Origin of the sequence: Streptomyces sp. NPDC014889 (assembly GCF_043081205.1) — a bacterium.
In the GTDB taxonomy this organism is placed as follows: domain Bacteria; phylum Actinomycetota; class Actinomycetes; order Streptomycetales; family Streptomycetaceae; genus Streptomyces.
This window is the reverse complement of sequence record NZ_JBIBWH010000008.1, coordinates 235044-292714: the sequence shown is the minus strand read 5'-3', so window position 1 is coordinate 292714 and position 57671 is coordinate 235044. Positions and strand designations below refer to the sequence as shown.

Genomic DNA, 57671 nt, shown 5'->3' with positions numbered 1-57671 from the left:
GACCTCGGCAAGAGGATTCAGGCGGGCCGCCACCGCCTCATCGTCGACCTCACGAACACCACCTTCATGGACTCGACCGGCCTCGGCCTCCTCGTCGGCATCCACAAACGCATCCGCGCCCGCGCCGGCGCCCTTCGCCTGGTCATCGTCGACCCCGACATCCGCCAGATCTTCACCATCACCAGCCTGGACCAGATCTTCCCGATCTACGGCTCCACACAGGCCGCGATGGGGTGACAGGGCCTGGCGTGGCGAGGCGGACCGAGCTCAGGACAGCGCAGGCGTCGTGGACGGCCCGGGCGTGAGTGATGGGGCGGCTTCCCAGGCGAATCCGTCCGGGTCGGTGAAGGGGCCGGCGGTGCTGCCGAGGACGATGCGGTGCGAGCCGGTGCCGTCGGCGGGGACGCCGAGGTCCTTGGCCAGGCCGCGGCGCTTGTACAGCGCCAGCTTGACGGGGCTGGACTCGTCGGAGGCGAACTCGGCGTACTTGCCGCCGAAGCTCCTGGCCACGGTCAGGCCCCGGACGAGGTAGAACTGCTTGCTGGCCTTCACGTCCTCGACGCCGAGCAGAAGGACGATCTCGTCGATCTCGCGCGTGGCCGGGCCGGTGTCCTTCTTCGCCGAGGTCGCGACCTTCCAGATCGTCCCGTCCGGCGCCTGGACGACGCCGCCATATCCCCACAGGGACTTCGCGGCGGGCTTGAGCACTGTCGCACCGGCGTCCACGGCGGCGCCGAGGAAGCTGTCGACGGTGGCCGGCCGGGAGACCGTGAGTGCCAGGGTGAAGCCGCGGAATCCGGCGGAGTGCGCCTCGGACGCCCGCAGGCGCAGGTGCGTGTCCACTCCGAAGGCGGTGTAGAAGCGGTGGGCGGCATCGGGGTCGGCCACCTCGAGGGTGACGGATGCGATGGACGTGGTGGATGCGGTGGTTGCCATGGCCATCACGCTAGGGTTTGCGCGGCGGCCGGGGCTTCTCGATTCCTGACCGGTCTTGCCACCTGCTTCGCCACACACGCCGGCATTCCCTCCACCGTGACCGCGGGCCCGCCATCACCGGCCGTACTCGCGGCATCGGCACCCTCGGCCGCCGCATTCGCCGCATCCGCCGCGCGGCGCCGGAAAGCCCCGGGCGGCATGCCGACCAGTTCGGTGAAGCGGGTGGTGAAGGTGCCCAGCGACGCGCAGCCGACCGCGAAGCAGACCTCGGTGACGCTGAGGTCGCCCCGCCGCAGCAGCGCCGTCGCGCGCTCGATGCGACGCGTCATCAGGTACGCGTACGGCGACTCGCCGTAGGCGGCTCGGAACTGCCGGCTGAGGTGTCCGGCGGACATGTTCACACCGCGGGCGAGCGCCTCCACGTTCAGCGGCTGCGCGTACTCCCTGTCGATCCGGTCGCGGACGCGGCGCAGCCGCGCGAGATCGGTCAGGCGCTGCGCCTCGACGCGTGCACGCCGCCACTCGGGATGACACATGGGCGAACTCCCCCTTCTTTCCTCTTCCGTTGACGCCTGCGAGCAACTGCCGGACAGCGGCGGGACGCGGATCAGCGAAGCTCCTGGATGCGGACCAGGTTGCCGGCGGGGTCGCGGAAGGCGCAGTCACGGATGCCGTACGGCTGCTCGGTCGGCTCCTGGACGACCTCGGTGTCACCGGCCTGCACCTTCTCGAACGTCGCGTCGAGGTCGGGGGTGGCCAGCAGGATCCAGCCGTAGGTGCCCTTGGCCATCATCTCGGTGATGGTGCGGCGCTCGGCCTCGGTGACTCCGGGGTCGGCGGCCGGCGGCGCCAGGAGGAGGGACGTGTCGGGCTGACCGGCCGGGCCGACCGTGATCCAGCGCATCCTGCCCTGCCCGACGTCGCTGCGGACCTCGAAGCCGAGGACGTCGCGGTAGAAGGCGAGCGACGCGTCCGGGTCGTCGTGCGGCAGGTAGCTCGTGTGAATGGTGATGTCCATGACGATCAGGTTAGAAGCGGCTCCCTGTCCGCGCTTCTCGATTCCTGATGAATTCGGCCACGCTCGGACGTTCACGTGCAAGGGCCGCCCGCGGCCGGGCCCGGCAGATGCCGGGCGCCGAGCCCGGGTACATCGTCCTCAGCCTTTGCGCAGCGCGTCCTTCGTCCGGTCGACCATGGAGGCGAACGGACCTGTCAGCCACTGTGCCGCCGTGGAACCCGCGGCCGTCGGGTGCGGGTGGGTCGGCGCCATACGCTCCACCGACTGCCCTCCGCCGTGCCGGCCGTGTCGGCGGCGACCGGCCGCAGGATCATCTCCTCGGCCGTCTCGTGGACGGCGAGCAGTGCGCGCAGCTCGTCGAAGGTCTGCTGCTTCTCGTCGCCGCTGGACTGCTTCACCTTGATCAATTACTCCTCATCGACTTTCCCGTCGGCTTACGAGCCGAACGCCGACCGTGGTCACCGCCGCCCCGAACGCCGTGGCGGCGGCCATCCTGAGTACCCGCCTTCGCAGCGGTGGCTTCGGCAGGGGGTCGGCGCCGCGTTCCGGTAGCCGGGTCACGAAGCCCCCGCCCTTCTCACGGGCCAGTTTCATCACCTCGGCGACATGCAGGGCGTGCCGGCCGGAACCGGCGTCCTTGATCTGGGTCTTGCAGGAGAAGCCGTCGGCCACCACCAGGCAGTCGTCGGCGGCTTCGCGGACGGCGGGCAGGAGGGCCTGTTCGCCGCAGTCCATGGAGATCCCGTATTTGCCGGACTCGAAACCCCAGGAGCCGGCGAGTCCGCAGCAGCCTCCCTGGAGGTTGTGGACCTGAAGGCCCATCTTCTCCAGCAGTTCCTGCTCGCTGTCCATCCCACCGGTGGCGCGGTGGTGGCAGTGGCCCCACAGCAGGGCCGTGCCGGCGAGCTTCGGCGGGTCGATGCCGAAGGTGTGGAAGAACTCGGCGAAGTGGTAGGCGTTCTGGGTGAGCCGCGCGGCGTCGTCGTCGTGGGGCAGCAGTTTGGGTAGCTCGTCCTTGAAGACGGCCAGGCAGCTGGGTTCCATGCCGACGATCGGGGTGCCGGCTCGCAAGTGGGGGCGGAGGCACTCCAGAACGCGGTGGAGGTAGCGCTCGGCCGCGTCGAGGAAGCCGTAGTCGTACAGGGGCCGGCCGCAGCAGATGTGCTGATCCGGCATGATGACCTGCCAGCCCGCCGCTTCGATCGCCTCCACGCAGGCCACACCGACGTTCGTGTGGAAGTAGTTGTTGAACGTGTCCGGGAACAGCACGACCGGGCGGCCGTTCGGGTTGGCGGTGCCGCCCCGGCGGGCGAACCACTCCTGGAGGGTCATGGGTGCGAAACGCGGCAGCGGGCGGCGCCGGTCGATCCCGGTGACCAGCTTGGCGATGTGGGCGAGTCCGGGTGTATGCGTCGCGAGGTTGGCGAGCTCCGGGATTCGGGAGGCGATTCTTGCGGCCTGGTCGATGAAGCCGAAGGCGTAGGCGTACCGGGGGCGCCGGCGGCGCGGCGACTTGAAGTGGTGGTACAGGAACTCCGCCTTGTAGGTCGGCATGTCCACGCTGACAGGGCAGTCGTTGGTGCAGCCCTTGCAGGCCAGGCAGAGGTCGAGGGCGTCGTACACCTCCTTGGACTGCCAGCCGTCGGTGATGACGTCGCCCTTGAGCATCTCGTAGAGCAGGCGGGCCCGGCCGCGGGTGGTGTGCTTCTCCTCGCGGGTGACCTGGTAGCTGGGGCACATGGTCGTCTCGGCCTGTGGCACGCGGCACTTGCCGATGCCGACGCAGCGGAGAGTCGCGTGGGCGAAGTCCCCGCCGTCCTCCTTGTAGGCGAACTTCACCGGCTGCCGCGGCGGGTTGTAGTCGGTGCCGAGCTTGAGGTTCTCGTCCATCCGGTAGGCGTCGACGACCTTGCCTGGGTTCATCTTCCACTGTGGGTCCCAGATGGCCTTGAACTCCCGCATGGCCTGGAGGAGTTCGGGTCCGAACTGCTTCTCCAGCAGTTCGGCGCGCTGCTGTCCGTCACCGTGCTCCCCGGAGACCGAGCCGCCCATGGAGACGCACAGGTCGGCGGCCTCCTCCATGAAGGTCCGGTAGGTGGCGATGCCTTCGGCGGTGCGCAGGTCGAAGCTGAGCCGGCAGTGGATGCAGCCCTGACCGAAGTGGCCGTACATGGCGCCGGTGATGCCGTGCCTGTCCATGACCTCGCGCAATCTGCGAACGTACTCCCCGATTCGGTCCGGCGGGACCGCGGAGTCCTCCCAGCCGGGCCAGTGGTCCTTGCCGTCGGGCGGGAATGCCGTCGACCCGAGGCCGCTCTCACGGATGGCCCACAGGTGCTCACTGGTACCGCCCTCCTGCTTGCTCTTGGCGATACGGATGCGGTCCCGCTCGTAGCCCTTGTCGCCGGTGAGCCACCGCGTGAACCGCTCGGCCTGCGCGACGGACTCCTCGGCGGTGTCCGCGCCGAACTGCACCAGCAGCCAGGCGGCGCCGCCGAGGCGTGGCAGCTCTTTGAGGTCCTCGACGTTCATGTTCTGCATCTGCTGGTCTCGGATCAGCTTGTCGTCGAGTCCCTCGAGGCCGATCGGCTTGAACCGCTCGATGATCTCCATGCAGTGTTCGGCCGCCTTGCCGAGGTCGTCGTATTCCACGACCACAGTGGTGCGTTGCAGCATGGCGGGAGTCAGCATCAGGACCGCCTGCAAGGCGGTGGCACAGGTGCTCTCAGTGCCGACCAGTGCGCGGGCGACGTTGAAGCCACGCTCGGGCAGTAGCTCGTCCAGGTTGTAGCCGGAGACCCGCCGCGGCACCTCCTCGGCCGGGCGGAAGCCTGCCCGGATGACGTCGGCGTACTTGTCCCGCAGGTCCCGCAGCGCGGCGTAGACCTCACCCTTGCGGCCGCCCGCGGCGATGATCGCGTCGAGATGCTTCTCCTCGTTCACGCCCACCCAGAAGCGCTCGCCGTCGTACGTGACCACCTCCAGGGCGTGGACGTTGTCGCTGGTGCGGGGGCCGGGTCCGTACAGCTGTGACTGCACCGAGTGGATGCCGCAGGAATTGTTGCCGATGTTGCCGCCGATGACGCACCGGGAGTGGGAGGAGGGGTCGGGGCCGAACACCAGGTTGTACTGGCCGGTGTGCCGGTTCAGCTCCTCGTTGATGACACCCGGCTCGCATGTGACCAGGCGCAGGTCGGTGTCGATCTCCCCGATGCGGGTGAGGTACTTGGAGTGGTCGATCACCACGGCCTCGTTGACCGTCTCACCGGACAGGCTCGTGCCGCCGCCCCTGTTGAGGATGGGCGCACCGAAGCGGTGGCAGATCTTGTGCACCGCGACGACGTCTTCGAGGGTGCGCGGGACAACGACACCGATCGGGACCTGGCGAAAGTTGGACGCGTCCTGGGCGTAGAGGCCCAGTGAACCAGCATCGAAACGGACTTCGCCGTGGACGGCCTTGCGCAGAGAGCGCTCCAGCTCGCCGACGTCGAGCGTCTGGCGGGCCCGTGGCGGTCCGGAGATCTCAGGGTGCGTCTTGGCCGGGATGTCACGTGTTGTTCGCCGGGTCGGCTTGTCCATCGATCTGTACTCTCCTATCGCGCGCTGGTCAGGTGGTCCGGGGCCCGTACACGCGGAAGCGCTCGGCGTCGGGCCACTTGATCTCCAGGCCGAGGCCGGGTCGGCGGGTGTCGGGTCGCAGGGCACCGCCGTCGGGTGACAGGGTGCCGTCGAACAGGAGGCGCTCGAGACGCACGTGGTCGTGGAAGTACTCCAGGTGCCGCAGCCCGCGGACGGCGCAGAACGCGTGGGCCGAGACCGCCGGCGCGCAGTGGGCGGACAGGTCCACATGACGGGCGGAGGCCAGGCCGGCCGCCTCCAGTACGCCGGTGATGCCGCCGCAGCGGGTGACGTCGGCCTGGAGACAGTCCACGGCCGGTCCTTCGAGCAGGGCAGTGAAGTCCCGCATGGTGTAGGCATATTCGCCTGCCGCGATCTCCAGCGGGCCGGGGCCGCGCTCGCGCAGCATGCGTAGGCCCTCCAGGTCGGCCGAGCTGACGGGCTCCTCCATCCACCGCACGTCCCACTCGTCGTGGAACCGGTAGGCCCAGTACAGCGCCTGCTTGCGGCCCAGTGCCCCGTTGGCGTCCGTGAAGAGTTCGGGTTCGCCGCCGATGGCCGTTCGTACGGCCGTCAGGCGTTGCGGGTCGCGTTCGGGGTCCCGGGAGGTCTTGAGTTTGACGCGGGGGATGCCTTGCTCCACCCAGCCGGTGAGCTGGTCGGTGAGCCGGTCGAGTGAGTAGTTCGTGAATCCGCCGCTGCCGTACACCGGTACCCGGTCGTGCCAGACGGGGAGCAGATGGATCAGCGGCAGCCCCAGCAGCCGCGCCTTCAGGTCCCACAGCGCAACGTCCACTGCGGAGATTGCCATGGCGCCGAGGCCGGGGCGTCCCGCGTTCCGGATCTGACGTCCCATCAGGTGCGAAAGTGCCGGTGGCGAGGTGACGTCTCGGCCCTTGACGACGTCAGCGAGTTTCGACTCGATGAATGAGGCGACGGACACGTCCCCGTAGGTGTAACCGAGCCCGGTGCGTCCGGCGGCATGCACCTGGACCAGAACCATCGTCGTGGAGTCCCATTGCAGGGTCCCGTCCTCCTCCGTGCCGTCCGGCCCGTCGGTCGGCACCTCGAAGGCGTGCACGTCCACCGAGTCGATCCGGCACTGGTCGAGCTCTGCTCCCGGATCGGTGTTCTCCCCGGTGCTCTTCTCGTTCATGGATGCCGTCCCGGCAAGTGCTCGGCCACCTCGGTGAGCTTCTGCCGTACGCCCTTGGCCGCGATGCCGGCGCGCTCGGGGTCGTGGACGGCCGCCTTGGCGGCTTTCTTTCCCTGCGCGAGCATGATGTGCGGCGGGATGGGGGCGATCTCCTGGTCGACCTTGAACTCCAGCACCACGGGCACGTCGGAGGCCAGTGCGTCGTCCCATGCCTTCCCGACCTTTTTGGGCTTGTCGCAGTAGATGCCCTTCAGACCCAGCATCTCGGCGTACTTGGCGTAGGGAACGTCGGGGATGTATTGGGATCCGGGGTACTTCGGGTCGCCGGCCATGGCGCGCTGCTCCCAGGTGACCTGGTTGAGATCCTGGTTGTTGAACACACAGAAGATGAACGGGGCCGACCCTGACAAGCGGTCCAGGTACCGCTTGACGGTGATCATCTCGGCCATGCCGTTCATCTGGAACGCGCCGTCACCGACGAACGCGATCACCGGCCGGTCCGGATAGGCGAACCGTGCCGCGATCGCGTACGGCGTCCCCGGCCCCATCGTCGCCAGGGTTCCGGAGAGAGACGCCCGCATGCCCTTGCGCAGCTTCAGATGCCGCGCCCACCAGTTCGTTCCCGAGCCGGAGTCGGCGGTCAGGATGCAGGCGTCCGGCAGCCGTGGTGACAGCTCGGAGGCGACGGCCTGAGGATTGATGGTGCCGCCGAAGTGCTGCCCGGCCCGCTTCTGGCAGATCGCGTCCCACTCGCGGACGTCCTCCTCGATCCGCTTGCGCCAGCTGCGGTCCTCCTTGCGTTCCAGCAAGGGCAGGAGGGCCCTGAGGGTCTCCTTCGAGTCGCCGACGAGATGAGCGTCCATGGGGTAGCGGATGCCGATCATCCGCCCGTCGATGTCGATCTCGACCCCGCGGGCCTGTCCTTCGTCGGGCAGCCATTCGGAGTACGGGAAGCTCGTTCCCACCATGAGCAGGGTGTCGCAGTTCTGGATCATGTTGTCGCTCGCCTTGCTGCCGAGCAGACCGATCGGACCAGTCACGAACGGCAGATCGTCCGGCAGGACCTCGCGGCCGAGGAGGGCCTTGGCGACCCCCGCGCCCAGCAGTTCCGCCGTCTCCACGACCTCGCTCTCTGCGTGCGCGGCGCCCTGCCCGATGACCATGGCCACCCTGGAGCCGGCGTTGAGGACGTCCGCCGCCTTGCGCAGCTCCTGCGGGTCGGGCAGTAGACGCGGGCGGCTCCAGCCGACGCTGGAGAACACCGAGCCATGCGTCTTCGGCGGCGACGGCTGTGCCTCCTCCTCCTGTACGTCCTCCGGGATGACGATCGTCGCGACCGACCGCATGGTCAGGGCCGTCTTGAAGGCCCGGTCGATCACGTGCCTCGCCTGACCGGGGTGCACGATCATCTGGTTGAACTCGGAGACATCGGCGAACAGCCGGGTCAGCGGGATCTCCTGCTGGTAGTGCGCGCCGAGGGAGAGCCGCTTCTGCTGGCCGATCACGGCGACCACCGGCTGGTGGTCCAGCTTGGCGTCGTAGAGGCCGTTGAGCAGATGGACGGCGCCCGGCCCCGAGGTCGCCGTGCAGCAGCCCACCTCCCCGGTGAACTTCGCGTGCGCGCAAGCCATGAACGCCGCCATCTCCTCGTGCCGCGTCTGGATGAGCTCCGGCTCTCCCTTCGCCCGGTCGAAGGCGCCGAGCAGTCCGTTGATCCCGTCGCCGGGATAGCCGTAGACCCGCTGGATCCCCCACTCCCGCAGGCGTTGCAGTACGTAGTCGGCCACTAGTGTCATGACGTGCTCCCTCGGATCCGCACCTTCGCCGTCGGCACTGGATCGCCCGCCCCGGCATTGTGTAAACGGCAGGGGGGTCCGCTGCCCCATGCGGTTGCGCAGGTGTTGGTCCAGATGGCCCTGAGAAGGGCGACGAGCCGCATCCGGGATCAAAGGAGACCGGACCGAGGAGCTTCGAGGGTGCACACCACCACACCCCGCCCCCGCCGGGCGGGCAGACATGCTCCAGTCGACGGCCCTTCCGCCGACAGACCCGAGGGCGTCGCCGCCCCGGAGCAGCCGGTCGGGTGAGGGGAGGACCCGATCGTACGCGCCGGCCTCCCGGTGCCCCGCGCATGGGCTGGGTCGCCTCCGGCTTGGTACCGGTGGGCTCGTCGGCAGTTGAAAGCCGCCGTGGAGATACGGGTGTGACCTCAGAGCTCGGTCGTCGCTCCGTGCGAGCTGCTGGATCAAGGTGCCCGAGCACCTCTCGCAAGCGAGCCACGCAGCGGCTGAGCAGCCGGGACACATGCATCTGGGAGATTCCCACGGTCGCCGCGATCTGCTGCTGCGTCTGGTCGTGGAAGAAGCGCAGGAGGAGAATGTGGCGTTCCCGTTCCGGGAACTGCTTAAGGGCCTGCATGAGTTCCACTCGTTCGGTCACGGACTCTAGATCCGCGTCCCGACGTCCCATCAGCTCGGCGAGGGCGGGCAGAGTTCCCTCCTCGCCTTTCAGCGGCGCGTCGAGGGATCGGGGCTGCAGCGCATCCTGCGAGCGAATCACCTGGGCGACCATGTCTTCGGACAGCCCGCAGGCTCGGGCGACCTCCATGGGGGTCGGCCGGTGACCACCGCGCGCCTGTTCAAGACCCTGTTGCACTCTCCGGACGTGCTGCCTGGCCGCCTGCACGGTTCGCGGCAGCCTCACCAGGCCCACTCGGTCCCTCAGGTGTCGCTTCAGTTCCCCGTTGATCGTCGGCACCGCATACGACATGAAAGCGTGGCCCTGATCGGGGTCGTAGCCGTCGATGGCCTTGACCAGGCCCACACAGGCCACCTGGAAGAGGTCGTCCTGCTCCTCGCCCCCGATATTGCGGTACTTGGCGGAGATCCGGCGTGCCAACGGCAGGAGGGTGCGGATGGCCTCCTCACGGACGGCCTCCCGCTTTCGACCGGCGGTCTGCCGGCTGACGTGACCCACGAGCTCGTCGATCTGCACAGACGTGAGCGCGGCGTCGGCTTCGGGCTCGACCGCGGGAAGAGGGGTGACGAGGGAAGTCATCTGAGCCTCTACGTGGAGTGGCTTCCTAGATCATCACCATGGGTCCCCTCCTTCGTTTGGCCTGGACAGAGACCACCCGGTCGGCCGCGATTTCAAGGCGTTCGGCGTGCCGGACGGGTGAAGGAGGTTTCGTGGCTTGCTCTGCTGACACCGCACGCTGCGACGGGCCGTCCGCGTGCGGCAGACCCGCAGGTCATCAACGGGAGGTCTGCAACATCCGTACGGGGATCTCCTGGTTCCGCATGACGGCCTGGAGGAGCGGACAAAGCTCCGGTTTCCGAGTACGGCCGTGGGGAGATCCCCGTGCCATGGATGAGAGAGCAGACAAGCAGGAGGTGGCGAACGGCGCCTGCCCGCCGTGGGTGCTGCGGGGCTATTCGGTCCTCGCCGATGGTGAACGCGGCGCCGTGGTGGACCCGGAGGGGCGGATCGTCTGGCTGTGCGCACCCCGGTGGCACAGCGACGCGGTGTTCTCAGCACTCATCGGAGGCGGTGGGTACTTCGCTGTCGAACCGGAGGACAGCTGGCACGTGTGGGGCGGCTACTACGAGGACGGCAGCCTGATCCGGGTCAGCCGCTGGCTGACCGCCGACTCCGTGATCGAGTGCCGCGATGCCCTGGCCATGCCGGCGAGCATCGACCGTCTGGTGTTGCTGCGCCGCATGCGCGTGGAAAAGGGCGAGGCACGCCTGCGGCTCAGCCTCGATCCACGGCCCGGCTTCGGGGCGGGACGGGTGCGCGACCCCCGTCTCGAGGGCGGTTTGTGGACCGCGGACGCCGGTGAGCTACGCCTTCGGCTGGCCGGTGCACAACAGGCCACGTGGAATCCCGAGTCCGGTCTCCGAGGCCGGTTTCGGCTGCGCAAGGGAGAGGAGCACGACATCGCCCTGGAGTTGTCGACGGATGCCGATGCACCCCGGCTGGACCCGCAGCAGTTGTGGAGGCAGACGGAGAAGGCGTGGCAGCGGGCCGTGCCGGACTGTTCGAACCTCGCCGCGCCGCGTGACGCCCGGCATGCCTACGCGGTGCTGCGCGGGCTGACCAGTTCGTCCGGGGGCATGGCCGCCGCCGCCACCACGTCGTTGCCGGAACGCGCTGACACCGGGCGCAGTTACGACTATCGCTTCGCCTGGCTGCGTGACCAGTGCTACGCGGGCATCGCCGTCGCCACACACGGCCCTCACGACCTGCTCGACACGGCGGTGCGTTTCACCGCGGAACGCATTCTCGCCGATGGCGAGGATCTTCACCCTGCGTACACCGTCGACGGCGGAGGGGTGCCGCAGGAACGTCAGCTTCCGCTCCCCGGCTATCCCGGCGCCAGTGACCGCATCGGGAACAAGGCGGCCAAACAGTTCCAGCTCGACGCCTTCGGGGAAGCGCTCCAGTTGTTCGCCGCCGCCGCTCACCACGACCGGCTCACGCCAGAGGCGGAGTGTGCGATCACCGTCGCGGTCGACGCGGTGGAGCGTAATTGGACGCGTCCGGACGCGGGGCTCTGGGAGCTGGACGACCGGTGGTGGACCCAGTCCCGGTTGAGTGTGGTCTGCGGTCTGCGGCGCCTGTCCGCGACGCTGCCGGACCCCATCATGCAGCGCTGTGCCGAGATGGCTGATGTGATCTTCGTGGAGACCCGGCGCCGCTGCCTGAGGCCCGACGGCCGGTGGCGCAGAGCCGCCGCCGACGACGGCCCGGAAGCGGCTCTTCTCACCCCCCTGTCCCGCGGCTGTCCCCCCGCCGACGACCCGAGCAACGCGATCACCCGCCGCTTCATCGAGGAACAGTTGGCCGAGGACGGCTACCTCTACCGCTTCGTCCACCCAGGCATTCCCCTGGGGGAAGCAGAGGGGGCCTTCCTGCTCTGCGGCTTCACCATGGCCCTGGCCGCCGACCACCTCGGTGACCGGGCCCGCGCGCTGCGCTGGTTCGAACGAGCCCGGGCGGCATGCGGGCCGTCCGGGCTGTTCGCGGAGGAGTACGACGTACGTCAACGCCAACTGCGGGGCAACCTCCCCCAGGCATTCGTCCACGCCCTCCTGCTGGAGTGCGCGGCCCGCCTCAACGACGTCTCGGCGCTTCCCCGGTGAGAAGACGGGGCGCGCACCGCAGCGGCGAGCGCCGCGCCCACGGCCCCCAGCGCCCCACCGGCCGCCGCTCCGAGCACCAGCGGCCGGCGGTGGCGCGAGGCCCACAGCTGCAGGCTGCGGGAATGAGCCTCCTCGTCGAAGATCCCGTGCGCGCCGTGGTCGGCGCCGTGCGTGTCGTCGACGGCCTTCCAGAGATTGACCGGCCGCGAAGCGTCAACCGGCTCCTCTGTCTGCTGGGAGTCGTAGCCGGTCCGGGCGAGATACCGGTCCAGGAGGCCTGCCACGACCTTCTGCCCGACCAAGGTGGCGACTGTGGAGCCGCCGATCCAGTACTCCCGTCGTTCGGGGTGGTCCGCGGCGTACAGGATGCCCTCGGCCGCGACCTCCGGCTGGTACACCGGAGCCACCGGTCGAGGATGCCTGGGCAGACGGGTCAGAACCCAACTGAACTGCGGCGTGTTCACTCCGGGCAGATGTGCCGTAGTCACCCGCACACCGCTGCCGTCATGCATCAGCTCGCACCGCAGGGATTCGGTGAACCCTCGGATGGCGGCCTTGGCACCGCAGTACACCGCCTGCAGTGGCACGCTGCGGTAAGCCAGGGCGGAGCCGACCTGCACAATGGTGCCGCGATCCCGCGGCAGCATGCGCCGCAGGGCTGCCTGGGTGCCGTGGACGAAGCCGAAGTAGGTCACTTCCGTGGCCCTCTTCAGCTCGTCCGGCCGGATTTCGGTCACTGGTGAGAAAACCGTGGTGAACGCGGCGTTCACCCAGACGTCGATCGGTCCGAGCTGGTCCTCCACTTGCTGTGCGGCCGCCTCCACCGCCTCGGGATCCGAGACGTCCACGACCAGGGGCAACGCCTGCCCTCCGGCCATCCGCACGTCGTGGGCGGCCTGTTCCAGCCCCTGCTGGCCACGGGCGAGCAGAGCCACCGCGGCGCCTCGCGCGGCGAACGCCCGCGCCGTGGCCCGGCCCACGCCGCCACTCGCGCCGGTGACGACCACGACCTGGGCGTCCTCTGCACGACTGGCAGCGTGGCCGTTCCCTCCGGCGCTCACTTCTCCCCCCGGCCCGGGAGATGCTCGGCGTACTCGGTGATCTTCTGCCGTACCCCCTTGGCGGTGATGCCGGCCCTCTCCGGGTCGTGCAACGCCGCCTTGGCGGCCTTCTTGGCCTGGGTCTTCATGGTGCGCGGCGGGATGGGCGCGATCTCGTTGTCGACCTTGAACTCCAGCACCACCGGCTTGTCGGACGCGAGCGCCGCGTCCCAGGCCGTGCCGACCTTGGCGGGATCGGCGCACACGATGCCCTCCAGGCCGAGCAGCTGGGCGTACGCCGCGTAGGGCACGTCGGGGATGTATTGGGATCCGGGGTACTTCGGGTCGCCGGCCATGGCGCGCTGCTCCCAGGTGACCTGGTTGAGGTCCTGGTTGTTGAACACGCAGAAAATGAAAGGCGCTGCGGGGTTGGACAGGCGATCCAGGTACCGCTTGATGGTGATCATCTCGTTCATGCCGTTCATCTGGAACGCGCCGTCACCGACGAACGCGATCACCGGCCGGTCCGGATAGGCGAACCGTGCCGCGATCGCGTACGGCGTCCCCGGCCCCATCGTCGCCAGGGTTCCGGAGAGAGACGCCCGCATGCCCTTGCGCAGCTTCAGATGCCGCGCCCACCAGTTGGTACCCGAGCCCGAATCCGCGGTGAGGATGCAGTGGTCGGGAAGGCGCGGAGAGAGCTCGGCGGCGACGGCCTGCGGGTTGATCGTGTCGTCGAAGTGCTGGCCGGCCCAACGGTCGCACAGGTCGTTCCATTCGCGGACGCCCTTCTCGATCTGCTCACGCCATGAGCGGTCCTCCTTGCGTTGCAGCAGGGGAATGAGCGCGCGGAGAGTCTCCTTGGCGTCGCCGACGAGGTGGGCGTCCATCGGGTAGCGGATGCCGATCATCCGTCCGTCGATGTCGATCTCGACACCCCTGGCCTGGCCTTCGTCCGGCAGCCACTCCGAGTAAGGAAAGCTGCTGCCGATCATGAAGAAGGTGTCGCAGTTCTGGATCATGTCGTCGCTCGGCTTGCTGCCGAGCAGCCCGATGGGACCAGTCACGAACGGCAGGTCGTCCGGCAGGACCTCGCGGCCGAGCAGGGCCTTCGCAACGCCCGCGCCCAGCAGCTCCGCGACCTCGACGACTTCTGCCTGGGCCTTTGCCGCTCCCTGCCCCACGAGCATCGCGACCTTCGACCCCTTGTTGAGGATGTCCGCCGCCTTGCGCAGCTCACCGGGGTCGGGCAGCACCCGGGGCCGGCTCCAGCCGACGCTGGAGAACACCGAACCGTGCATTTTCGGCGGCGACGGCTGTGCCTCCTCCTCCTGCACGTCGTTCGGGATGATCACGGTCGCGACCCCGCGCGTGGTCAGCGCAGTCTTGAAGGCGCGGTCGATGACGTGCCGTGCCTGGGCCGGGTGCACGACCATCTGGCAGAACTCGGAGACGTCCGCGAAGAGCCGTTCCAGATCCACCTCCTGTTGGTAGTGGGCACCCAGGGAGAGCCGCTTCTGCTGGCCGATCACGGCGACCACCGGCTGGTGGTCCAACTTCGCGTCGTACAGGCCGTTGAGCAGATGAATGGCGCCTGGCCCCGAGGTCGCCGTGCAGCAGCCCACCTCCCCGGTGAACTTCGCGTGCGCGCAAGCCATGAACGCCGCCATCTCCTCGTGTCGCGTCTGGATGAACTCCGGGTTGCCGCGTGCCCGGTCGAAGGCGCCGAGCAGCCCGTTGATGCCGTCTCCGGGATAGCCGTACACGCGCTGGACGCCCCACTCGGTGAGACGCTGCAGCACATAGTCGGCGACTTGTGTCATGGGATTCTCCTGAGCCGCGGTGCGAAGAGACGGGCCTGGGAGTTGCCTCGGGGTGCCGCGCATAAACACCGGGTGCACCCCGTTCGGGTGATCCGGGGCGGCGTTTTGCACGGAGCACGGCGCGTGGGCCTTCGTGCATGATGGAGCCGTTTGGGTGGCGGTCCAGTCGGCCGGGCAGTTTGCCGCTCGACATCGCTCGGACCCGCGCTAGGGATGTGATCATGGCGGAGCGCAGGCAGGACGGCCACCCTCGACCCGACGTTCACGCGTTGCACGGGCGGGAAGACCTCGTACCCGCGCACTGGTCCGGGCCCGCCACCGCCGAATCGTCCTCTGGAACGTGCCGGCCCGGTGGTCAGTACGTCGGCCGCTGTCAAGCGCAACGCGTGCGGGCCGTGGGACCTCGGCCTTCGGGCGTCTCGACGAAGGCCTCCACGTACACGCAGCCGGCAGCCGTGGACAGTTGCTGGCCATAGCTGTCCACGCTCTCCCCGGCGAAGGAACTGGTCACGACGACGTGATCCACAGGGCGGCGCACGCTGATATGCACCCGTCGCTGGGCGTTGTGAGGCCCTTTGACCAGCCCCCAACTGGTGCGGCAGGCCGGTTGGTGGCGCAGCAGGAGCCGGCCGAAGTCCATGCCGTTGGGTAGTCGCAATGGGACTTCGTCGAACGCGATGACCTGTGCCACGACGTCGGGCGACCCGCAGCCGGTCTCGATGGGGTCGGTGGCGTCCGCCGGAGAGCCGGGGGTGGACCGAGCCTCCGGCAGTGTGCGCCACTCGTTACGGACCGCGTTCTCGTGCCGGGCTGACGAAGGCCGCTCTGCCGCCGCGTCCGGATGGCTCACCGCGAGATTGGTAGCTACGGCGGCGAGAAGCGCGGCGATCACCTCGATCGACGTGAGAGTGATCCGGCGTCGCCGGGCGGATACGGAACCGGGGGAAGGCTGCCTGACCGAATCGGAGGAGGCGGATATCGCGGGGGAGGCGTCCAACCAGTCACCGGACGCCGGAAAGGCAGTGTCTGTTGACCGTGTCGTTGGCGGGCGCGGCGAACCGGAAGGCAGGTCGTCACTCTGGGCTGCTTCCCACAGGGAGCGCCACAGGAGCGGGTCTTGCTCCAGGGCTCGGACGAAGGACGCCGTCACCTCCCAGGTCGGTGCCCTGCGCCCGCTCTCCGCTGCGGACAGGGTGGCAGGGGAGTAGCCCGCGCGCTGAGCCAGCTGCCGCAGGGTGACTCCCGTGCCGTCCCGCAACTCCCGCAGTCGGCATGCGAGGTCTGCCCGAGGGCCGTCCGAAATGACGGCTGCTCTCCTCTTTCCGGCCACGGCTCTCCTCGCATCCTGCCCAGTGGTGTTCAGCATTGTTCACCGGCCCACCGCCAGGCTGGAGAGTTGATCGCGCCACTGTCGCTACCGCGTTTGAGAGCGAGCGGCTTGTGTGAAAGACGGCGGTGCCCTCTGCACGAGAGAAGACAGGGAAGAGCGGTGAGCACATGACGCCCTGGTGTTCGATGCTGTTCACCGGCCGCTTTTGTCCGTCGAGAGGCGAGGCGCCTGACGCTATACACATGGCGGCGGCCCGACTTCGCGGACCACTGCCGCCCATCGGTTTCCTGGAGGCAGAGTGAAACGTCTTTCACCACGCATCGTTCTCTCAACCCACGGCAGAGGACGCGCCGCAGAAGGAGCGGCAGCGCTTGGGGCCTTAGCGCGCCTCGTCCTGGCCGTGGTGCTGACCGTGGCGGTCATCGGGATGGCGTCGCCCGCCCAGGCCGCCACCTATCAGGTCACCGGAGCGGACAGCCAGGGCCTGGCCGTCCAGAGCGAACCGCATGTCAACCATGTGCTGCGCTACGTCCCCAACGGCACGTCGCTGAACGTGGTGTGCCAGGTCAACAACGGGGATCAGGTGGACGGCAAGGTGTACAACGGCAAGCCGTTCACCACCTGGGATCAGCTGGCCGACGGCACATGGGTCTACGACTGGTACATGAACACCCCGACGGTCGGTGCCGACGGCTACAGCCCGGGCATCCCGCACTGCGGCGCCGGCAGCCTGCCCCCGCTTGCGCCCGGCTGCGTGGACTGGCCGTCAACGAAGTACCTGCAGACCCCTCTCACCTCGGCGGCCAACAACCGCGCCGGTTATGCCTGGCAGAACGGCAGCTACTACGGCGAGGGCTACCACGTAAACTGCAACACTGCCACCAACATGAACCAGTACTACGCGATCGACCTCGGCATGAACCAGGGCGACCCTGCGTTGTCGCCGGGAGGTGCCGGGACGGTCCTGTACGCCGGCTGGGCACCGAGCGGCTGGGAGACCTGCGGCCAGTACGTGATCGTCGACCACGGCAGCGGCTGGTGGAGCGTGGTGTGCCACCTCAGCGCCATCTACGTGAGTAAGGGACAGAGCATCACCAATGCCACGGTGATCGGCGCAGTGGGCGGCACCGGCGGCTTCGCGCCGCACCTGCACTTCTCCCTGGTGCACAACGCGTCCTTGACCGCGGCCGGCGGCGTCTACGGCGGGCAGAGCGCCCGTCCCCGTCACCTGCTGCACCTCGGCGGCGGGCAGGGCTACTACGACACGATCACCAAGGGCCAGCAGGTGTGGTACTGACCCGCGGGCTGCTGCGGAGAGCGTGACGGCGTGCGGTGGCCGGATCAAGCCCGGTCACCGCACGGGCCGTGTTCCACCACGTGGCCCGCGCGTACGAGCCGCAGCGTACCCGTCGGCCAGGCCGCCTGACCCGGCTCGGCTGGATGCTGGTGCCGCATGGATGGCACCGGTTCCCGGCAGATCGTTGGGGGGTGTGTGACGGCGTCGTGGGAAGGAGAGGCTGACGCGCGGTCGATGGCTCGCGTATGCGACGGTGGAACCAACTCAGCGCATCTGACGTGCAGTTACATGGACCGCCTGGGATAGGGGGACATGGGGGAGGACGGGGGAACGGTGTCGACCGGTGATGACGTCGAGCAGTTCGCGGCGCTGCTGCGCCGACTGAAGGACCGCACGGACCGGAGCTACGGCTCCCTGGCCCGGCGCCTCAACATGAACACCTCCACACTGCACCGCTACTGCGCGGGCGAGGCGGTCCCGCAGGACTACGCCCCGGTGGAGCGTCTGGCCGCCTTCTGCGGGGCGACACCGGAGGAACGCCTCGAACTGCACCGCCTGTGGCTGCTCGCGGTGGCGGCACGACAGCGGTCCCGGGCGGGTGAGGAGGCGACGGAGCCGACACGGGAGGAGGAGACAGCGGAGCCGACAAAGGCCGAGGGAGCGCTGGAGCAGGCAGGGGGCGAGCGGGCTTCGGGTCCGGACATCCGGACGGTGCAGGGCGTGGGTGACGGCGCGGACGGCATCGGTGGTGACGGGGGCAGCACGAGCGGTGCACCGCCGCCATTCGACACGGGCGCACCCGACGCCTGGCCGCCCATTCCCGGCGCTCCCGGACCGGGAAGTCCCGAGCCGAGGGCCCAGTGGGATGCGGCCCGTTCGGCCGGACGGCCCTGGTACCGCCGTCGCCGCACCGCCGTCGGTGCCGCCGCGGCGACCGTGTTGCTGGTGACGCTGGGCAGTCTGCCGGCGCTGTCGGCCGGTCCGTCCCACGACAACTCCGCCAAGGCCCCCGGTCGGTCCCGTACAACAGGAACCGGTACGTCACACCGCCCCTCTGCCACTGCAACCAGCCCCTCCTCCAGTCGTTCATCGTCCTCGCCCTCCGCAGGAGTACGGGCTTCGGGGAGCCCCGAGACCGGTGTGCCGCTCGCCTGGACCGCCGACTCGCAGATCTGGCAGGGCGGTTGCGGGCACGACTACGTCATCGCGAAGAAGCCGGCCCAGGTGCCCCCGCCGCCGGTGACGCAGGACGCCGGGGTGTGGGCGGCGACGCAGGGGGCGGTGCCCGGGCGGCAGACGAGGGTGCAGATCTCGGTGCAGGGGAAGTCGTCCACGGCCGTGGTCCTGGAGGCTCTCGAGGTCCGTATCGTCAGCCGCGGCACCCCGGTCACCGGCAACGCGTATGCCATGGGCCAGGGTTGCGGCAGCGACCTGGCGCCCCGTGAGTTCTCCGTTGACCTGGACGTCAACCACCCGATCGCCCACGCGGGCCCCGGCAATGACGGCGGAAAGCCCGTCCCTGCGGTGCAGTTCCCCTACCGCGTCTCCGCCGAGGATCCGGAGGTGTTGCTGGTCACCGCGACGACCGAGGCTTACGACTGCGACTGGTACCTGGAACTCGACTGGTCCTCCCAGGGCCGCACCGGCACGGTCCGCATCGACGACCACGGCCGCCCGTTCCGCACCAACAGCATCAAGGGCCTGCCCCACTACTGGTACGGCACGAACGGCGACGGTGTGCGTCAATGGGTGCCCGTCGACTCTTAGAGGAGTTTGGTGCGTCGACGCCCCCGCGGAAGGTGCCCGGCCAGAGCCGTGCGGCCGGCCCGATCTACTTCCGGAGGGACCGCTCCGTCGTCAGCGGGCGCTCGTGGTGGCGATGTCGCTGATGTGGTCGTACCGCTCCAGCAGCACGAAAAGCTTGATCTTCTGCGTCGTCTCCCCACTGCCGAAGGCCAGGGTGACGATGACCTCATGGCCGTTACCCACGGCGCCGTTGTCGCTCACCGTCCACTGCGCCGGGACGTTCTGGGCACGCAGGACGCCGTCCGCCCCGTTCTTCTCCTCCCACGCAGCCAGCCGCTTGGCGAAGTCGGGCGTCAGGTAGTGCTTGCGGAGCGCCGTGGCCAGCGTGACGTCCGGGTCCGCGTAGTCGCCCTTCGCGTCGATGTACGCGCCGTAGAAGTCGGCGACCCGGGTCACCGCCTGGCCGAACGTGCCGCTGACCGACTGCGATGCGGCGGCGGACGCCTTTGCGGGGGCATGGACGGACGCCTGTGCCGACACCTGTGTCGACACACCGAGTCCGACAGCCAGGACGAGGCCGGCGGCGACGGCCGCGCGGCGGCCCGGACGACGGTGTGCGGAGGACTTCCTGTTCATGTGCGTCTTCCTTCTCTGGTCCGTATGTGGTTACTCTCGGCCGATTGGCGCGGTGTCTGCGCCCCGGGCCGGCGTGTGGCGGCGGGCGCCGCGGGGAGTCGAACGCCGCACCTTGAGTACTCGGGCACACAGGTGTCCCGGTACGCGAGCGCAGGGTAGGTGTCGTTGCCGTTCTGCCTCGGCCGGTGCGACACCCACAGCTTCGAGGACGGCGGGGATCCACACAACGCCTGCCGCCACACCTGCGACGATGGAACGATCCCACCCCTGTTGAACTGCGGAAACAGAGGTCCCTGGGATGCCCTGAGACGCCGTCCTGCGACGCGGAGACGCCTCATGTGGCGGTCGGCCGACCACCGGGTGCGGCCGACACGGCACAGGGCCGCGGTCCATCGACCGCGGCTTGCAGCCGTTCGTACCGCGGTCAGCCTCGCGCCCAGGCTGGTCGCCAGGCGGAACTTCTCGGTCTGGGCCGGCCCGTCCTGGGACCGGACGGTCACGGTGGAGCCGGCATGACGGAAACCACTCGGTATCCCGGCGGTCCGGCGCTGTCGGAGTTGCGGAACAGGCTTCCGGTCAACTCCAGGACCTCGTCGACTACTTCGGGGATGATCTCCTCAGAGCCGATCCTCACTCTTCTTGGCGCAGTGACGGAAACGGGACTGGGCCAAGGGCGCACGCTGGCCGATCTCCCACCCCGTTCGGGCCGCGCCCAGACCTGATCGCCTAGTCGGTTTCCCCGACCAGGGATGCGAGGTGATCGAGGAGCCGGTCGAGCTCGGGGGTACTGGTGAACTCCTGGTGCTTCTCGGCGTCGGCGAGTTTGTGCCGGATGTCGCGGACCCGTTTGCGTACGTCCTTGGTCTTGTCCTTCCCTTTCTCTCTGCCCTCAGCGAGCTTGTCCTGGGCTTGGGAGACCTTGTGTTCCAGATCGTCGGCGAGGTGCGGGTCGAGCCGACCTTCGCGGGCGGCCGCGCTCAGTTCCTGGGACACCTGACCGAGCAGCACTCCGGGGTCGTTCGACAACGCTGCGGGTGTGTCGACGGCAACGCCCGAGGCAGCGGACGGGCTCGGCGGAGGAGAAGCAGCTGAAGCAGCGGGCGACGAGGATGCGGGGTCGGTGGTGGGCGGCGTTGCTCCCTGGGTCGTGGAAGGGGAGTCGGCGGCGGCCACCTGTGCGGAGTCGGGCTGGAAGAGGAGGTATCCCGCGGTCGCGAGGGCGGCCGCTGCGAGTCCCGAGACGGCGACCGTGCGCGACCGGGAGTCACGCCTGCGGGATCGTCGTGCGGCAGGAGCCGGCAGCACAGCCGTGCGCCCCACTGCGGCGGCCGGTCGTGAGGACGGCAGCGGTGTGGGCTGTGCCGTCGCGGCCGTGCTCAGTCTTCCCGCAGCGGTCAGCCAGTCGGCGACCTGTTCGGCGTCGGGGCGCGCTTCCGGTTCCTTGGCGAGCAGCGCCAGGACGAGTTGTTCGAGCTCCGCCGGAAGCTCCACGCCCATGCCGCGTGGTGGTGCGGGCAGTTCTTGGACGTGCTGGTAGAGCAGTGCGGTCGGGGTGTCCGCGCGGAAAGGCGGGTATCCCACAAGGAGCTCGTACAGGACGCAGCCGAGGGCGTACATGTCGGAGGCCGGGCCGGCGTTCTTTCCGAGGGCTCGTTCCGGGGCGAGGTAGGAGACGGAGCCCACGATCATGCCCGCGCTGGTGAGCCCGGCCGCCGTGTCGTCGGCGAGGCGGGCGATGCCGAAGTCCACCACCTTGACCGTGCCGTCGGGGGCGAGCAGAAGGTTGGCGGGCTTGATGTCACGGTGAATGACGTTCTGCCGGTGTGCGGCGGCCAGGCCTGAGGCGATCTGGCTGCCGATGGCGGCCACCTCGCGGGGCGTGAGCGCCCCCGCCGAGGCCGGCCGGTCGGCCAGGCTGCGCCCCTGGACCATTTCCATGACCAGGTACAGACGGTCGTCGGCCTGGCCGAAGTCGTAGATGGCGACGATATTGGGGTGGCTCAGGCGAGCGGTCGTGTGCGCCTCCTGCCGGAAGCGGGCCGCGGCCGACGGGTCGATGCCGCCGGCCAGGAGCAGCTTGACCGCGACCGGACGGCCAAGGACCTCGTCTCGCGCGCGCCAGACCTCTCCCATCCCCCCTCGGCCGAGAAGCTCCTCGAGCTGGTACCGAGCCGCCAACAGCACGCTGAACGCCCTCCAAGTGGACTGCCAGGACCGCACCCTGTCAGGCCGGGGGCAGCAGGGTTCCTCTCGTTCACGCGATGAGACACCGCCCGGTCAAGGGCAGCGACCGCGCGGTAGCCGGACCGCCGGCGCACGCCGACGGGGTCCCATTTCCAAGATCGCAGCAGGCTATCAGGACCCCGCCCACCGGTTCGACCGAGCGAGCACGCAGAGTGAGGCTTGGCTGCCCGCACGGGTGCGGCTACGTCGGCATCTCGGAGATCCGCACGAGCATCGTGTACGTACTGATCCCGCAGATAAGACCGTCCTACCTTCCTGATCGGGCAGGCGGCGGTGGGCACCGCCCGGTTGGCAGGGCAGCGGCCTCCGCCGCAGGGTTCGGCTTCGGGATCTCTCACCGCTCGCTTCCTCACCTCCGGCGGCATCGCCGGCGATCGGCAGCCGACTCGTCCATCCCTTCTGCGACAGGAGCCGACTCCCGGATCAGCTCGTCCTCGCTCCACATCGCGGACTGCACGCCCAGGGAAGAGACCCCGGGTGCTGCGGCAGGAGCGGTCCGATGTCCCTTTCGCCGTCTGCGCGGCAAAGACCACGATGGGTTCCGGATCAGGTGATCCGGAACCCATCGGTAGCTGAACGCCGCTGTCAGTGAGCGGCGGTGTGGACGGCCGTGCCCACCGCAACGCCCTCGGGGGAGGCGACGGCCAGGACGCCGGAGGTGACGGTTGCGATCGGCGTCTCGACGCAGAGACCGCCGGAGCCGCCGACCGCGAGGCCGCCGGAGACGTGGTCCAGGTCGGCGTCGGAGATCTCAGCTGTTGCAACCTGGGGGGCGGGGTTCATCACGCGCGGTTCCCTTCGAATAGCACTTTTGAATGACAGCGTTCGCTCGCTCGGCTCCCGGTACCGGAATTCCTGTCCGCGAGTTGGCGCTATGCGAAGGATCAAAGCATGCCGACCATGGGGCGGCCAGTCGCCCAAGCGCCGGACGGGACGCAGATCGAAATGTGCCTTCACCAGTGTGACCACGCAATGACCGAACACGCCGACTCCTTCACAAGGCCTGCTGAGCAGGTGCAGACGTGGCGGTTGCCACCGGCACTCAGGGCGGTCACTCCCGCGCCGAAGTCAGCGGCTCCTGACTAATTCATGACGGTTGCTCAGGTTCGGTATGACCTGACAGTGAACGGTGTGAGGGTTGATCGGATTTTCGGCATCCCATCGGGTACGCGAGAGCCCTGCCCTCTGCCTTCCCGAAGGATGCGCACCGGGCGTGGCGACTCGCCGATGACGGCCGTGTGCTCAGGCAGCGGGGGGTGTGAGCTGTGGATGATGCCGTAAACGGAAGTGCTCATCGTTCCTCATCGCGGCGGTGGCGCGGCCGTGTGGTTTCCCTCTCGCGGCCCTCGTCGCGTGCCTGCTGAAAGGCATCGGAGATGGTCTGCGCAGCGCCGGACAAGGCCCCCTTCGTCTTGGCTTGACTGCTGGAACCGGTGAGCTTGTCGCCGACGATCTCCGGCAGTCCGGCCGGCTTGCGCGGCCCTGCCTCCAGGTCCAGGCGGTTGCAAGCCTCGGCGAACCGCAGGTAGGTGTCCACGCTCGCCACCACGACCCGCACATCGATCTTCAGGATTTCTATTCCGACCAGGGAGACCCGCACGAACGCGTCGATCACCAACCCTCGGTCGAGAACCAGTTCCAGCACGTCGTACAGGCCACTGGAACCTCCCCCGCCCCCGCCTTGCGCTGCCACCACACTCACTCTGACCAGCTCCCTTGCCTATCCCGTGGCCCATCACCCGCAGCCCGGCGGCCGCATCCGCATCAGATCTACAGGCGCACTGCCACCAGCGAACGCCATCGGGTAGCCCCACCCACCTGGTTCAAACGAACGTGCGGTAATGAGAGCGCGGCGTTGCGTAGGCGCGCAGGCCCTTCTCGCCGTCTCCGCACGAACGCACCTCCCAAGCTTCCTCGTGAGCCACGATCGTCGGCCGGCCCCGGAATGCAAACGTTGCTTATGTGCGTGTATTCAGGTTTTCTTTGCGCTGCTTGGCTCCTGGTGTGTGGTCCTACCAGGCCCGTCGTGTCTGCCGTCCGAAGAGGATGCCGCGGGGTTCGGGCGGTGGGGGAGTGCCCGGTTTGAGGGGACAGGCGAGCAGCATGCCCACGATGAAGCCGACCACGTGGGCCAGGTATGCCACGCTGCCCGGCTCGGCGACGGCCTGGCCGGAGGAGTAGAACGCCTGGAGCACGAACCAGGAGCCCAGCACCACCCAGGCCGGAAGGGGTAGCGGCAGGAAGATCAAGAAGGGGACGAGCACACATGGCCCATGCGGTCCTCGATGTTGAAGATCTGAAGGATGGGCATCAGCGCAGGTCATATGCATGATTGCCGAGCCGCGGTCAGCAAGTAGTCAGCAAGCGGCGAGCGGGAGGTCCCGCCTCGCTGACCACGGGGCACGTCAGCAGGACCAGGTCCGCTGGTTCACTCGTTCCCCGGAAGGTGTCGCTCCTTGGCTCGTCAGCCCGCCCGCGGCATGGGCTCCTTCTTCAAGCCCTGTGACTGATCCAAGCCCAGCCGTTGCCCGCACGCTTACACCATCCGGTTTCGCGACGCTCGGGGGAAAACAGCGAGAAGAAACCGGGTACCGGACCCGAGGCACGCCGGGAACTGGGGCAGCAGACGATAGAGGAGTACGCGCAGACCTGGTTGCCTCGGCAGCGCAAGATAGCCGAGTACTCGACCACGAAAACCCTGGCGAGCCACTTCAAGGCACAGATCAACCCGGTGATCGGATCACGGAAACTGAATTCGGTGACACCGACCGTGGTGGAGGACTTCCTCGATCACTTGGAGGAGGAGGGGGTGGGCCGTGGACACCAGTTGAACGTCTACAGGGCCCTGTCGGCTCTCCTCCGGGATGCGTTCGAGAAGGGGGCCATTCCTGATGGTCGGCTGTGGGCTCCGCAACGGCGAGGCGCGTGCGGTGAACGTGAACAACATCGTCGCGGACGACGTGTACCGGGTGACCGAGCAGGTGCACTCCAGCACGCATCAGCCGGCGAAGCTCAAGCACCGCAAGGAAGGCGAGTTCCGGGAGGTGCCCTTGCCACGCACAGTCAAGGACGCCGTCGAACGATTCGCGGAAGAGCACGGGACAACGGAGGACGGGTACCTCAGTACCGCGCGTATCAGCGCTTGCGAACTTCCCCTCGTATGCCCGCCGCAGAAGACCAAGCTCCTCGTCTACCTCAAGGCCGATCCGAAGGAGGTCGACCTCGCTCGGAGAGGGGCGTGGAGCGGGCCATGGATCTCTTCCGCGCGAGCTACGTGGCCGTCGCGCGTCGCGGTCGTTGTGGCAGCAGAGCACGATGGCGCCGCTCCGGCCGTGGCCCGATCAGGCTTAGCGGCGGGTGCAGCTGGAAACCACTATTTCCGAACGAGTGTCGCCGCGACGGTCGGCCGACAGGGGAGGGGGACTCACGTGGATGTGCCCTTGTATCTGAGGCCGCGGGTGGATCCGCCGCTCGCCGCGCTGCTGGGGGCCGCACCGCTGCTGCACTCGCTCGTCGATGCGCTGGGGTCCCCGCTCAACGTCCTGCTCCCCGAGATCGTCGCCGAGAACGCCGCCCGCTTTCGTGCCGTCTACCGCCGTCACCGTCTCGCCGGGCGTGTGTACTTCGCGCACAAGGCGAATCGTTCCAGCGCGCTGGTGCGGAGACTGGCGGCGGAGGATGTGGCCTCCGTCGGCGTCGACGTGGCCTCGCTGGAGGAACTACGGCACGCTCTGAGCTGCGGATTCACCGGTGACCGGGTCATGGCCACCGGCCCCAAGGACGCGGAGTTCCTATGGCTCGCGGCCCGGGTGGGGGCGACGGTGAACCTGGACTCGCGCAGCGAGTTGGAGCGGCTCGCCGGCTTGGTGCGTACGCACGCTCTCGGCCGGGTCACCGTGTTGGCGCGCCTGTCCGGATTCGAGTCCGCGGCCGGTCTCGGGGGAGCGGCGGGCACACGGCTGCTGTCGCGGCGCAGCCGCTTCGGCACCCCGCTGCGCGACGCGGACGTGCTGCTGTCGGCCCTCGAACGGAACGCGGACGTCGTCGAGACGGCCGGTGTCGCCTACCACCTGGACACCACCGGTGTGGAGGAGAAGGTCCGGGCCCTGGAACAGTGCGTGCTGTTCATGGACGAGTGCCGGGCGCGCGGCCTCGCACCGCGTGTCGTCGACATCGGCGGCGGGTTCGGAGTCGGATACGTCGCCGAGGCCGGCGAGTGGCAGCAGTGGACGACCGCGCTGAGCGAGGCGGTGCTCGGCCGGCGCCCGCCGCTGACCTGGCGCGGTCATGGTTACGGGCTGCGCAACGAGGGCGGCACGGTGCGCGGGACCGCGGCGCTGTACCCCGGCCACCGTCCCACCGCCGGCCCCGAATACCTCGACGAACTCCTCTCGCTGCCCGCACCGGTCCTCGGCCGGCCGCCGGCGGCCCTCCTCCTGGAACACCTCCACGACCTGTACGTCGAACCCGGTCGTTCCCTGGTCGACCAGTGCGGGCTGACGCTGACACGGGTGCTGGACGTGCGGCCAGCGGACTCCGGCTCCGGGCAGTACCTGGTGCGCCTCGGAATGAACGCGGGGGACATGAGCCTGGAGGAGCACGGCGTACTCGTGGACCCCGTGCTGCTGCCGCGCGGGGAGCCGGACAAGGCCGAGGAGGGACCGGTCGGCGTCTTCCTCGCCGGCAACCTGTGCCTGGAAGCCGATCTGATCACCCGCCGGCTGGTCCACCTTCCCCAACTGCCGTCCGTGGGCGACCTGCTGGCCTTCGTCAACACCGCCGGCTACGCGATGGACTTCCACGCGCACCGCGCGCAGCGGCAGCCGCTCGCGAGAACGGTCGCGGTCGAGCGGCGAGGCGACTCCTGGCGTTGGTGCCTGGACGAGGACTACTGGCCGATCCCATCCCCGGGGGGAATGCCCGCATGAGGTACGACAGCATTACGGAGGCCATCGGCAACACGCCGCTGGTGCGCATCGACCCCGCCGTGCACGGACTGCGCACCGTCGACCTCTACGCGAAGCTGGAGATGCTCAATCCGTTCGGGTCCGTCAAGGACCGCCCCGCCTGGCACATGGCCCGACCTCAGGTGGAGGCCGCGGCCGGCGGCGACGGGACGGTCGTGGAACTCTCCAGCGGCAACACGGCCAAGGCCCTCGCCCTCCTGGCGGGCATGCACGGGCTGAGGTTCAAGAGCGTCACCAACCGGATGCGGGTCCCCGAGATCAAGGAACTGCTCCTGCTCCTCGGCGCCGAGATCGAAGAGCTTCCCGGGCGCAGCGAGTGCCTCGACCCGACCGACACGGACGATCCGCTGACCCATTTCCACCAGGCGCTCGCCGACCCCGGCAGCACCTACCTGCACACCGACCAGTACTTCAACCCGCGCAACGTCGAGGCGCACGCGGCGGGAACCGGACCGGAGATAGTGAAGGACCTGGACGGGCGGGTGCCGGACTGGTTCATCGCCTGTGTGGGCACGGCGGGTTCGTCGACCGGCGTCGCCAGGGTGCTGCGCGAGCACGACCCGCGGGTGCGGGTCCTCGGCCTGGTCGCCCACAAGTCGGACTTCATACCCGGCATCCGCACGATCGACGAGGTCCACCAGGTCGGCCTGTTCGACCCGGCGACCTACGACACCATCGAGTCGGTGACCTCCGACGAGGCCATCGACGGGATGATCACCCTCATCCGCCGCTGCGGACTGCTGTCGGGTCCGACCGGAGGCGCCGCCTACCAGGGGGCGGTACGGCATCTCCGGCATGTCGAAGCCGAGTTGGAGGACACCGGGCAACGCCGGACGGCGGTCTTCATCGTCTGCGACCGGGCCGAGAGCTACCTCAGCTACGTGCGCCAACGCCGCCCGGAACTTCTGGGCCGGACCGGCCGGGGACCGTCCGTCTCGTCCCTCACGGACGCCGAGGTCCGCGCGTCGGCCCGCGTCATCGATGTCGACGACGCCCTGCGCTGGACCGCGGCGGGCGAGCCACGGCCGCTCGTCGTCGACCTGCGCAGCCCGCACGCCTACGCCGCCCTGCAGATCGAGGGTTCGGTCAACATCGTCGACGAACTGTTCGAGGACATGCTCCGGGGCGGGCTCCCCTTCAGCAAGCGGACGCCCGTGCTGCTGGCCTGTCCCGTCGGCGAGAGGTCGCTGCGCTACTCCGCCGTGCTGACCCGGATGGGGCACCCGGACGTCCGGAGCCTGGCCGGCGGAATCGTCGCCTGGCGGGACGCGGGTGCTCCGCTGGTGCGCGCATGAGCGCCGAGCAGCCGCTCCCCGGCACGGAATGGGACCCGGACCCGCTGTGGCAACGGGAGTTGAGGGAACAGTTCCCGATCATCGGGGCGCATCCGGAGCCGGCGTACCTGGACAGCGCGGCGACGTCCCAGAAGCCGCGAGCCGTACTGGAGGCCGTCCAGACCTACCTGACGACGTCGAACGCCAACGCCGGCCGCGGAACCTACCCTTGGGCCAACCGGACGACCCAGCTGGTGGAATCGACCCGGGAGCGGGTCAAGGAGTTCCTCCGCGATCCCGAACCGGACCGCTCCGCCGTCCACTTCACCGGCGGCACCACCGAGGGACTGCGCACCATCGCCCGTGACTGGCTCGCCCCCCACCTCGACGACGGAGACGAGATCCTCGTGCCGTTCGCCGACCACCGCGCCAATCTGGATCCCTGGCTCGAAGCCCGGCGGCTGCTGGCCGAGCGCGGCATCGACGTGCGTGTACGGGCACTGCCGTACCAGGAGGTCTCCGGCGACTACGACCACCGCGCCCTCGGGGATCTCGTTGGCCCGCGCACCCGCTTCGTGGCCGCCACCCATGTCCACCACGTCTACGGCGGTGACATGAACGTGCACCGCATCCGCGCGGCGGTCGGTCCACGGGTTCCGATCTGCCTGGACGCCGCGCAGAGCGTCGGCCATCTGCCCGTCCACCTCGACGATCCCTCCCTCGACGTCGACTTCGTGGTCTTCTCGGGGCACAAGGCGATGGCCCTTCCCGGTACGGGAGCGGTGTGGGCCCGCAACGTACGGGGACCGTTGTTCCGGCCGGGCGGCTGGCAGGGCACGCCCAACACGGTGGGCATCGTGTCGCTGCACGCAGCGCTCGACTGGCTGCACGCGGCCGGCCCCGAGCGGATCGCCCGTTGGACGGCCGGTCTGACGACCCGGCTGACCGACCGGCTGCGGCACCTTGGTCCGTACGAGATCCTCGGCTGCCCCTCCAGCCTGGCCGCCGCATCAGCGCTTCCCGCGGCCCAGCGCCGGCACGGCATCGTCACCTTCCGGCACCGTGACATCCCGTCCGACGACCTGGGGTTCATTCTTTACAGCCATGGCTTCATGGTGCGGGCCGACAGCCTCTGCCAGGCCAGCGCGGACGCGAAGGAGGGTTCGGTCCGGGTGAGTCTGCATGTGTACAACACGCCGGACGAGATCGACCGCCTGCTGACCGTCCTCGAATCCCTGGCGTGAATGGCAAGTGATAACCGTTTCCACCTGTAGATTCGGGTCGTCCACGGACAGTTGTGAGACGGAGGAGGCGGCCCGCGATGGGCGTGAGCATGGGGACGGCCAGGGCGTGGGTGGAGCGCTGGGAACGGCAGCAGGAGCGGTACGCGGTGGACCGCGAGGAGCGGTTCACCGTGATCACGGATGTCGTCGAGCACGTCACGGCCGGCCTTTCCCGGCCGCTCCTGCTCGACCTGGGGTGCGGTCCTGGTTCCCTGGCCGCCAGACTCGCCGACCGCCTTCCGAGCGCGGAGATCGTCGCCGCCGACATGGACCCCCTGCTACTGGAGCTGGGGCGAACCCATCACGCCAATGCCGCCCGCTACGTCGACACCGTCATCGGCGAAGAGGGCTGGATCGACGCCCTCGGGCTGGAACGCCCTCTGGACGCCGCCGTCTCGACGACCGCCCTGCACTACCTCCCCGAGCCGGTGCTGCTGCGCACGTACCGCCGTCTCGCCGCCCTGCTGCGCCCCGGCGGCGTCCTCGTCAACGGCGACCACTTCCCACCGGACGGACCGTGCTCGGACATCACCGCGTACGTTGGCCGCCGACGGGCGGAGCGGACGGGCGGCCACACCCATGAGGACTGGCGGGCCTGGTGGGGCGCGGCGGCCCGGGACCCGGAACTGGCCGACCTGTTCGACGAGCGCCGGCGGCGTCGGTCGGCCCATGGCGGAAGCGGGGGCGGTGGCCACCTGACCGTGGGCCGCCACGCCGAGTTGCTGCACCAGGCGGGCTTCAGGCATGTCACTCCGGTCTGGCAGTTCGGTGACAGCGCCGTGCTGGTGGCGGTTATGGGCGACACGCACGGAACTGCTGCCGTCGGCCGGCCATGAGTTCGCACGGCAGAGGGAGGCTTCAAAGGGCCAAACCCATCAGGATCTCGTCACGGTCGTCACCGGGCGCCACACGCAACGCACCCGGCCACCGGCCGACCTCGGTCCAACCGGTCTTGCGGTAGAAGTCCACCGGTGGCGGTGCCGACCTGGCGGAGAACGCTGCGGCGGTGGGCGTCGCCGAGGAAGCCGGCCAGGTGCCAGGTGAGTTGGCCGCCGCGCGCACCTCCCCCGGTTGCGGGACCTGCGTTCCGGAGCCCGGGACCGTGCCGGGGCGTGACGCGCGCTTGGTGACTGCAAGGGGTTGGCGTCAGGGTCGGGCGGGTTGGGCCCGGCCGCCGTCGGAGAGCAACTCTTCGAACACCGCGCGGTAGTGGATCATGGCGTTCCGCATTTGCTCGGTCGTCGCCCGGCCGTGCAGGCTGAGGGACTCCACATCGTGTGCGGCACGGTAGTGCTTGAGGGTGCTCCCGTGCTCCACCGAGAGGTCCTTCAGCTGCTGATCGAAGCCCTCGGTCGGGTAGCCGCGGTCGTGCATCAGGGAGGTCACCAGCCGGTCCGCGTCGTGCACCGCGTCCTGCGGCCGGTCCACGAACTCCTCCTGGACGCTGGTCCACTCACGCGTGTATCGATCACGCGAGACCGGAGGCAGCGGTTTGATGTCCAGCGAATCGTGCCGCCTCTCGCGCTCCCTGAGTTCACGCTCGGCGGTGAGTCGGTCGCCAGATCCTTCGACGGTCCGTTCGTACTCCGGGCCGAAGCGCTCACGGAGGTGACGGCGTCGTGTCATGAGTGAGACCGCCACAGCGGCCAGGGCGAGCACCACCACGATGGGGATGATGATCGCCAGAAGGGTTCCCGTGGACATGGGGGACACACTCCTCGTGGGAGTAACGATATGCACTGTTCGCGTTCCCCATTGCCTGCTCTTCATCCTCTCCGTGGCGAATGAGTCCGCGCGGCCACCCGCCGGGAGGGTCCCTGAAAGCCTTGGAAGTCGGGCCTATTCCGCGCGGCGGGCCTTGTGACGAGCGACGCGCAGGCGGGCCTCGGTGGGCATGTGCGGGGAGCCGGTGCACTGCTGGGCGGTGTGCAGTGGGCCTTCGCACAGGGCGTGGAGGACGGCGGCGGGCTTTCCCTGAGGGGTGAGGGTGAGGCTGATGCGGGTGTGAGGTTGAGCGGTCGGGCCTGTGATGTGGACGTGAGCCTGCTGGACGCCGGGCAGGGCGCCGGCTTCGGAGGCGATCGCGTCGCTGAGCGCGCGGCCGCGCAGTTCGACGCCTTCCTGTGGGGGACTGCCACCGACGGCGATTCCGTCGGCGTGACGCCGGGGAAGCTGGGAGAGCAGCCACCACAGGGCGAGCACGGTGATGAGGGTGAGGGCGGCGATGACCGCGGGCCACCACCACCAGCCCTGGCTGCTCCAGCGGACCCGGTCGGCGGAGCTGAGCAGGACATCGTCCGCAGCGGTCAGGGGCCAGCCGACGGGCGGAACCAGGCCGTGCCGTCGGTAGATGTCGAGCCCGGCGAAGAGGATCAGCAGGCCGCCGCCGAGCAGTACCAGTCCCGCGAGGGCCAGCAGGATGCGGTTCAGGACGGGTCGCGGCATCATGGCAGGCTCCGGGGCTGGGCGTCGGTCAGGCTCGTGCGCGTCATCGCACGCGGACGACGATGCGGAGGGGACGGGAGAGGGCGAGTCGGTCGCGTTCCTCGTTGAGGGCGGCGGCGAGATCGGCCTTCACTTGCTGCGGATCGCGGAAGCGCACGTCCGCGCGGGCTTTGGCGCGGTGACGATGCACCCGGATGTGTGCCTTGCTGACGCCCGGAACCCGCATGGCGGCGTCGCGCAGCACGGTGGCGGCACCACCGCGGTCCAGTGAGGCCCGCAGCCGGGGCGGGGGACGGTCGGCAGGCGATCGCAGAGGCAGCAGACGGCGTAGGCCGGGGCCGAGTGCCAGGACGATCAGCCAGACGCCGACGCAAACGGCCACGGCGGATCCGGTGAGCATCCACACATCGTCCACCGGTCGGGTGGCCAGTTCGTCGGCCAGGTGCCTTCGCCAACCTGCCGCCCTGCCTCCCACCCGTACGGAGACGACATCGACCAGTGCCGCGACCGCCGCGGCGGCGATCGCCGCGGCGACCAGCGCGGCCGGAAGGCGGCGCGCGGACCACGGACGGTGGGTGGCGTGGCCTCTGTCGCGGCCGCCGCCTGCCGGGCCCGGCGGGGGCGCGTCGCGTTCGGGCGGTGCGGGCCCGGACGGCTCCTGCGCCGACGACACCGTGTCACGGTGCACGGGCCGTGCGGCGCTTGGGCCGGGAGGGCGCAGGCCGGGTGTCATTCCGGTCCTCCTTCGTGTGCGGCATGGCGGGCGGGGCCGGGCGTAGTGGTCTACCGGACCCGTCCCCGGTTGGCGCCCGCGCCGGTCACCAGTCGCCGGACGGTGAGGGCGACCTCGCCTACGTGCAGGCCCGTGAGCTGAGCCACCCGCTCGGCGACGTCGTGCTGTATCCGGGCGCAGACCTGGGGGATGTCGATGGGGTAGGGCAGCTCCAGAACCAGGTGCAGGCGTACCGATCCGGTCAGGGAGGCCGCAGAGGCGCTGGGCGCTGCCGATTGGCTCGGGTCGGGTGGCAGGGCGGCGAGACGGGACTGGGCCGTGCGTGCGGCCCGGGCGGCGATCCGGGCGACCACCTTGTCCGGGATGACGGTGGCGCCTCGCTCGGCCGGGGACGGCAGGCCGACGCCGTGCACCGGTGGGGCCGGCCCGGTACCGGGCGGTCCGGCCGAGCCGGGTAGGGCACTCACCGCTGCCTCCGTACGCGGAGGTCGAGGTCGCCCTGCAGGACGAGACCGATGATCAGTCCTGCCGCGCCCAGTACCAGAACCAGCAGGAACGCCCAGAAGCCACCGAAGTAACCGGCGAACCCCAGGGCCATGCCGGCTCCGAGGCCCGTAGTGGCTGTGTTCATCACTCACTCACCCATCTCGCGAGCACTGTCCAGGTGGTCGTCACCCGCTCACGCGGGCACGGTGTCACCTCACGCGCCCCTCATCCGATTCGGACTCCTCCTCGTCGGGGAGGTGAACGTCGTCGACGGCGATGTTCACCTCGACGACCTCCAGTCCGGTCATCCGCTCGACTGCGCTGATCACGTTGGTGCGCACATCGCCTGCGACGTCGACGATGGAGACGCCGTACTCCACGACGACTTCCAGGTCCACGGCGGCCTGGCGCTGCCCCACCTCGACCTTCACCCCGCGTGTGACGCCGCTGCCGCCACCGGGGACACGTTCGCGCACGGCGCCGAGCGCCCGGGCCATTCCCGCCCCCAAGTTGTAGATGCCGGCTACCTCACGGGCCGCCATGCCGGCGATCTTGGCGACCACGCCGTCCGCGATGGTGGTCTTCCCCCGTGTCTCAGCCGGAGCCCCGGCGCCGGTACGGCCCCTCAGCGCGCTCTCGCCTCCGTCGAGCCGGCCGTATTCGCCGGCGCTGGTGGTGTTGTCCGTCATGGCGGTCGCCTCGATCGGTCGGTGGGCATCGGCGTGATGCCTGTCGAAATGTTCGACACATCGGACGGACGGCTTCTCACAGGCCCCCGGTGTGATGTGCATCACACGAGGGGAGGTGGGTACGCGATCGGCCTGAGCCATGAGCGGGAGCGGCATGATTGAACGGACCGGTTCTTCACCTCTGGAACGCGGCCTGCCGGACGGGCTGCTGGCGGTGTGGGCTGCCGAGGGAGACGAGGACGCCTTCGCCGTTCTCGTCCGGCGGCACAGCCGTGCCCTGCTCGGTCTGGCCTACTGCATGCTCGGCAACGCCCAGGACGCCGAGGAGGCCGTTCAGGACGCCTTCGTCAGCGCCTGGCGGCGGCTGCCGGAATACCGTCACGATGCGGAGTTCACCACCTGGATGTACCGCATCACCGTCAACCGCTGCCTGAACTCACGACGCCACCGGCCCGCGCCCCTTCCACTGGACGCCGTCGCCGAACCCGCAATGGGCGACGAGTGGAGCTCGCCCGCCCGAGCCGCGGAGGAGGGCGCGGAGACGGCCGCCCTGAGGTGCGCGCTCGGCGAGCTGGACGCCGGACAGCGTGTCTGCTGGATCCTGCGGGAACTGCAGGGCCTGCCCTACAAGGAGATTGCTGTCGTGACACAGACCAGTGAGCAAACGGTGCGCGGCAGACTGTTCAGGGCACGCCGGTCACTGAAGGAGGCGATGGCCCCATGGCGCTAGACGACCCGAACGCGCAGCCTTCCGAACCGCCCGGGCCTCCCGACCGCCCGGTCATCCACGACGCGGCACCGCTCGAAGGTGACGAGGCGCTGACCTGCGGCCGCCTGCTCAGCCAGGTCTGGGAACAGGCGCAGGACGCGACACCGACAGCGGATCCGCACACCATGTCATGTCCCCAGTGCCTCGAGGCCGTCGAGGGGCTGGCCACGCTGAACGCGGCCACGCGGGCGCTGCGGGCCAAGGATCCTCCCGGCCTGCAGGCACTGGTTGACCGCGTCATGCGCATCGTCAGGGCCGAGGTCCGGCTGGGACGGCTGCTGCCACTGGCCGACGCGATGCTGGACCTGCGCATCGCCGAGAGCGCGGCGGCGAAAGTGCTGCGGCACGCCGCGGACACGGTCCCCGGGACGAGGGCCGTGACCTGCCGGCTCGTACCCGCGGGTGGTACCGACGTGGAGGTGACCATGACCCTGGCCGCCGCCCTCGACCGGCCGCTGCCCGGCAGGGTCGATCAGGTACGCCGGTCGGTCATCGATGCCGCCGGACAAGCCCTGGGGCTGGCCGTGACGGCCGTGGACATCGTCGTGGTCGACGTACTGGAGCCGCCCGCGCCCCTCGGTCTCGCGGGCTCTGGCCGGATCGCAGGCGGTGGTGTCTGATGGCTGCCACCGGACCACTGCCGCCCCTCAGTGTCGCGGCCGCGGCGGCCCTCGCGGTCCCAGGTGTGGCCGGCCTGCAACCCCGCCTCGCCCACCGTCTTGCGGCAGCCGCCTCGCCCACGGGGCCGGAGGCGGCAGCTCAACATGCTCCCGAGGCGGGCGTCCGCATCGACCGGATGCCTGACGGCTCGGGATGGCACCTCGAGGTGCGCTGCGTCCTGACCGAAGGCCACAGGGTGGTGGACACAGCCCGGGACGTCCACGACCAGGTACGGGCCGCTGTCCTGTCCTACCTCGCCGCACACGACGCCCCGATAGCGGTCGCCGTCACTGTCACCGTCACGGTCACCCGCATCGCCGCCCGGGACCGCACAGCCTGAGCACCGCACGCGACGACCCGGCGGGAGGCCGGACTGCTGCCCCCTTTCCTCGCTTGGCCGAACGTCGGTCGTCGGCGCGGATTCGGTCGAGATGCGTGCAGCGCCACCGACGCCAGTTCGCCGCTGGGCCGCACCGCACCGCCGAGAGGATCGCCGCGGCGCAGGCCGGAGCCTGCGCCCTCTAGGGTTGGGAATGACATTCATTTGCGATTACGGTGCGGGCCGAGCGTCGCGCGCCCTGCTTCGACGGGGTGCTCGGGCGTCCGGCGTCCGCCGTGTTCGCGGCAGCGGGCCCGGGTGTCCCGGCCTGCGCGCCCGCTCGTCGTCAGATGCGTGACACCGGATTCCTTGGAGCAGTGATGAGCGACCCCTATGAGCGGTCCGCGGAGTACCTCGACATCCTGATCGCCGATGCCTGGGAGCCGCTGGCTCCGGCGTTGGCGGATGTCCTGTCGCGAGTCCGGGCGGTCGCGGGGGCGGTGGTGGACCTCGGGGCCGGATCCGGACGCGGTGTGCGCGTGATCTGCGACGCGCTGCCGCAGGTGCCGGTGCTCGCCGTCGAACCCTCCGCCGCGATGCGCGCCGTCCTGCTCGCCCGCGTCCACGAGGACGGCGAACTGCGCAAGCGGGTCACGGTGGTTCCCGGCGACTGTGCGAGCGCCGAATGGCCCGACGGCGTGCGCGCGGTCGTGGCCCTGAACGTGATCGGTCATCTGCCGCCCGCCCAGAGGCGTGCGCTGTGGAACCGAGCCGCCCGGCAACTCGCCCCTGGGGGAGTGCTGGTGTTCAACGTCACTCCGCCGTTCGCCCCGACGGAGGTGGAGCGGGTGCGGATGGCTCATGTCGCCATCGGTGAACTGGAGTACGAGGGCTGGGCGAGCGCGCGCCCCTCCGGAGCGGACGAGATTACCTGGCGCATGGACTACCACGTCCTGCGTCAAGGACAGGTGCTGGCCGGGGCCTCGGCCGAGTACCGCTGGTGGGTCGCAACGGAGGACGCCCTGACGGCCGAGGCTGCCGAGGCGGGGCTCACTCTGCGCCGGGCCGGTGATCCGGGGCTGGGGCTGTGTGTTCTGGAGCGTGTGAGCACCACGCCGTCACACAGTGGTTGATCTGATAATCATTTTCATTTAGGTTCACTGGTGTCCTGCTTCCCCCTGCCTGAAGGGGGAAGCGCCTTCCTGCCTGCCGCTGCAACGGAGACCGGATGAACCAGCCTGTGCCGAGCGACGACATCCTTGCCCGCGTCATCGACTGCATAGCCGAAGTCCTCGGCACACCACCGCAGAAGGTCACGCTGACGACTCCGCTCGCGGCCCTGGGTCTCGAATCGTTCACCGCGGTGCGGCTGAGGCGACGGATCCGCGAACGCACCGGTCAGGACCTGCCGTTGACCGCCTTCCTCGGTGACGCCGCAACGGCCCGCGCGGTGGCGGACCGCCTTCTCGCCGTACAGGTGCCGGACGGCGCACCGCGCTCCGGGCCCCTCGACCGCGAGGCACAGGCGGGAACGGAACCCCGTGATGTCCGGCGCGGTGAGGAGACGTCAGCGGAGGGCTTCCCCCTGACGCCCATTCAAGCCTCGTACCTCGCCGGACGAGCCGAGGGCATGCCACTGGGCGGAGTGGCCACCTACTACTACTACGAGTACGACCGCACACCCGGCGACGCGGACCCGCTCGTGGACGTGGGCCGACTGGAAACCGCATGGAACCGGCTGATCGAACACCATCCGATGCTGCGCATGACGGTGGACGACCGAGGCCGCCAGCACATCGCCGAAGCCCCCGGCCCCTACCGGGTCGGCGTCACCGACCTGCGTCACGAATCCGGCGAGCGGGTGCAGGAAATGTTGTCGGTCCTGCGTCAGGAGCGTTCCCACCAGAACCGCCCCACCGGTTCCTGGCCCCTGTTCGACATCCACGCCACGCTGCTGCCCGACGGGCGGACCCGGCTGCACGTCGGGGTGGACGTGCTCCTGACCGACCTGGCTGGCTGGATGCTGCTGATGCGCCAGTGGGGCCGTCTCGTCGAGGACCCCGCCCACCGGCTTCCCGAACCGCCGGGGCGGTTCGCCGACCTCCAGCGCGACCGCGCCCAGGACCCCAAGTGGGCGGACCGGCGCGCACGCGACCGTGCCTACTGGGCCGAACGCGCCCCCGAGCTGCCGCCGTCGCCGCGCCTGCCCCTGCTGCGCGACCCCGCCGACGCCACCCCGCCCCGCTTCGTCCGCTCCGCCGCCGAACTCGACGCCGGCACCTGGGCCGAGCTGCGCGCCCGATGTGCCGAGCACGCGGTCACACCCACCGCCGCCCTGCTCGCGGCCTTCGCCGTCGTACTCGGCCGGTGGGGCGCCGGGGAGCGGATATGCCTGAACACCACGCTGTTCGACCGTCCGGAAGACGGCGGTGGGGCCGAGGGCGTGGTGGGCGACTTCACCACCACCGCCCTGGTCGGCACGCCTCGCTTCAGCCCCACCGACTGGAAGGGCTTCGCCGACTACGCCACCGCCGTCAACCACCGCTTCTGGGAGGACCTGGACCACCGGTCCGTCTCCGGTGTCGAAGTGCTCCGGGACCTGCGGGCGCGCACCTCGCAGGCGGTGGGAGCCCCCAGTCACCCGGTGGTCTTCACCAGTGGGGTGGGTCTCGCGGGTGACGGGGAACCGCCGGCCGCCTGGCTCGGCCGGGAGGTGTACGGCATCTCCCAGACCCCCCAGGTCCTGCTCGACCACATCGTGTGGGACGAGGGCGGGCGGCTCCGCCTGGCCTGGGATGCCGTCGAGGGAGCTTTCCCCGATGGCTGGATCCCGGCCCTGCTCGGCGCCTACGTACGTCTGCTGAACACCCTGACGCGGCCCGACGCCTGGCGCGACCCGGCGCTGGGCTGGGATCCCTCCTTCCACCCCGAAGAGCCCCTCGACGCCGTGCCCTTCCCGACTGCGGGCCCGCTGCTGCACGATCCGGCCGTCGACGCGGCACGCCGGCATCCGAAGCGGCCTGCCCTGCGCACCTTTGCCGCCACCGTCACCCACGGGCGCCTCGCGGACAACGCCGCCGCCACCGCGGCGCTTCTGGCCTCTCACGGAGTGGGACCCGGCGACATGGTCGCCGTCGCCTGCGAGAAGGGTCCCGCGCAGATCACCGCCGTACTCGGCGTCAACCTGAGTGGCGCGGGCTACCTGCCGGTCGAACCCTCCTGGCCGGCCGCGCGGATCGCAGCCGTCTGCGAGCGGGCCGGTGTCCGGCATGCACTGACCGGCCGCGGAGTGAAGGCCGACTGGCCCGACGGCGTCACCGCGCACCGCCTGACCGCCACGGGCCGGCCCGCCCGCAGCGTCGCAGACCCCGCCGAACCCGTGCCATCGCCCGCAGCCCCACGCGCCGACGACCTCGCCTACACCATCTTCACCTCCGGCTCCACCGGCAGCCCCAAGGGCGTGGAGATCCAGCACCGGGCCGCGCGCACCACCATCGACGACATCGTCGACCGGTTCGCCATCGGCCCCGAGGACCGGGTGCTGGCCCTGTCGGCACTCAGCTTCGACCTGTCCGTGTTCGACATCTACGGCGTCCTCGGCGCCGGTGGCTCATTGGTACTGCCCGACCCCGCGCGGCAGCGCGACCCGCAGCACTGGCTCGAACTGGCGGGCCGTCATGGCGTCACCGTGTGGAACACCGCCCCCGCCCTGCTTGAAATGCTCGTCGAGTACGCGGAGATGGAACCGGAGGAGGCCGCCACGGCGCTGCGCACCCTGCGGCTGGTGATGCTCTCCGGCGACTGGATCCCCTTGTCCCTGCCCGACCGGCTGCGCCGACTCGCCCCGCAGGCGAGGGTGATGAGCCTGGGCGGGGCCACCGAGGCGTCCATCTGGTCCATCACCTACCCGGTCGAGAGCACCGATCCGCGCTGGCGCAGCATCCCCTACGGCAGGGCTCTGCGCGGTCAGAGCTTCTTCGTCCTCGACGAGGACGGCGCGCCCTGCCCCGTCGGTGAGGCGGGGGAGTTGTTCATCGGCGGCGACGGACTGGCCCGCGGCTACACCGGCGATCCGGTCCAGACCGCCGAGAGGTTCGCCGTCCATCCCATACTGGGCCGCCGGCTGTATCGGACCGGGGACCTCGGCCGGTGGACCGCCGACGGCACCATCGAGTTCCTCGGACGCGTCGACCGGCAGGTGAAGATCCGCGGGCACCGCATCGAACTGGGCGAGGTGGAGGCGGTGCTCGCCCGCCATCCGGCGGTCCGCCAGTGCGTGGTGTCGGCGGTGCGGGGCCCGGACGGGCGTCCCCGGCTGGTCGCGCACCTGTCCCCCCGGGGAGCGAGCGAGCCGCCGACGACTCAGGAGCTGGCGGACGCCCTGCGCGAACGGCTTCCCGACTACATGGTGCCCAGCCGGTTCGTGATCCTTGACCAACTGCCGGTGACGGCCAACGGCAAGATCGACCACGCGGCGCTGACCGCCGCACCGGCCGGCGCCCGGCACACGACTGCCGACGTGTCCGGCACGGTCTCCGCCGAGCAGAACGAGCCCTCCGCGCCCTCCGGTACGGTCCCGGCCGGGCCCGCCGCCCCCACCGCCACGGGCGAGGAATGGGTCGCCGCCGCGCTCGCCGAGGCAGCCGCTCTGGGACTGGAGGCCGCCCTCGTGATCCGTCCCGGACGGCTCCGGCCGGACCAGGCACTGGAGGCGTCCGCCCACTGGCTGAGGCAGGTGGCACGAACCACCGACGGCACGGCCGCCGAACCGCGCCTGGCCGTCGGCGGACTCGCCGAGGTGGTCTGCCACCCCCGCGGGAGCGCCGTCACGACGCCCTCCTCGGCCACCGGTCCTGCAACGACGTCCGGTGCCCCCGCCTCTGACCGGCACGTCACCGAACCCCGTACGTCCCCCCACGGCCGCGGCCAGGGCACGGTGGACCCCGCCGTACTGGACGCGCTCACCACCGTCCTGGCCGACTTCACCGACCTGCCGGTGACACCCGAGAGCACCCTCAAGTCCCTCGGAGCGACCTCCCTGACCCTGGTCCTCACCCACCGCAGGCTCCGCGAGAGCATCGCCCCCCGTCTCGCACTGGCCGACATGTTCGAGCACCCCACCATCGCCGCCCTGGCCGCCCGCATCACCGCGCAACGCACCCCGGACACGGCCCAGCTCCCCGCCGCCGACGACACCGGCTCCGTTCCCCCGTCCACGATGCCGCAGCCCGAACGGCCCGCGCGCAGGACCTCCCGCGTCGCCGCACGCGCCCTGGCCGAGGAGACCACTCGATGACCGAGCCCACCCACTCCCGAGGGCACGTGCCGGACGCCCCACGGCCGGATCACCCGGCCGTGGAGGACGACCTGATCGCGGTCACCGCCCTGGACTGTCGGTTCCCGGGAGCCCCCGACACGGCGGCGTACTGGAACCTGCTGGTCGAGGGCCGCAGCGGACTGACCCGGCACAGCGAGCGGGAGCTCGCCGGACGCGGTGTCCCCGCGCGCCTGCTGGCCAACCCGGCCCACATCCCCGTCAGCGGAGTCATCGACGAACAGGACCATTTCGACCCCGAGCCGTTCGGCCTGACCGATGCCGAAGCGGCGGTGATGGACCCCCAGCAGAGGCTCTTCCTGGAAGCCTGCCTGCGTGCCCTGGAGAGCGCCGGGCACGGCGGCGGCACCGGCGCGGGCGCGGTGGGCGTCTTCGCCGGCGCCGCCCACAGCGACTACCTCGCCCGCAACCTCGCGGACCGGTACGCCGCCTCCGCGACCGACCCCGTCGGCAGTCTCCAGGCTGCTCTCGCGGGGGTGGCCGACTATCTCCCCCTGCACGTCGCGCACCGCCTCGCGCTTACAGGGCCCGCCGTCGCGGTCGGCACCGCCTGCTCGACGTCCCTGGTCGCCGTGCACCTGGCGGCGCAGTCGCTGCTGGCGGGGGAGTGCGACACCGCCCTCGCCGGGGGTGCCTCCCTGATCGTTCCGCAGGGCAGGGGCTACCTCCATGTCCCCGACGGGATCTTCTCCGCCGACGGCCGTGTCCGCGCCTTCTCGGCGGAGGGCACCGGCATCGTGCACACCCAGGGTGTCGGCGTGGCCGTACTGCGACGGCTGCGCGACGCCCTCGCCGACGGCGACCCGATCCTGGCCGTCCTGCACGGCTCCGCCGTGAACAACGACGGCGGCGACCGCACAGGCTTCACGGCCCCCTCGCCGCGCGGACAGGCCCGTGTGGTCTCCGAGGCGCTCGCCGTGGCCGGTCTCACGCCGAGGGACATCAGCTACGTCGAGGCCCACGGCACCGCCACCCGCCTCGGCGACGTCGTCGAGGTCGCCGCGCTGCGCCGCGTCTTCGGCGACACCGGCCCGGCCTGGTGCGCCCTCGGCTCGGTCAAGAGCAACATCGGACACGCCAACTCCGCCGCCGGCATCGCCGGATTCGCCAAGACCGTACTCGCCCTGCACCACGGTCAGCTGCCGCCCACGCTGGACGCCCTGCCCCTCAACCCCGACCTTCACCTGGACGACTCGCCCTTCACCGTCGCCCACGAGGCCACCGACTGGACCGGCCCCCGGTACGCGGGAGTCAGCTCCTTCGGCATCGGCGGCACCAACTGTCACGTCGTCCTGGGCAGTGCCCCCGTCCGGCCGGAACCCCCCGCCGACCCGCGTCCGCAACTCGCCCTGCTCAGCGCGCACCGCGACGACGCCCTCGCCCGCCTGGCCGAAGCCACCGCGACCGCCCTGCACACCACGGCGGTCGAGACCGCCGACGCCGCCCACACCCTGCACACCGGCCGCGCCACACTGCCGTACCGCGCCGCCGCGGTGATCACCGGGGCGGCGGAGGCCGACACCCGTGCGCTGCGCACCGCCTCCCGACGGCGTCCTGGCCCCTCTGCGCCCCGGATCGTGTTGGCGTTTCCCGGCGGGGGAGCGCAGTACGCGGGCATGGGCCGCGAACTCTGCGCCGAGGAAGAGGAGTTCGCCCGCACCGTGCACGAGTGCGCGGATCTGTTCGACGACGGCACCGGTACCGACCTCACCGCGCTGATCACGGCCGACCTGTCCGACGACCGGGCGCGCCGGCTGCTGCGCGACCCCGCCCACGGCCTCCCGGCCCTGTTCACCGTCTCCCTCGCCGCCGCGCGCACCCTGCGTTCCTGGGGCGTCGAACCGGACGCGGTGGTGGGCCACAGCCTCGGCGAGTACGTGGCCGCCGTCCTGGCCGGAGCCCTGTCCCTGCCCGACGCCGCTGCCCTGGTGGCGGTCCGCTCACGCGGCATGTCCAGGGCGGCCGGCGGCGGGGCGATGCTGACGGTCCCGCTGGCCGAGCGGCAGACCCTGTCGCTGCTCGCCGGCCATCCGGAACTGGACCTGGCCGCGGTCAACGGCCCCCAGTCCTGCGTGGTGTCAGGGCCCTCGCGGGCCGTCACCGAACTGGAGCGGACCCTGACCGCGCGCGGCGAGCGCACCATACGGCTCTCCCTCGACGCGGCCGCCCACTCCCGCCTGGTCGACCCGATCCTGCCCGAACTGCGCGCGGCCGCCGAAACCGTCCAGCCACGCGTCCCCGGCATCCCGCTCGCCACGACCCTCACCGGAAAGCTGCTGCACACCGCTCCCGACGCCGACCACTGGGTGGCGCATCTGCGCTCCACGGTGCGCTTCTCCGACGCCCTGGCCGCCGCCCTGGGCGAAGGGCCGTCCGTCCTTGTTCAGGCGGGACCGGGCAGCGCACTGCTCCAACTGGCCCGGCAGCAGCCAGACCGGCGGCCACTGGCCACCTTGGTCACCTTCCCCGACCGCGACGAGCCGCGCGGAGGGCGTGCCGCGCTGCTCGCGGCCGCCGGAGAGCTGTGGACGTGGGGAGTTCCGTTGGACGCCGCCGCGCTGCACCGGTCGGGGCGCCGCAGGGTCGTCATGCCGGGCCTGCCCCTGGCACGCCGCAGGCTGTGGATCGATCCGCCCGCCACAAGCTCCGCGGCCGACCGGTCGGCCGCGGCAGTACCGGAGCACGGCCACCACACCGCGCAGGCAGCCCCCGATGAGGCGGAACCCCTCCAACTGCCCGTCTGGCGGCGCACGCCCCCGGCCGACACGGACGGGTCGGCGCTGCGGGGCCGCTGGCTCGTCGACGGCCCGTCGGACTCACCGCTGCCCGAGCGGGTGCGCGCGGCGCTCGCCGCCGCAGGCGCCCACGCCGTCACCCTCGACGAGGCGGCCCGAGACCCGGACACGTTCTGTGAGGGCGTCGTCGTGATCGGCCCGCACAGCGACACCGGCGAGGACCCGGCCGACGACGCAGCGGACCCGGCCGGATCCGTCGCCGCGTCCGTGCTGCACTATGCGGAGGTGGCGCGCGCCATCGCGTCCTGGGCGCACCGAACTTGTCTGCTCCACATCAGCCACTGTGCTCAACAGGTGGAGAGCTCCGACCGCCCCGCGGCCCACGCCGCCGCCGCCCTTGCCGTCCCCCGTGTCCTCGCTCAGGAGTTCCCGGGCCTGCGCTGGCGCGCCCTGGACTTGCCGGCCGGACCGCCGCACGCCATCGATCCGGAGGCCGTGCTCGCGGAGGCCGCGGACCTGGTGTCCGGTGGCCCGAGCGGCACCGAGTGCGCCGTCCGCGGCGGACACCGCTGGACGCGCGGCATCACGCCCTGGCGGCCGCCGATGCCCGCATCGGACCCGGAAGGGCCCGCCGGCGCTGACGGTGCCACCGGCACGGCCGTGGTACTCGGCGGCCTCGGAGACGTGGGCCTGGCCCTGGCCGGGCATCTGGCCCGCTCCGGACGACGGGTCGTGGTGACCGGCCGCACCGGACTCCACCCGAACCCGGTCTCCGGCAGCAGCGAAGCCGAACGGGCGGAGACGGTACGCCTCCTGCGGGACTCCGGCGCCGACATCGAGGTCCGTGCCGCGGACGCCGCGGACATCGCCGCCACCACGGACCTGCTGCGAGAACTGACCGACCGTGATGGACCGTTGGACCTGGTCGTGCACGCCGCCGGCGTGGTCGCCTCCGCCGCCGTCGCACCGCTGCGGGCCACCGAGGAGCACACCGTGCGCGCGCACGCGCACGCCAAGGTCACCGCGGCCCTCGCGCTGCGCACCGCCGTGCACAGCCTCCCGCCCGACCGCCGCCCGGCCACCGTGCTGCTGATGTCCTCGGCCACGGCGTTCGTCGGCGGCCTCGGCCTCGCCCCGTACGCCGCCGTCAACCGCTACCTGGACGCGCTGGCCGAACACGAGCACGCCGAGGGCCCGGGTTCTCCCCGCTGGCTCAGCGTGGCCTGGGACGGCTGGCGGGTGGGCCCCGGCCGGAGCGAGCGCACGGTGGCCTCCCGGCACTCGATCGGCCTGGCCGACGGCATGCGCACCGTGGACCGGCTGCTGGCGCTGGCGGCCCAGGGCCGTGCCCCGGCCTCCGTCGCGGTCTCGCCGGCCGATCTCGCACCCCGTACCGCGGGCACGCCCACCGCCGTACCCGCTTCCTCCGTGCCCGCTCCGGGGGCGCTCATGGCACGGCCGCAGACCGATGCGGAGTTCGCCACCGGTGCGGAGACGCAACTGGCCGGGGTCTGGTCGGACCTGCTGGGCTTCCCCGTCACCGACCGCGACGCCGACTTCTTCGCACTCGGCGGGCACTCCCTGCTGGCCACCCGGATGCTCGCCCGCCTGCGCGACGACCACGGAGCCGACCTCCGGCTGCAGGACCTGCTCGCCCGGCCGACCATCGCCGCCCTGGCCCCGCTGCTGCCCGGCGGGGAGCCGCGGCGCACGCCCGTAGAGGCGGGGAACACGGCGCTCCTGCCCCAGGCGCCCGGCGACGGCCCGCGGGAGTTCCCCCTCACCCGCGTGCAGCACGCCTACTGGGTCGGCGGATCCGGCGGCTACCGCCTCGGCGACGTCCCGTGCTCCTTCCACCTGGAGTACGACTGCCCCGGCCTGGACACCGACCGCTACGAAACGGCATGGAACGCGGTCATCGCCCGCCATCCCATGCTGCGCGCGGTCATCTCACCCGAAGGCCGCAACCGGGTGCTCGACAAGGTGCCCCGCTACCGCATCCGTGTGCAGGATCTGACGAAGGACGATGACGCCGAACGCGCCCGGAAGCTGGAGCGCGTCCGCGAACGCATGGTGCGTCGCGAACCCCGCCCGGGCCGCTGGCCCCTCGTCGACATCCGGGCGGCCCGGTTGCCGGGCGACGTCGTCCGTCTGTTCGTCAACGTGGACGTGCTGGTGTGCGACACCGCCAGCTATCTGATCTGGGACCGCGAACTGCGTACCCTCTACCGCGATCCCGGTGCTCACCTGCCCGCACTGGACACCACCTTCGCGGACTGCGTGGCCGCGCTCGAGCACCGTGCCGAGGGCCCCGAATACGCGTCGGCCGCCGCCTACTGGCGCGCCAGACTGGATGACCTGCCCGGCGCGCCTGCGCTTCCCGTACAGACGCAGAATCTCGGTGACCGGCCCCGCTTCGCCCGGCGCACCGCCCGTCTGGAGCCGGACCGCTGGGACGCCCTCAAGGCCGAGGCAGCCCGGCGTGGACTGACCCCCACCGCCGTCCTGCTGGCGGCCTATGGGGAAGCCCTCGCCCGGTGGTCGGGGCAGGACCGGTTCGCCATCACCCTCACCCTCTTCGACCGGCCCACGCACCTTCCCGGAGCGGACGCAGTGGTCGGCGACTTCACCTCGCTGATGCTGCACGAGGTGGACCGCTCGGACACCCGCTGCTTCGCCGACGCAGCCGTGCGGGCCCAGCGCACCCTCTTCGAGGACCTGGACCACCGGGAGTTCTCCGCACTCGACCTGCTGGCAGAGAAGTCCTCGCGCACCGGCCGCACCGAGTCCGTTCCCGTGGTCTTCACCAGCGCCCTGGGCCTGTCCGGTCCGCTCGGCGGCGGACACGACCTGGACTGGGCGGGCACACCCGTGTACGGCGTGAGCAGCACCCCGCAGACCTGGCTGGACCACCAGGTGATCGAGCAGCACGGGGCGCTCCTGCTCCAGTGGGACGTACTGGAAAGCGCCCTGCCCGCCGAGGAAGCGGACGCGGCGTTCGCCGCCTGCACCGCGCGCGTGCGCCGACTGGCCGACGCCCCGCAGGCGTGGGACCTCGAGGAGCCCCGTTCCGCGTCCGCAGCCCCGGTCCGAGAGCCGGATCGGGCGGTACCTGCCGACGCAACCCGGACACGGAAACCGTCCAGGTCCGGTGCGAGCCCCGACACCGACGCGGCCATGCTGCTGCACGACGGCAGTGGCGACCGCCCACTGTTCCTGATGCATCCCTCCGGCGGGGACGTGCTGTGCTACGGCGAACTCGCCCGTCTCCTCACCGACGGCCGGCCCGTGGTCGCCCTCACCGATCCCGCACTGACCGGCGGCACCGGACCGCGGACCATCGCCGAGATGACGGATCGCTACCTCGCCGCGCTGCGCCCCCACCAGCCGCAGGGCCCCTACCTGCTGGGCGGCTGGTCGATGGGCGGCACGGTCGCCCACCAGATGGCCGTCGAACTCGAACGGCGCGGCGAGAGAACCGACCTCCTCGTCCTGATCGACTCCAACACCCCCGACCGCATACGGGCGTTGGGCGGCACCGACAGCGCCCAGGACACCGCCTTCGCGGCCATCCGCTACCTGCGCTCGCTGGAGGCGTTCCTCGACATCGATCTCGGCCTGGGCGCGGACGCGGAGGTGATCCGCAAGGCCCTGAGTCCGGCGGCGATACGCCAGGCCGTCACCGAACGGCTGCGGCTGGCCGGTCTGCTCGGCCCGCGGGACACCGCCGACACCCGGCTGGAGGTCTTCGAACGCCACCTGCGGGCGCTGGCGGACCACCGGGCCGGACACCTCACCGATCCGGCCACCCGCCTGCTGCTCATCGCCGCGTCCCGCCCCTCGCCGCACAACGCCGGCGTCGGCATGGGCGTCGACGACGCCGGGGACCTGCCCGCCCTGGGATGGCTCCCGCACGTCAACGGCCCGGTCGACGCCCACACCGTCCAGGGCCACCACTACTCCCTGCTGCACGACCCGGCGGTACGCCGGACCGCCGCCCTGATCGACCGGGCCCTGGCCGCCGTACGCGCCGACCGATAGGCCCCCAGACCTTTCTTCCTGACACCCGAAGCTCTCGCGGAAAGAAACCATGCACCAGCACTCGTCGCCCCATGTTCCCCTGCGCCGCAGATCCGCACTCGTCGCCCTGGCGGCGACCGCCACCCTGCTGTTGAGCGCCTGCTCCGAGCCACCCGGCACCCACACCCCGACGTCCGGCACCGGCGCACCGGTCGACGGCGGCACCCTCCGCTACGCCCTCGCCGGATCGCCCGCCACCGCCAGTGACGACCCGCACGGCGGTCTCGGCAACGAGTCCGACGTCCTGCGGTTCGCCCTGACGTACGACGTGCTCACCGTCCCCGGCAAGGACGGCAGGACCCGACCGCGGCTCGCCACGTCGTGGAAGCCCAACGACGCCATGACCCGCTGGACCTTCACCCTGCGCGAGGACGCCCGCTTCACCGACGGTACGCCGGTACGCGCCGCCGACGTGCTGTACTCCCTGCGGCGTATCAGCAGCAAAGCCGCCGAGAACTACGGCCGGCTCGCCGACTTCGACATGGAGAAGTCCACGGCCCGCGGCGAGTACACCGTCGTCCTGGCCACGCGCGCCCCGATGGCCGACGCGCCCCGGGCGCTGGAATCCGTCACCTTCGTCGTACCCGAGGGCACCAAGGACTTCTCCCGCCCCGTCACCGGCTCGGGTCCGTACCGGGTGGAGCAGACCAGCGCCCAGACCACCGTCCTGGTCCGCAACGACAAGTGGTGGGGCGAGCGACCGCACCTGGACCGGATGGAGATCCAGGCCGTCGCCGACCCACAGGCGCGGGCCAACGCCGTCGCCTCCGGACAGGCCGACGTCGCCGGCAGTGTCAGCCCCGCCGCGGTCAAGAGCGCCGGCTCCCCGGCGAAGACACAGGTGATCCGGCGGAACGGAGTCACCGAGTACCCGTTCATCATGCGCCTGGACACCAAACCGTTCGACGATCCCAGGGTCCGCGAGGCGTTCCGCCTGGCGGCCGACCGCAAGGCCCTGGTCGACACCGTGTTCCTGGGCTACGGCAAGGTCGCCAACGACCTTCCCACCCCCTACGACCCGTCGGCCCCCAAGGACCTGCCGCAGCGCGCGCGTGCCGTGGAGAAGGCCAGGAAGCTGCTGGCGGAAGCGGGCCACGCCGACGGACTGTCCGTCACCCTGCACACCACCACCTCCTACCCCGGCATGGACACCGCGGCCACCCTCTACGCCCAGCAGCTTGCCGACATCGGCGTCCACGCCGAGGTGAAGGTCGAGCCCGCCGACACCTACTGGACCGCTGTCTACGCCAAGAAGGCGTTCTATACCGGCTACTACGGCGGCATCTCCTTCCCCGACCTCGTCCGCGTCGGGCTGCTGTCCGACTCCCCGACCAACGAGACCGCCTGGCGCAGCAAGACCTTCGACAGCGGCTTCGCCCAGGCGATGTCCACCGCGAACGAGGCGCGGCGCAGGCAACTGCTCTCGGGCATCCAGCGTGAGCTGTGGAAGGACGGCGGCTACGTCGTCTGGGGTACCGGGGACGGCCTGGACCTCACCGCGCCCGGCGTGCACGGACTGCCCGACGGGCCCGGCTTCCAGCGCATGTTCATCGACCAGGCGTGGATGGCCAAGTGACCCTGCGCACTGTCAGCCGTGCCCTGCGTCCGGTCGGCCGTGCCGCGGCCCTGGCCGTCGCCGTCACGGCCGTGGTCTTCATGGCCACCGAACTGCTTCCCGGCGACGCCGGGGAACTGAGGACCGCGGGTCGGGCCTCCGCGGAGGACGTCGCCGCGGAGCGCGACCGGCTCGGGCTGGACCGGCCCGCCATGGTGCGCTACCTCGACTGGCTGTACGGCGTGATCCGGGGGGACCTGGGACACTCGCTGGCGGGCGGGCGGCCGGTGGCTGCGCTGTTCACGGAACGGCTGCCAGCCACCGCCGTCCTGGTCGCAGTGGCGCTGGCCGGCACCGTGCTGTTGACCGTGGCGGCCCTGACCGTCACGTACCTGCGCGGCGGCCGGGGCGGCTCGGCCGCCACCGGGCTGGCCGCCGTGCCGCAGCCGGTCTACGCGGCGGTGCTCGGCGCGGTCCTGGCCGGGCTGCTGGGCTGGCTGCCTCCCGTGTCCCTGCTTCCGCCCGGCGCCTCGCCCCTGGCCGATCCGCGGCTCCTGGCGCTGCCCGCCCTCACCCTGGCCCTGCCCTCGGCCGCGTTCGCCACCGTCCTGCTGCGTGGAGCGATGGGCGACGCCCTGCGCCGTCCCCACGTGACCGACGCGCGGCTGCGCGGCCTGCCCGCCCCGCTGGTGCTGTACCGGCACGTCCTGCCCTTCCTGTACGCGCCGGCGCTCCAGGTGACGGCCCTGCTGGCCGGCGGCCTCATGGCCGGAACCGCCCTGGCGGAGACGGTGTTCGGCTACCCGGGCACCGGTCAGCTCCTGGTGTCGGCCGTCGCGGTGCGAGACGTTCCCGTCATCCAGGCCGCGGCCCTCCTGCCGGCCGCCGTGCTGCTGCTGGGCATGATCCTGGCCGACCTGGCCGCCCGCCGCACCACGGTGCCGGGCCCGGCGCTGCATGGCGGCCGGTCCGTGCCGGAAGCCGCGGGAGGGGGCGGGTGATGGGCCGGTCCGTGCCGTCCTTCCCGGCCGCCGCCCGCCGTACGGCGCCCGGGGCCGCGGCCGTCGTCCTGCTGGTGTGCGTACCGCTGGGCCGGTACGCCGCTCCCCACCCGCCGGAGCGTACCGTCGCCGCGCCCTGGGCAGGGCCCGGCGGACGGCATCCGCTGGGCACAGACGTCCTGGGGCGCGATGTGCTGTCCCGGGTCCTGGCCGGGGGCACCCAGCTCCTGACCGTGTCTCTGCTCGCCGCGACCGCCGCCGTCGTCTGCGGCACGGCCCTCGGCCTCGCCGCGGGCTGGTCGGGCGGCCGCACCACCCGTGCCGTGCGGGCCCTGTGCGATCTGCTGCTTGCGGTCCCCGCCCTCGTCCTGGCGCTGGTGCTGGCCACGGCGCTGCCCGGGGCCACGGCGGTCGTGGTGGCGGCGGTGCTCGCGGGTGCGCCGCTGACCGCACGGGTCGTCGCCACCCAGTGCGCGCAGCTGCGCGACAGCGGTCATGTGCACGCCGCCGTCGCACGGGGCGAGCGCACACCTGCCGTCCTGCTCCACGAGGTGCTGCCCGCCCTGCGCCGCCTGGTCGCCGCCGACGCCGGACTCCGGCTGGTCACCGCACTACAGATCGCGGCCGCCCTCGCCGTCCTCGGTCTGGGACCCCAACCCCCGGCGCCTGACTGGGCCCTGATGCTCAGTGAGAACCTTCCCGGCGCCGCGCTCAACCCCCTGGCACTGCTGGCCCCCGCCGTTCCCCTGGCGGGCTGCGCCTGGGTGTTCGCCGCGGCCGCCCGGACGGCCGCCCGCAGGCCGGGGGAGGCGGTATGACGGCCCACGCCCCCACTGCCGCCCGTACGCCCCTGCTGGCGGCCGAGGGGCTGACCGTCCGCCGCACCCGTGACGGCGCGACGATGCTGCCAGCGGTCGACGTGACTGTCGGCTCCGGGGAGGTACTGGCCGTCACCGGCCCATCCGGCGTGGGAAAGACCACCCTGCTGCGCGCCCTGCTCGACGTCCTTCCGGACGGCCTGCACCGCGCGGCCGGCACAGTGCGCTGGAGCGGGGCGACGGTACCGCGGGGCCGGGCGGCCAGGCGGTGGCGGCGTGCCCGGTGCGGCGTGCTGGGCCAGGACCCCGGCGCGGCCTTGAGCCCGCTGTGGCGGGTGGACCGGCTGATCGGCGAGGAGTTCACCGGCGACGCCGCCGCCCGCGCACAGCGGGTCGAGGCCCTGATGCACCAGCTGGGCCTTCCGCCCGGGCTCGCCTCCCTGCGCGCGGGGGAACTCTCCGGCGGGCAGGCCCAGCGGGTCGCCCTGGCCCGAGCCCTGTGTGCCGACCCCGAACTGCTGGTACTGGACGAGCCGACCTCGGCGCTGGACCGCGCCACGGCCGATCTGGTCGCCGAAGTGGTGCGCTCCCGGCGAGGTGTTCCCGGCCGGGGCGTCGTCCTGGTCACGCACGAGGCCCGGCTGGCCGCGGAACTGGCCGACCGGACCCTGGTGCTCGCCGCCGACCCGCGGCCGACCCCCGGCCCGGCACCCCAGGCACGTTCGGTACGGAATCCGATCCGGCCGGCCACCCAACCCCCGGTGACCGGGCATCCGTCCCCGCCTGCGCGGGCCGCCACCGTCCCGTCACCGTCCCCCTTGCTGTCGGCGCACGGCCTGACTCTGCTCACCCCGGACGGCACACCGCTGCTCCACCCCAGTGAACTGGAACTGCCGGCAGGCGGCTGGCTTGCCGTCATGGGAGCGTCGGGCACCGGAAAGACGACCCTGCTGCACGCCCTGGCAGGCCGCCGCCCACCGGCCGGCGGACAGTTGCTGCTGCACGGACGCCCGCTGCCCTGGGCCACCCGCCTGCGTGGCCGGCGGATGCTGCGAGCCGTCCAACTGGCCGGACAGGACGCGGTGACGGAACTCAACCCGGCGCACACCGCCGGCCGGTCGGTGGCCCGGCCGCTGAAGGTGTTCCACGGCATGACCGGAACCGCCGGGCGGGAACGGGCGAGAGAACTCCTCGAAGCCGTGGGAATCCCCGCCGAACTGTCCGACCGCAGACCGTCGACGCTCTCCGGTGGCCAGCGCCGTCGGGTCGTCCTCGCCCGGGCCCTCGCCGCCGGCCCCGACGTGCTGCTCCTCGACGAGCCCACCGCGGGCCTGGACCCGGCAGCGGCGCGCGTCGTCCTCGACCTGCTGGACCGGCTGCGCAGGAGCGGCCCGGCGGTCCTGACCGTCACCCATGACGCCGGCACGGCCGCCCGCGCCGACCGCGTCCTGCACCTGACCGGGCGCCGCCTGACCACGGGGTCGCCCCTGGCCCCCGACCACCCCACCACGATCGAACGGAGCACCCCGGTGTCCGACAACAGCACGGCTGACCACACCGCACGGATGGCGGACCTGCTGTCCGCCCACCCCTGGGTGGCGCGGGCACGCCCCGCACCCGACGGCGGCGCCCTGGTCGTCCCGCACCCGAGCGCGGTGGCCGCCTCACCCCAGCCGGGCCCCCTGCTGCGCGAGCACCTCGAACAATGGGCCGAAGTCTACGAATGGGTGTACGAAACGGGGGAGGGTCGGCACGCCGACGACCTGGACCTGTCCGGATGGCGGGCCTCCGACACCGGGGCGCCGCTGCCCGAGGCCCACATGCGCGACTGGGTGGACCGCACCGTGGACCTCGTCCTGTCCCAGAACCCGACCAGACTGCTGGAACTCGGCTGCGGCACCGGCCTGCTCGCCCACCGCCTGCACCCGCGCCTGGACGGGTACGTGGGCACCGACGTCGCCCAGGTCGCGGTGGACCGCCTCACCGCCGCGGGCCTGCCCCGCACCGGGTTCGTCCGGGCCGCCGCCCACGAGACGGCCTCCTCCCAGGTGTGGGACGCCATGGACGCGGTCTTCGGTCCCGATGTGCTCCCCGACTGCGTGCTGCTCAACTCGGTCACCCAGTGCTTCCCCGATCTGGCCTATCTGACGGCCGTTCTGCACGGCGCGCTGTCCGCCGTCCAGGACGGCGGCACCGTGGTCGTGGGGGACATCCGGCACTCCGGCCTGCTGCTCGACCACTTCGGTCGGCTGGAACGGGCGCGTGACCCCGAGGCGGACGACACGACGATCGCCGCCAGGGCCGCGGCCGCCGCCGAGGCGGACGAGGAACTGTCCTTCACTCCCGCGGCCGTCGCCGCCGCGGCCGCCGCCCAGCCGCGGCCGGTCCGCATGAGCGTCCACGCCCGCACCATGTCCGAGGACACCGAACTCACCCGCTACCGCTACGACGTCGTCCTGCACGTCGGCCCGCACACCGGCGGACCAGGCGCTCAACGTGTGCGCCGGACGTCCTGGGACGAACACCGGGGGAGCGACGTGCGGGAAGTGCTGCGCGGTGCGCTCGGCGGCGGCCCCGTCGTCGTCCACGGCATCCCCAACGCCCTGCTCCGCGACGCGCCGGGGGCGGTGACCCCGTACGCCCTGCGCCAGGCCCTGGACGGAGTGGACGCCGCCGTACTGCTCGACGTCGCCGACCCCCGCATGCTGGCCGTGGCGGCTCCCGCACACTGCGCCCCTGCCGCGGCCGAGGACACCCCGATGCCCTCCGGCCCGGCCGCCCACGAGCCGTTCCCCCTGTTCGTACGGCGCCGCCTGCCCGAAGTACTGCGCGACCACCTGCGCCAAGCCGACCCGCACGCGACACCGCCGGCGATCACCGTGGTGGACGGCACCGAGGACGGTCACCCGTGAACGAGGCGCTCAACGACGCCGTCCTCACCGGGCTGCCCAACGTGACGGACTGGCAGCTCCTGCGCGGCGGCGGGCAGGACACCCTGTTGGTGGCGGGACCGCTCCCGGCGACGCGGGAAACATCTGGTCCCGGCCGGGACGACGCCCGCGCCGCGAGCCGGGCCGCGGACGCCGGCGACACCGCCGTACGCGGTACCGACCTGGCCGCTCTCCCGGCACTGATGCGGCAGCTCGACGAGACGGCACTGCTGACGATGGCCCGGGTGCTGGACCGGACCCGCCTGTTCCGCGACGGTGGCCGACACGGCACCGACGAGGTCCTCGCAGCCCTGGCGGTCGCCCCCCGGCACGCGTGGATCGTACGGCGCTGGCTGCGCACCCTGACCGCCGAGGGCCGGCTCGGCCTGGACGCGTCGACGAGCCGCCACCACTCCCTGGAGGTGCCCGACCGCCGCGACCACGCCCGGGCGCTGCGCGAGCTGGACGCCGCCTGCCGGGGCCTGGGCTACCCGGCGTCCATGACCCGCTTCTTCCGGGCCGCGGCCGAACGGCTGCCGCTGCTCCTCCAGGACCGCGCAACCCTGCACGAGGTGCTCTTCCCCGACGGGGAGACGAACACCGCGCAGGGCAACTACCGCGACAGCGTCCCCAGCCGCTGGGCCAATCACGCAGCTGCCTCCCTGATCGCCCAAGAGACCCGCCGACGGACGGCACCGACTCCTCTGCGCGTCCTGGAAGCGGGGGCCGGAGTGGGCGGTACCACCGGCACCGTCCTGGAAGCCCTCGGCGGCACTCCCGTCGACTATCTCTTCACGGACGTCTCCCCGTTCTTCCTGCGGGCGGCCAAGGACGTCTTCGGCGACCGCCCCGGACTGCGGCACGCCCTGTTCGACATCCAGGCCGACCCGCTCGCGCAGGGCTTCGAGGCAGGCTCCCAGGACGTCGTCCTGGCGGCGAACGTCCTGCACAACGCACGGCACGCCGGCCGGTCCCTGGCGGCCCTGCGGGAGCTGCTGGCCCCCGACGGACTGCTGGTCCTGGTGGAGTCGTGCCAGGAGCACTACCAGGCGCTCACCTCCATGTACCTGCTGATGTCGCCCGCGCCCGACGAGCAGGGCTGGTTCACGGACCTGCGAGCCGACCAGGACCGGGTCTTCCTCACCGCCGATGAGTGGACGCGGCAACTGGACGCGGCGGGCTTCGACCCGCTCCCCATCCTGCCGCACGAAAGACATCCCCTGGCCGCGGCCGCGGGCCAGCGTGTCATCGCAGGTCGTGTCAGGGCCCACGGCACCAGACCGGACCCCGGCCGCGTTCGCGCCGCGCTCGCCGACCGGCTGCCACCTGCCGTTCCCCTCCCACGGGTCCACGCCGTGGACGACATCATCCGCACCACCCTCCCGACTGGAGCTTCCTGTTGACCTCCTCCTCCGCCCCCGACCTCACCGCCGACGCGCGGACGGCCCCGGCCGATCTCGTCGACGCCGTCCGCGCCGTCTGGGCCGACGCCCTGGAGACCGACCTCACCGCCGTACCGGCCCATGCCAGCTTCCTGAGTCTGGGAGGCGACTCCGTCCTGGCCGTCCGCATGGCTGCGATGCTGCGCAAGCGGCTGGGCACGCCGCTGGCCCTGGCGGACGTCCGCGTCGAGCAGAGTGCCGCGCAGCTCGCCGCGCTCGTCCACGAACGCAGCACCGGCTCCGCAACCGGCGCGCTGCGCCCGCTGCCCCTGGACCTGCGCCGACGCGAGGACCCGGACGCCCCGTTCCCGCTCCTGCCGCTCCAGCAGGGCTACTTCGTGGGCCAGCAGGACGCCTGGGAGCTGTCCTACCGCTCCGCCCACCACTACGTGGACATCGGGCTGGAGGACATCGACGCCGACGAAGCCCCCGAAGCGCTGCAGGACGCCCTGGAGAGACTGGCCGAGCACCAGGCCGTCCTGCGGGCCCGGATCCTGCCCGACGGCCGGCAGCACATCCTGCCCCTGGACGATCCGCAGGCGATACCGCAGTTGCGGGTCACCGACCTCCGCGACGCCGACGAGGAGACGGCCGCCGCACGGCTCGCCGAGATCCGGCACGAGATGAGCACCGAGGGCCCCGACCCGTCCCAGGGTTGCGGCCTGGACATGCGCCTGACTCTGATGCCCGGCCACCGCGCGCGGCTGCACTCCTCCACCAGCCTGCTCATCATCGACGGCTGGTCCTCCAGCGTCTTCTACCGCGACCTGTTCGCCCTGGTCTCCGACTACAACGCCGTCCTCGCCCCCCTGGACATCGACTACGGCGACTACGTGACGACCCTGCGGGACCTGCCCGGCACACGGGCGTGGCAGCAGGACCGCGACTGGTGGTGGGACCGGGTCGACGGCTTCCCCCTGCCGCCGGCCCTGCCGCTGGTGGCCGACCCCGGGGAGGTGCGCCCTACCCTGATGGGCACCCGGCAGGCGGTGCTGGACCCGCAGTGCTGGTCGGCGCTGCGCCGTCTGTGCACCGAACACGGCGTGACCCCGTCCGCGGCGATGTTCGCCGCCTTCTCCGCGGCCGTCGCCCGGGCCTGCGGCCACCGCCGCTTCCTGCTCAACACCCTTCAGCTGAACCGGCTCCCGCTCCATCCCGACGTGTCCAGGCTGGTGGGAGCCTTCTCCTCCACCATGCTGCTGCCCGTCGACCTGCCGCCGGCCCCGGTCTTCGCCGACCTCGCCACCCGGGCCCAGCAGGAGATCGGCGACGCGCTCGCCCACAACCTGATCACCGGGGTGGAGGTCTCCCGCGAACTGGGCCGCCGGCGAGGCACCCACCGTCCGGTGGCCCCCGTCGTCTTCCAGTCGACCCTGGGCGTGGACGCGGCGCTGGGCAGCGAGGTGCCGCAGGAGGCCGGACCGCTCGGAGTGATCGACCTGCTGAGCCACCACCAGCAGCTGCGGACGCCTCAGGTGGCCCTTGAACTCCGGCTGTTCGAGCTGCGTGGCGAACTCGTCGTAGCCTTCTCGCTGGTGGAGGAACTGTTCGCGGGCAAGGACGTCGACCGTATGTTCGGCGATCTCATGGCCACCGTGGAGTCGCTGGTCGAGCCGGACGGCTGGTCCGCCCTGGTCGAACTGCCGGAGGCGGTCGACGGTGAGCAGGCGGAGACGACCCGGCCGGCACCCGGACGACGCCTGTCCGTACCCGCGACGGCGGCCGGCGGAGCGGAGCCGGGACCGCCCCGGGACGAGGTGGAACGGGCCGTCGCCGCGCACTGGCAGAAGCTGCTGGACTGTGCGGTGGACGAGCGCAGCGCCGACTTCTTCGCGCTCGGCGGCGACTCGCTGCTCGCCGTGCGGATGCTCGCATCACTCGCCCGGGAGGGACTGGGGCGGGTGACACCGCGCCGCTTCCTCCGGCAGCCGACGGTGGCGGGACTCGCCGCCGCGTTGCGGGAACCGGACGAACGGTGAGTGGAGTGCGGCGGGGCGGAGGCCGTCCCCGCCGCACTCCGGGGTCAGCCGCCCAGGCCGGCGTCCTCGCGGAAGAGTTCCTGGTCCAGCCAGACCGCGGCACGGGCGCCGTCGGCGGCTCCCGTGATCACGAAGGTGAGGGCGTCCGGCAACGCCTCCAGACGGGCGGTGTCCCCGGCCGCG

The 57671-nt window shown here is 71.2% G+C and carries 41 protein-coding genes and 5 pseudogenes (2 of these 46 cut by a window edge); 21 read left to right on the top strand and 25 right to left on the bottom strand.

Annotation, left to right across the window (positions count from 1 at the left end; all coding sequences use genetic code 11):
• Nucleotides 1-237: the 3' portion of an STAS domain-containing protein gene (locus tag ACF09J_RS18285; RefSeq protein WP_392306435.1), read on the top strand. Its footprint begins 102 nt before the window's first position; the window shows 237 of its 339 coding nt (coding positions 103-339); its start codon lies off the left edge, out of view; it ends in the stop codon at nucleotides 235-237.
• A 30-nt stretch (nucleotides 238-267) separates the two neighbouring features.
• On the opposite strand, the gene ACF09J_RS18280 is transcribed toward ACF09J_RS18285, so the two are convergent.
• The 8 genes and pseudogenes from ACF09J_RS18280 to ACF09J_RS18245 all read right to left on the bottom strand — a co-directional run.
• Nucleotides 268-936: a glyoxalase gene (locus tag ACF09J_RS18280; protein WP_392306434.1), complete on the bottom strand. Its 669-nt coding sequence runs from the start codon at nucleotides 934-936 to the stop codon at nucleotides 268-270.
• 5 nt (nucleotides 937-941) lie between these two features.
• Nucleotides 942-1472, bottom strand: a complete 531-nt coding sequence (locus ACF09J_RS18275) for a helix-turn-helix transcriptional regulator (protein WP_392306433.1) — start codon at nucleotides 1470-1472, stop codon at nucleotides 942-944.
• Nucleotides 1473-1543: 71 nt separating this feature from the next.
• Nucleotides 1544-1954: a VOC family protein gene (locus ACF09J_RS18270; RefSeq protein ID WP_392306432.1), complete on the bottom strand. Its 411-nt coding sequence runs from the start codon at nucleotides 1952-1954 to the stop codon at nucleotides 1544-1546.
• 194 nt (nucleotides 1955-2148) lie between these two features.
• Nucleotides 2149-2352: a hypothetical protein gene (locus ACF09J_RS18265; protein ID WP_392306431.1), complete on the bottom strand. Its 204-nt coding sequence runs from the start codon at nucleotides 2350-2352 to the stop codon at nucleotides 2149-2151.
• Between the two features lie 16 nt (nucleotides 2353-2368).
• Nucleotides 2369-5533 carry an FAD-binding and (Fe-S)-binding domain-containing protein gene (locus tag ACF09J_RS18260; protein ID WP_392306430.1) on the bottom strand — a complete coding sequence of 1055 codons (3165 nt, stop codon included), beginning with the start codon at nucleotides 5531-5533 and terminating at the stop codon, nucleotides 2369-2371.
• Nucleotides 5534-5561: 28 nt separating this feature from the next.
• Nucleotides 5562-6728 (bottom strand): enolase C-terminal domain-like protein, encoded by a 1167-nt coding sequence (locus ACF09J_RS18255; RefSeq protein ID WP_392306429.1) that lies wholly within the window; start codon nucleotides 6726-6728, stop codon nucleotides 5562-5564.
• A complete protein-coding gene (locus ACF09J_RS18250) occupies nucleotides 6725-8524 on the bottom strand; it encodes a thiamine pyrophosphate-requiring protein (RefSeq protein WP_392306428.1) in 1800 nt (599 codons plus the stop codon). The genes ACF09J_RS18255 and ACF09J_RS18250 overlap by 4 nt, the downstream gene beginning before the upstream one ends.
• 523 nt (nucleotides 8525-9047) lie before the next feature.
• Nucleotides 9048-9785 (bottom strand): annotated as a pseudogene (locus ACF09J_RS18245) (sigma-70 family RNA polymerase sigma factor); the annotation flags it as partial.
• Nucleotides 9786-10093: 308 nt separating this feature from the next.
• Here ACF09J_RS18245 and ACF09J_RS18240 point away from each other — a divergent pair.
• The gene (locus ACF09J_RS18240; RefSeq protein ID WP_392306427.1) at nucleotides 10094-11872 is read left to right on the top strand and encodes a glycoside hydrolase family 15 protein; all 1779 of its coding nucleotides are present in this window, start codon (nucleotides 10094-10096) and stop codon (nucleotides 11870-11872) included.
• On the opposite strand, the gene ACF09J_RS18235 is transcribed toward ACF09J_RS18240, so the two are convergent.
• From ACF09J_RS18235 to ACF09J_RS18220, 4 genes and pseudogenes are all read right to left on the bottom strand, one after another.
• Complete coding sequence (locus tag ACF09J_RS18235) at nucleotides 11773-12933, bottom strand: SDR family oxidoreductase (RefSeq protein ID WP_392306426.1); 1161 nt, start codon at nucleotides 12931-12933, stop codon at nucleotides 11773-11775. The two genes, ACF09J_RS18240 and ACF09J_RS18235, sit on opposite strands and share 100 nt — an antisense overlap.
• Nucleotides 12930-14735, bottom strand: coding sequence for a thiamine pyrophosphate-requiring protein (locus ACF09J_RS18230; protein WP_392306425.1), 1806 nt, complete (start codon nucleotides 14733-14735; stop codon nucleotides 12930-12932). The genes ACF09J_RS18235 and ACF09J_RS18230 overlap by 4 nt, the downstream gene beginning before the upstream one ends.
• A 373-nt stretch (nucleotides 14736-15108) precedes the next feature.
• A complete protein-coding gene (locus ACF09J_RS18225) occupies nucleotides 15109-15732 on the bottom strand; it encodes a hypothetical protein (RefSeq protein WP_392306562.1) in 624 nt (207 codons plus the stop codon).
• Nucleotides 15733-15846: 114 nt separating this feature from the next.
• Nucleotides 15847-16101 (bottom strand): annotated as a pseudogene (locus ACF09J_RS18220) (helix-turn-helix domain-containing protein); the annotation flags it as partial.
• Nucleotides 16102-16465: 364 nt separating this feature from the next.
• Between ACF09J_RS18220 and ACF09J_RS18215 the strand changes: the two are divergent.
• Together ACF09J_RS18215 and ACF09J_RS18210 are read left to right on the top strand one after the other, a co-directional pair.
• The gene (locus ACF09J_RS18215) at nucleotides 16466-17362 is read left to right on the top strand and encodes a M23 family metallopeptidase (RefSeq protein WP_392306424.1); all 897 of its coding nucleotides are present in this window, start codon (nucleotides 16466-16468) and stop codon (nucleotides 17360-17362) included.
• A 312-nt stretch (nucleotides 17363-17674) separates the two neighbouring features.
• A complete protein-coding gene (locus ACF09J_RS18210) occupies nucleotides 17675-19129 on the top strand; it encodes a helix-turn-helix domain-containing protein (protein ID WP_392306423.1) in 1455 nt (484 codons plus the stop codon).
• A 90-nt stretch (nucleotides 19130-19219) separates the two neighbouring features.
• On the opposite strand, the gene ACF09J_RS18205 is transcribed toward ACF09J_RS18210, so the two are convergent.
• The 5 genes and pseudogenes from ACF09J_RS18205 to ACF09J_RS18185 form a co-directional block, all read right to left on the bottom strand.
• Entirely contained in the window at nucleotides 19220-19744 is a 525-nt protein-coding gene (locus ACF09J_RS18205; protein ID WP_392306422.1) for a hypothetical protein, read from the bottom strand.
• A gap of 726 nt (nucleotides 19745-20470) precedes the next feature.
• A complete protein-coding gene (locus ACF09J_RS18200) occupies nucleotides 20471-21928 on the bottom strand; it encodes a serine/threonine-protein kinase (RefSeq protein ID WP_392306421.1) in 1458 nt (485 codons plus the stop codon).
• Nucleotides 21929-22573: 645 nt separating this feature from the next.
• On the bottom strand, nucleotides 22574-22771 hold the full coding sequence (locus ACF09J_RS18195) for a hypothetical protein (protein WP_392306420.1): 198 nt from the start codon (nucleotides 22769-22771) through the stop codon (nucleotides 22574-22576).
• A 508-nt stretch (nucleotides 22772-23279) separates the two neighbouring features.
• Nucleotides 23280-23690, bottom strand: a complete 411-nt coding sequence (locus tag ACF09J_RS18190) for a gas vesicle structural protein GvpA (RefSeq protein ID WP_392306419.1) — start codon at nucleotides 23688-23690, stop codon at nucleotides 23280-23282.
• Between the two features lie 310 nt (nucleotides 23691-24000).
• A pseudogene (locus tag ACF09J_RS18185) lies at nucleotides 24001-24252 on the bottom strand (rhomboid family intramembrane serine protease); the annotation flags it as partial.
• 260 nt (nucleotides 24253-24512) lie between these two features.
• On the opposite strand from ACF09J_RS18185, the pseudogene ACF09J_RS18180 reads away from it, so the two are divergent.
• The 5 genes and pseudogenes from ACF09J_RS18180 to ACF09J_RS18160 all read left to right on the top strand — a co-directional run.
• Nucleotides 24513-24725, top strand: a pseudogene (locus ACF09J_RS18180) (hypothetical protein); the annotation flags it as partial.
• Between the two features lie 691 nt (nucleotides 24726-25416).
• Nucleotides 25417-26916, top strand: coding sequence for a Y4yA family PLP-dependent enzyme (locus tag ACF09J_RS18175; RefSeq protein ID WP_392306418.1), 1500 nt, complete (start codon nucleotides 25417-25419; stop codon nucleotides 26914-26916).
• Nucleotides 26913-28250: a pyridoxal-phosphate dependent enzyme gene (locus ACF09J_RS18170; protein ID WP_392306417.1), complete on the top strand. Its 1338-nt coding sequence runs from the start codon at nucleotides 26913-26915 to the stop codon at nucleotides 28248-28250. Before ACF09J_RS18175 ends, ACF09J_RS18170 begins: the two co-directional genes overlap by 4 nt.
• Complete coding sequence (locus tag ACF09J_RS18165) at nucleotides 28247-29473, top strand: aminotransferase class V-fold PLP-dependent enzyme (protein ID WP_392306416.1); 1227 nt, start codon at nucleotides 28247-28249, stop codon at nucleotides 29471-29473. The genes ACF09J_RS18170 and ACF09J_RS18165 overlap by 4 nt, the downstream gene beginning before the upstream one ends.
• Before the next feature lie 77 nt (nucleotides 29474-29550).
• Nucleotides 29551-30348 carry a class I SAM-dependent methyltransferase gene (locus tag ACF09J_RS18160; RefSeq protein ID WP_392306415.1) on the top strand — a complete coding sequence of 266 codons (798 nt, stop codon included), beginning with the start codon at nucleotides 29551-29553 and terminating at the stop codon, nucleotides 30346-30348.
• Between the two features lie 22 nt (nucleotides 30349-30370).
• On the opposite strand, the pseudogene ACF09J_RS18155 reads toward ACF09J_RS18160, so the two are convergent.
• The 7 genes and pseudogenes from ACF09J_RS18155 to ACF09J_RS18125 all read right to left on the bottom strand — a co-directional run.
• A pseudogene (locus ACF09J_RS18155) lies at nucleotides 30371-30478 on the bottom strand (GNAT family N-acetyltransferase); the annotation flags it as partial.
• 180 nt (nucleotides 30479-30658) lie between these two features.
• Complete coding sequence (locus ACF09J_RS18150) at nucleotides 30659-31216, bottom strand: hypothetical protein (protein ID WP_392306414.1); 558 nt, start codon at nucleotides 31214-31216, stop codon at nucleotides 30659-30661.
• A 135-nt stretch (nucleotides 31217-31351) separates the two neighbouring features.
• On the bottom strand, nucleotides 31352-31960 hold the full coding sequence (locus tag ACF09J_RS18145) for an alkaline shock response membrane anchor protein AmaP (RefSeq protein WP_392306413.1): 609 nt from the start codon (nucleotides 31958-31960) through the stop codon (nucleotides 31352-31354).
• A 40-nt stretch (nucleotides 31961-32000) separates the two neighbouring features.
• Nucleotides 32001-32630: a DUF6286 domain-containing protein gene (locus ACF09J_RS18140; RefSeq protein ID WP_392306412.1), complete on the bottom strand. Its 630-nt coding sequence runs from the start codon at nucleotides 32628-32630 to the stop codon at nucleotides 32001-32003.
• 110 nt (nucleotides 32631-32740) lie between these two features.
• Nucleotides 32741-33157: an Asp23/Gls24 family envelope stress response protein gene (locus ACF09J_RS18135; protein WP_392306411.1), complete on the bottom strand. Its 417-nt coding sequence runs from the start codon at nucleotides 33155-33157 to the stop codon at nucleotides 32741-32743.
• Nucleotides 33154-33321, bottom strand: coding sequence for a hypothetical protein (locus tag ACF09J_RS18130; RefSeq protein ID WP_392306410.1), 168 nt, complete (start codon nucleotides 33319-33321; stop codon nucleotides 33154-33156). Before ACF09J_RS18130 ends, ACF09J_RS18135 begins: the two co-directional genes overlap by 4 nt.
• Before the next feature lie 64 nt (nucleotides 33322-33385).
• Nucleotides 33386-33865: an Asp23/Gls24 family envelope stress response protein gene (locus ACF09J_RS18125; RefSeq protein ID WP_392306409.1), complete on the bottom strand. Its 480-nt coding sequence runs from the start codon at nucleotides 33863-33865 to the stop codon at nucleotides 33386-33388.
• Nucleotides 33866-34019: 154 nt separating this feature from the next.
• Here ACF09J_RS18125 and ACF09J_RS18120 point away from each other — a divergent pair, with 154 nt between their 5' ends.
• The 12 genes from ACF09J_RS18120 to ACF09J_RS18065 all read left to right on the top strand — a co-directional run bounded on the left by ACF09J_RS18120 (nucleotide 34020) and on the right by ACF09J_RS18065 (nucleotide 57488).
• On the top strand, nucleotides 34020-34595 hold the full coding sequence (locus ACF09J_RS18120) for an RNA polymerase sigma factor (protein ID WP_392306408.1): 576 nt from the start codon (nucleotides 34020-34022) through the stop codon (nucleotides 34593-34595).
• Entirely contained in the window at nucleotides 34586-35254 is a 669-nt protein-coding gene (locus ACF09J_RS18115) for a hypothetical protein (RefSeq protein WP_392306407.1), read from the top strand. Before ACF09J_RS18120 ends, ACF09J_RS18115 begins: the two co-directional genes overlap by 10 nt.
• Nucleotides 35254-35634 carry a hypothetical protein gene (locus ACF09J_RS18110; RefSeq protein WP_392306406.1) on the top strand — a complete coding sequence of 127 codons (381 nt, stop codon included), beginning with the start codon at nucleotides 35254-35256 and terminating at the stop codon, nucleotides 35632-35634. Before ACF09J_RS18115 ends, ACF09J_RS18110 begins: the two co-directional genes overlap by 1 nt.
• Before the next feature lie 359 nt (nucleotides 35635-35993).
• Nucleotides 35994-36746, top strand: a complete 753-nt coding sequence (locus ACF09J_RS18105) for a class I SAM-dependent methyltransferase (protein ID WP_392306405.1) — start codon at nucleotides 35994-35996, stop codon at nucleotides 36744-36746.
• A 95-nt stretch (nucleotides 36747-36841) separates the two neighbouring features.
• On the top strand, nucleotides 36842-40909 hold the full coding sequence (locus ACF09J_RS18100) for an amino acid adenylation domain-containing protein (protein WP_392306404.1): 4068 nt from the start codon (nucleotides 36842-36844) through the stop codon (nucleotides 40907-40909).
• Nucleotides 40906-47724 (top strand): SDR family NAD(P)-dependent oxidoreductase, encoded by a 6819-nt coding sequence (locus tag ACF09J_RS18095; RefSeq protein ID WP_392306403.1) that lies wholly within the window; start codon nucleotides 40906-40908, stop codon nucleotides 47722-47724. Before ACF09J_RS18100 ends, ACF09J_RS18095 begins: the two co-directional genes overlap by 4 nt.
• 49 nt (nucleotides 47725-47773) lie before the next feature.
• A complete protein-coding gene (locus ACF09J_RS18090) occupies nucleotides 47774-49339 on the top strand; it encodes an ABC transporter substrate-binding protein (protein ID WP_392306402.1) in 1566 nt (521 codons plus the stop codon).
• Nucleotides 49336-50319 carry an ABC transporter permease gene (locus tag ACF09J_RS18085; protein ID WP_392306401.1) on the top strand — a complete coding sequence of 328 codons (984 nt, stop codon included), beginning with the start codon at nucleotides 49336-49338 and terminating at the stop codon, nucleotides 50317-50319. The genes ACF09J_RS18090 and ACF09J_RS18085 overlap by 4 nt, the downstream gene beginning before the upstream one ends.
• Nucleotides 50319-51137, top strand: a complete 819-nt coding sequence (locus ACF09J_RS18080) for an ABC transporter permease (protein ID WP_392306400.1) — start codon at nucleotides 50319-50321, stop codon at nucleotides 51135-51137. The genes ACF09J_RS18085 and ACF09J_RS18080 overlap by 1 nt, the downstream gene beginning before the upstream one ends.
• A complete protein-coding gene (locus ACF09J_RS18075; RefSeq protein ID WP_392306399.1) occupies nucleotides 51134-54049 on the top strand; it encodes an ATP-binding cassette domain-containing protein in 2916 nt (971 codons plus the stop codon). The genes ACF09J_RS18080 and ACF09J_RS18075 overlap by 4 nt, the downstream gene beginning before the upstream one ends.
• On the top strand, nucleotides 54046-55470 hold the full coding sequence (locus ACF09J_RS18070) for a class I SAM-dependent methyltransferase (RefSeq protein WP_392306398.1): 1425 nt from the start codon (nucleotides 54046-54048) through the stop codon (nucleotides 55468-55470). Before ACF09J_RS18075 ends, ACF09J_RS18070 begins: the two co-directional genes overlap by 4 nt.
• Nucleotides 55467-57488, top strand: a complete 2022-nt coding sequence (locus ACF09J_RS18065; protein ID WP_392306397.1) for a condensation domain-containing protein — start codon at nucleotides 55467-55469, stop codon at nucleotides 57486-57488. Before ACF09J_RS18070 ends, ACF09J_RS18065 begins: the two co-directional genes overlap by 4 nt.
• Before the next feature lie 44 nt (nucleotides 57489-57532).
• Here the strand turns inward: ACF09J_RS18065 and ACF09J_RS18060 are convergent, their stop codons facing one another.
• Nucleotides 57533-57671, bottom strand: partial view of an NAD(P)/FAD-dependent oxidoreductase gene (locus ACF09J_RS18060; RefSeq protein ID WP_361421654.1) — the 3' portion only. Its footprint extends 785 nt past the window's final position; the window shows 139 of its 924 coding nt (coding positions 786-924); the start codon falls outside the window, past its right edge; it ends in the stop codon at nucleotides 57533-57535.

Bases quoted from the DNA above. Each gene is read 5' to 3' on its own strand.
- ACF09J_RS18280 (WP_392306434.1), bottom strand. From the start codon at position 936: ATGGCAACCACCGCATCCACCACGTCCATCGCATCCGTCACCCTCGAG.
- ACF09J_RS18275 (WP_392306433.1), bottom strand. From the start codon at position 1,472: ATGTGTCATCCCGAGTGGCGGCGTGCACGCGTCGAGGCGCAGCGCCTG.
- ACF09J_RS18270 (WP_392306432.1), bottom strand. From the start codon at position 1,954: ATGGACATCACCATTCACACGAGCTACCTGCCGCACGACGACCCGGAC.
- ACF09J_RS18260 (WP_392306430.1), bottom strand. From the start codon at position 5,533: ATGGACAAGCCGACCCGGCGAACAACACGTGACATCCCGGCCAAGACG.
- ACF09J_RS18255 (WP_392306429.1), bottom strand. From the start codon at position 6,728: ATGAACGAGAAGAGCACCGGGGAGAACACCGATCCGGGAGCAGAGCTC.
- ACF09J_RS18250 (WP_392306428.1), bottom strand. From the start codon at position 8,524: ATGACACTAGTGGCCGACTACGTACTGCAACGCCTGCGGGAGTGGGGG.
- ACF09J_RS18240 (WP_392306427.1), top strand. From the start codon at position 10,094: ATGGATGAGAGAGCAGACAAGCAGGAGGTGGCGAACGGCGCCTGCCCG.
- ACF09J_RS18230 (WP_392306425.1), bottom strand. From the start codon at position 14,735: ATGACACAAGTCGCCGACTATGTGCTGCAGCGTCTCACCGAGTGGGGC.
- ACF09J_RS18210 (WP_392306423.1), top strand. From the start codon at position 17,675: ATGGGGGAGGACGGGGGAACGGTGTCGACCGGTGATGACGTCGAGCAG.
- ACF09J_RS18205 (WP_392306422.1), bottom strand. From the start codon at position 19,744: ATGAACAGGAAGTCCTCCGCACACCGTCGTCCGGGCCGCCGCGCGGCC.
- ACF09J_RS18195 (WP_392306420.1), bottom strand. From the start codon at position 22,771: ATGAACCCCGCCCCCCAGGTTGCAACAGCTGAGATCTCCGACGCCGAC.
- ACF09J_RS18170 (WP_392306417.1), top strand. From the start codon at position 26,913: ATGAGGTACGACAGCATTACGGAGGCCATCGGCAACACGCCGCTGGTG.
- ACF09J_RS18165 (WP_392306416.1), top strand. From the start codon at position 28,247: ATGAGCGCCGAGCAGCCGCTCCCCGGCACGGAATGGGACCCGGACCCG.
- ACF09J_RS18160 (WP_392306415.1), top strand. From the start codon at position 29,551: ATGGGCGTGAGCATGGGGACGGCCAGGGCGTGGGTGGAGCGCTGGGAA.
- ACF09J_RS18150 (WP_392306414.1), bottom strand. From the start codon at position 31,216: ATGTCCACGGGAACCCTTCTGGCGATCATCATCCCCATCGTGGTGGTG.
- ACF09J_RS18145 (WP_392306413.1), bottom strand. From the start codon at position 31,960: ATGATGCCGCGACCCGTCCTGAACCGCATCCTGCTGGCCCTCGCGGGA.
- ACF09J_RS18130 (WP_392306410.1), bottom strand. From the start codon at position 33,321: ATGAACACAGCCACTACGGGCCTCGGAGCCGGCATGGCCCTGGGGTTC.
- ACF09J_RS18125 (WP_392306409.1), bottom strand. From the start codon at position 33,865: ATGACGGACAACACCACCAGCGCCGGCGAATACGGCCGGCTCGACGGA.
- ACF09J_RS18120 (WP_392306408.1), top strand. From the start codon at position 34,020: ATGATTGAACGGACCGGTTCTTCACCTCTGGAACGCGGCCTGCCGGAC.
- ACF09J_RS18115 (WP_392306407.1), top strand. From the start codon at position 34,586: ATGGCGCTAGACGACCCGAACGCGCAGCCTTCCGAACCGCCCGGGCCT.
- ACF09J_RS18110 (WP_392306406.1), top strand. From the start codon at position 35,254: ATGGCTGCCACCGGACCACTGCCGCCCCTCAGTGTCGCGGCCGCGGCG.
- ACF09J_RS18105 (WP_392306405.1), top strand. From the start codon at position 35,994: ATGAGCGACCCCTATGAGCGGTCCGCGGAGTACCTCGACATCCTGATC.
- ACF09J_RS18100 (WP_392306404.1), top strand. From the start codon at position 36,842: ATGAACCAGCCTGTGCCGAGCGACGACATCCTTGCCCGCGTCATCGAC.
- ACF09J_RS18095 (WP_392306403.1), top strand. From the start codon at position 40,906: ATGACCGAGCCCACCCACTCCCGAGGGCACGTGCCGGACGCCCCACGG.
- ACF09J_RS18090 (WP_392306402.1), top strand. From the start codon at position 47,774: ATGCACCAGCACTCGTCGCCCCATGTTCCCCTGCGCCGCAGATCCGCA.
- ACF09J_RS18080 (WP_392306400.1), top strand. From the start codon at position 50,319: ATGGGCCGGTCCGTGCCGTCCTTCCCGGCCGCCGCCCGCCGTACGGCG.
- ACF09J_RS18075 (WP_392306399.1), top strand. From the start codon at position 51,134: ATGACGGCCCACGCCCCCACTGCCGCCCGTACGCCCCTGCTGGCGGCC.